At 42.4% G+C, this 57,671-nt stretch carries 48 protein-coding genes (2 of these 48 only partly in view); 17 read left to right on the forward strand and 31 right to left on the reverse strand.

Going from position 1 to position 57,671, the window contains the following annotated elements; genetic code table 11:
* The 6 genes from E0D95_RS10245 to E0D95_RS10270 all read left to right on the forward strand — a co-directional run.
* A protein-coding gene (locus tag E0D95_RS10245) for a TonB-dependent receptor (RefSeq protein WP_130803754.1) crosses the window boundary here: on the forward strand, positions 1-2,402 show its 3' portion. The gene continues 82 nt to the left of window position 1, outside the view; 2,402 of the gene's 2,484 nt are visible here — the last part of the coding sequence; its start codon lies off the left edge, out of view; its stop codon occupies positions 2,400-2,402.
* Between the two features lie 44 nt (positions 2,403-2,446).
* Complete coding sequence (locus E0D95_RS10250) at positions 2,447-3,778, forward strand: aryl-sulfate sulfotransferase (protein ID WP_228258848.1); 1,332 nt, start codon at positions 2,447-2,449, stop codon at positions 3,776-3,778.
* Between the two features lie 226 nt (positions 3,779-4,004).
* Positions 4,005-5,012, forward strand: coding sequence for a DUF1852 domain-containing protein (locus E0D95_RS10255; protein ID WP_130803755.1), 1,008 nt, complete (start codon positions 4,005-4,007; stop codon positions 5,010-5,012).
* Positions 5,013-5,043: 31 nt separating this feature from the next.
* Complete coding sequence (locus tag E0D95_RS10260) at positions 5,044-6,078, forward strand: methionine synthase (protein WP_130803756.1); 1,035 nt, start codon at positions 5,044-5,046, stop codon at positions 6,076-6,078.
* Between the two features lie 80 nt (positions 6,079-6,158).
* The gene (locus E0D95_RS10265) at positions 6,159-6,674 is read left to right on the forward strand and encodes a flavin reductase (protein WP_130803757.1); all 516 of its coding nucleotides are present in this window, start codon (positions 6,159-6,161) and stop codon (positions 6,672-6,674) included.
* Between the two features lie 383 nt (positions 6,675-7,057).
* The gene (locus E0D95_RS10270; protein WP_130804884.1) at positions 7,058-8,260 is read left to right on the forward strand and encodes an MFS transporter; all 1,203 of its coding nucleotides are present in this window, start codon (positions 7,058-7,060) and stop codon (positions 8,258-8,260) included.
* A gap of 131 nt (positions 8,261-8,391) precedes the next feature.
* On the opposite strand, the gene otsA is transcribed toward E0D95_RS10270, so the two are convergent.
* Both otsA and otsB read right to left on the reverse strand, forming a co-directional pair.
* Entirely contained in the window at positions 8,392-9,864 is a 1,473-nt protein-coding gene (otsA, locus tag E0D95_RS10275; RefSeq protein ID WP_130803758.1) for an alpha,alpha-trehalose-phosphate synthase (UDP-forming), read from the reverse strand.
* On the reverse strand, positions 9,857-10,705 hold the full coding sequence (otsB, locus tag E0D95_RS10280; RefSeq protein WP_130803759.1) for a trehalose-phosphatase: 849 nt from the start codon (positions 10,703-10,705) through the stop codon (positions 9,857-9,859). The genes otsA and otsB overlap by 8 nt, the downstream gene beginning before the upstream one ends.
* 461 nt (positions 10,706-11,166) lie before the next feature.
* Between otsB and E0D95_RS10285 the strand changes: the two genes are divergently transcribed.
* Positions 11,167-11,640 (forward strand): pyridoxamine 5'-phosphate oxidase family protein, encoded by a 474-nt coding sequence (locus E0D95_RS10285; protein WP_130803760.1) that lies wholly within the window; start codon positions 11,167-11,169, stop codon positions 11,638-11,640.
* A gap of 20 nt (positions 11,641-11,660) precedes the next feature.
* Here E0D95_RS10285 and E0D95_RS10290 read toward each other — a convergent pair whose 3' ends face one another.
* The 9 genes from E0D95_RS10290 to E0D95_RS10330 form a co-directional block, all read right to left on the reverse strand.
* Positions 11,661-12,107 (reverse strand): BLUF domain-containing protein, encoded by a 447-nt coding sequence (locus E0D95_RS10290; protein WP_171478542.1) that lies wholly within the window; start codon positions 12,105-12,107, stop codon positions 11,661-11,663.
* A gap of 403 nt (positions 12,108-12,510) precedes the next feature.
* Positions 12,511-13,698: a 2-methylaconitate cis-trans isomerase PrpF gene (gene prpF, locus E0D95_RS10295; protein ID WP_130803761.1), complete on the reverse strand. Its 1,188-nt coding sequence runs from the start codon at positions 13,696-13,698 to the stop codon at positions 12,511-12,513.
* Between the two features lie 68 nt (positions 13,699-13,766).
* On the reverse strand, positions 13,767-16,388 hold the full coding sequence (gene acnD, locus E0D95_RS10300; RefSeq protein ID WP_130803762.1) for a Fe/S-dependent 2-methylisocitrate dehydratase AcnD: 2,622 nt from the start codon (positions 16,386-16,388) through the stop codon (positions 13,767-13,769).
* A gap of 1 nt (position 16,389) precedes the next feature.
* A complete protein-coding gene (gene prpC / locus E0D95_RS10305; RefSeq protein ID WP_130803763.1) occupies positions 16,390-17,547 on the reverse strand; it encodes a bifunctional 2-methylcitrate synthase/citrate synthase in 1,158 nt (385 codons plus the stop codon).
* 363 nt (positions 17,548-17,910) lie between these two features.
* Positions 17,911-18,795 carry a methylisocitrate lyase gene (gene prpB / locus E0D95_RS10310; protein WP_130803764.1) on the reverse strand — a complete coding sequence of 295 codons (885 nt, stop codon included), beginning with the start codon at positions 18,793-18,795 and terminating at the stop codon, positions 17,911-17,913.
* A gap of 35 nt (positions 18,796-18,830) precedes the next feature.
* Positions 18,831-19,499 carry a GntR family transcriptional regulator gene (locus E0D95_RS10315; RefSeq protein WP_130803765.1) on the reverse strand — a complete coding sequence of 223 codons (669 nt, stop codon included), beginning with the start codon at positions 19,497-19,499 and terminating at the stop codon, positions 18,831-18,833.
* Positions 19,500-19,943: 444 nt separating this feature from the next.
* Positions 19,944-21,167: a zinc metallochaperone GTPase ZigA gene (gene zigA / locus E0D95_RS10320; protein ID WP_130803766.1), complete on the reverse strand. Its 1,224-nt coding sequence runs from the start codon at positions 21,165-21,167 to the stop codon at positions 19,944-19,946.
* An 8-nt stretch (positions 21,168-21,175) separates the two neighbouring features.
* A complete protein-coding gene (locus tag E0D95_RS10325) occupies positions 21,176-21,592 on the reverse strand; it encodes a Fur family transcriptional regulator (protein WP_130803767.1) in 417 nt (138 codons plus the stop codon).
* Entirely contained in the window at positions 21,589-22,341 is a 753-nt protein-coding gene (locus E0D95_RS10330) for a D-Ala-D-Ala carboxypeptidase family metallohydrolase (RefSeq protein ID WP_130803768.1), read from the reverse strand. Before E0D95_RS10330 ends, E0D95_RS10325 begins: the two co-directional genes overlap by 4 nt.
* A gap of 326 nt (positions 22,342-22,667) precedes the next feature.
* Here E0D95_RS10330 and folE2 point away from each other — a divergent pair, with 326 nt between their 5' ends.
* The 4 genes from folE2 to E0D95_RS10350 are packed head-to-tail and all read left to right on the forward strand — an operon-like array spanning position 22,668 to position 25,926.
* Positions 22,668-23,570, forward strand: coding sequence for a GTP cyclohydrolase FolE2 (folE2, locus tag E0D95_RS10335; RefSeq protein ID WP_130803769.1), 903 nt, complete (start codon positions 22,668-22,670; stop codon positions 23,568-23,570).
* Entirely contained in the window at positions 23,564-23,983 is a 420-nt protein-coding gene (gene hisI / locus E0D95_RS10340) for a phosphoribosyl-AMP cyclohydrolase (protein ID WP_130804886.1), read from the forward strand. Before folE2 ends, hisI begins: the two co-directional genes overlap by 7 nt.
* A 37-nt stretch (positions 23,984-24,020) precedes the next feature.
* Entirely contained in the window at positions 24,021-24,581 is a 561-nt protein-coding gene (locus E0D95_RS10345) for a gamma carbonic anhydrase family protein (protein WP_130803770.1), read from the forward strand.
* Positions 24,571-25,926, forward strand: a complete 1,356-nt coding sequence (locus tag E0D95_RS10350) for a dihydroorotase (protein WP_130803771.1) — start codon at positions 24,571-24,573, stop codon at positions 25,924-25,926. The genes E0D95_RS10345 and E0D95_RS10350 overlap by 11 nt, the downstream gene beginning before the upstream one ends.
* Before the next feature lie 28 nt (positions 25,927-25,954).
* Here the strand turns inward: E0D95_RS10350 and urtE are convergent, their stop codons facing one another.
* The 5 genes from urtE to urtA all read right to left on the reverse strand — a co-directional run bounded on the left by urtE (position 25,955) and on the right by urtA (position 31,724).
* Positions 25,955-26,653, reverse strand: a complete 699-nt coding sequence (gene urtE / locus E0D95_RS10355) for an urea ABC transporter ATP-binding subunit UrtE (protein WP_130803772.1) — start codon at positions 26,651-26,653, stop codon at positions 25,955-25,957.
* A 9-nt stretch (positions 26,654-26,662) separates the two neighbouring features.
* Positions 26,663-27,586, reverse strand: coding sequence for an urea ABC transporter ATP-binding protein UrtD (urtD, locus tag E0D95_RS10360; RefSeq protein WP_228258849.1), 924 nt, complete (start codon positions 27,584-27,586; stop codon positions 26,663-26,665).
* Positions 27,587-28,657 carry an urea ABC transporter permease subunit UrtC gene (gene urtC, locus E0D95_RS10365; protein WP_130803773.1) on the reverse strand — a complete coding sequence of 357 codons (1,071 nt, stop codon included), beginning with the start codon at positions 28,655-28,657 and terminating at the stop codon, positions 27,587-27,589.
* 5 nt (positions 28,658-28,662) lie between these two features.
* Entirely contained in the window at positions 28,663-30,285 is a 1,623-nt protein-coding gene (gene urtB / locus E0D95_RS10370) for an urea ABC transporter permease subunit UrtB (protein WP_130803774.1), read from the reverse strand.
* 143 nt (positions 30,286-30,428) lie between these two features.
* The gene (gene urtA / locus E0D95_RS10375) at positions 30,429-31,724 is read right to left on the reverse strand and encodes an urea ABC transporter substrate-binding protein (RefSeq protein WP_130804888.1); all 1,296 of its coding nucleotides are present in this window, start codon (positions 31,722-31,724) and stop codon (positions 30,429-30,431) included.
* A gap of 321 nt (positions 31,725-32,045) precedes the next feature.
* Here urtA and E0D95_RS10380 point away from each other — a divergent pair, with 321 nt between their 5' ends.
* Positions 32,046-32,399: a winged helix-turn-helix domain-containing protein gene (locus E0D95_RS10380; RefSeq protein WP_130803775.1), complete on the forward strand. Its 354-nt coding sequence runs from the start codon at positions 32,046-32,048 to the stop codon at positions 32,397-32,399.
* 119 nt (positions 32,400-32,518) lie between these two features.
* Here the strand turns inward: E0D95_RS10380 and hemN are convergent, their stop codons facing one another.
* The 5 genes from hemN to E0D95_RS10405 form a co-directional block, all read right to left on the reverse strand.
* Positions 32,519-33,886 carry an oxygen-independent coproporphyrinogen III oxidase gene (hemN, locus tag E0D95_RS10385; protein WP_130803776.1) on the reverse strand — a complete coding sequence of 456 codons (1,368 nt, stop codon included), beginning with the start codon at positions 33,884-33,886 and terminating at the stop codon, positions 32,519-32,521.
* A 272-nt stretch (positions 33,887-34,158) separates the two neighbouring features.
* Positions 34,159-35,592: an amino acid permease gene (locus E0D95_RS10390; RefSeq protein WP_130803777.1), complete on the reverse strand. Its 1,434-nt coding sequence runs from the start codon at positions 35,590-35,592 to the stop codon at positions 34,159-34,161.
* 202 nt (positions 35,593-35,794) lie between these two features.
* Entirely contained in the window at positions 35,795-36,151 is a 357-nt protein-coding gene (locus E0D95_RS10395) for a RidA family protein (protein ID WP_130803778.1), read from the reverse strand.
* A 4-nt stretch (positions 36,152-36,155) separates the two neighbouring features.
* Positions 36,156-37,265 carry an alanine racemase gene (gene alr / locus E0D95_RS10400; RefSeq protein WP_130803779.1) on the reverse strand — a complete coding sequence of 370 codons (1,110 nt, stop codon included), beginning with the start codon at positions 37,263-37,265 and terminating at the stop codon, positions 36,156-36,158.
* 29 nt (positions 37,266-37,294) lie between these two features.
* Positions 37,295-38,554 (reverse strand): D-amino acid dehydrogenase, encoded by a 1,260-nt coding sequence (locus E0D95_RS10405; protein ID WP_213073701.1) that lies wholly within the window; start codon positions 38,552-38,554, stop codon positions 37,295-37,297.
* Positions 38,555-38,690: 136 nt separating this feature from the next.
* Here E0D95_RS10405 and E0D95_RS10410 point away from each other — a divergent pair, with 136 nt between their 5' ends.
* Together E0D95_RS10410 and E0D95_RS10415 are read left to right on the forward strand one after the other, a co-directional pair.
* Complete coding sequence (locus E0D95_RS10410; protein ID WP_004988721.1) at positions 38,691-39,158, forward strand: Lrp/AsnC ligand binding domain-containing protein; 468 nt, start codon at positions 38,691-38,693, stop codon at positions 39,156-39,158.
* A 401-nt stretch (positions 39,159-39,559) separates the two neighbouring features.
* Positions 39,560-40,774, forward strand: a complete 1,215-nt coding sequence (locus E0D95_RS10415) for an amino acid aminotransferase (protein WP_004988723.1) — start codon at positions 39,560-39,562, stop codon at positions 40,772-40,774.
* 72 nt (positions 40,775-40,846) lie between these two features.
* On the opposite strand, the gene E0D95_RS10420 is transcribed toward E0D95_RS10415, so the two are convergent.
* From E0D95_RS10420 to lldP, 5 genes are all read right to left on the reverse strand, one after another.
* On the reverse strand, positions 40,847-41,152 hold the full coding sequence (locus tag E0D95_RS10420; RefSeq protein ID WP_004994488.1) for a hypothetical protein: 306 nt from the start codon (positions 41,150-41,152) through the stop codon (positions 40,847-40,849).
* A gap of 120 nt (positions 41,153-41,272) precedes the next feature.
* Entirely contained in the window at positions 41,273-42,991 is a 1,719-nt protein-coding gene (gene dld, locus E0D95_RS10425; protein WP_130803780.1) for a D-lactate dehydrogenase, read from the reverse strand.
* Between the two features lie 13 nt (positions 42,992-43,004).
* Positions 43,005-44,162 carry an FMN-dependent L-lactate dehydrogenase LldD gene (gene lldD, locus E0D95_RS10430; protein ID WP_004988732.1) on the reverse strand — a complete coding sequence of 386 codons (1,158 nt, stop codon included), beginning with the start codon at positions 44,160-44,162 and terminating at the stop codon, positions 43,005-43,007.
* Entirely contained in the window at positions 44,159-44,911 is a 753-nt protein-coding gene (gene lldR, locus E0D95_RS10435) for a transcriptional regulator LldR (RefSeq protein WP_004988736.1), read from the reverse strand. The genes lldD and lldR overlap by 4 nt, the downstream gene beginning before the upstream one ends.
* 19 nt (positions 44,912-44,930) lie before the next feature.
* The gene (lldP, locus tag E0D95_RS10440; RefSeq protein WP_171456474.1) at positions 44,931-46,592 is read right to left on the reverse strand and encodes an L-lactate permease; all 1,662 of its coding nucleotides are present in this window, start codon (positions 46,590-46,592) and stop codon (positions 44,931-44,933) included.
* Between the two features lie 470 nt (positions 46,593-47,062).
* On the opposite strand from lldP, the gene E0D95_RS10445 reads away from it, so the two are divergent.
* Both E0D95_RS10445 and E0D95_RS10450 read left to right on the forward strand, forming a co-directional pair.
* Positions 47,063-47,962 (forward strand): LysR family transcriptional regulator, encoded by a 900-nt coding sequence (locus E0D95_RS10445; protein ID WP_004988740.1) that lies wholly within the window; start codon positions 47,063-47,065, stop codon positions 47,960-47,962.
* Between the two features lie 215 nt (positions 47,963-48,177).
* Positions 48,178-49,545 carry a phosphohexomutase domain-containing protein gene (locus tag E0D95_RS10450; protein ID WP_004988742.1) on the forward strand — a complete coding sequence of 456 codons (1,368 nt, stop codon included), beginning with the start codon at positions 48,178-48,180 and terminating at the stop codon, positions 49,543-49,545.
* A 26-nt stretch (positions 49,546-49,571) separates the two neighbouring features.
* Here E0D95_RS10450 and E0D95_RS10455 read toward each other — a convergent pair whose 3' ends face one another.
* Positions 49,572-51,413 carry an LTA synthase family protein gene (locus E0D95_RS10455; protein ID WP_126624209.1) on the reverse strand — a complete coding sequence of 614 codons (1,842 nt, stop codon included), beginning with the start codon at positions 51,411-51,413 and terminating at the stop codon, positions 49,572-49,574.
* A 270-nt stretch (positions 51,414-51,683) separates the two neighbouring features.
* On the opposite strand from E0D95_RS10455, the gene E0D95_RS10460 reads away from it, so the two are divergent.
* Positions 51,684-53,129: a capsule assembly Wzi family protein gene (locus E0D95_RS10460; RefSeq protein ID WP_004994501.1), complete on the forward strand. Its 1,446-nt coding sequence runs from the start codon at positions 51,684-51,686 to the stop codon at positions 53,127-53,129.
* 53 nt (positions 53,130-53,182) lie between these two features.
* Here the strand turns inward: E0D95_RS10460 and galE are convergent, their stop codons facing one another.
* The 4 genes in view from galE to galU are tightly spaced (at most 24 nt apart) and all read right to left on the reverse strand, a layout consistent with a single transcriptional unit that may run on beyond the window.
* The gene (galE, locus tag E0D95_RS10465) at positions 53,183-54,202 is read right to left on the reverse strand and encodes a UDP-glucose 4-epimerase GalE (RefSeq protein WP_004994503.1); all 1,020 of its coding nucleotides are present in this window, start codon (positions 54,200-54,202) and stop codon (positions 53,183-53,185) included.
* Positions 54,203-54,210: 8 nt separating this feature from the next.
* Positions 54,211-55,884: a glucose-6-phosphate isomerase gene (pgi, locus tag E0D95_RS10470; protein WP_004994505.1), complete on the reverse strand. Its 1,674-nt coding sequence runs from the start codon at positions 55,882-55,884 to the stop codon at positions 54,211-54,213.
* Entirely contained in the window at positions 55,881-57,137 is a 1,257-nt protein-coding gene (locus E0D95_RS10475) for a nucleotide sugar dehydrogenase (protein ID WP_004994507.1), read from the reverse strand. The genes pgi and E0D95_RS10475 overlap by 4 nt, the downstream gene beginning before the upstream one ends.
* Before the next feature lie 24 nt (positions 57,138-57,161).
* On the reverse strand, positions 57,162-57,671 hold the 3' portion of the coding sequence (gene galU, locus E0D95_RS10480; RefSeq protein ID WP_004994510.1) for a UTP--glucose-1-phosphate uridylyltransferase GalU. 366 nt of this gene lie beyond the right edge of the window; the window shows 510 of its 876 coding nt (coding positions 367-876); the start codon falls outside the window, past its right edge — the gene reads right to left on this strand; the stop codon is at positions 57,162-57,164.

Consider the following 57,671-nt stretch of genomic DNA (forward strand, 5'->3'; position numbering starts at 1 on the left):
TTTTTGGAGTTTCTGTGCTGGGGTTGATGGCTTTTTCAATGCAGGCTTATGCAGAAGATGTTCAGCCCACTTCGACAACCACCGCACAGATTAAAAGTTCAACTCAACCTGCTCAAGCAGAGGATGTTATTCAACTGGCAGATGTAGTGGTTACGACCCGTCGTCGTGAAGAAAAAGCACAAAATGTCCCTACCCCTATCACTATTTTAAGTGCCAAAACACTCGAAACTCAGCGCTTAAGTAAAATTGAAGATTTGCAACAGGCTTTACCGAGTCTCAATGTCGCGTTTTTAAATCCACGCCAGTCCAGTGTTGCAGTTCGCGGTTTGGGAAATAATCCAGCGAGTGATGGTCTTGAGGCCAGTGTCGGGGTTTATCTGGATAATGTTTATCTGGGACGTCCAGGAATGGCGGTGTTCGATTTGCTGGATATCGCTCAGCTTGAACTATTGCGTGGCCCTCAAGGCACCTTGTTTGGCAAAAACACTACTGCGGGCTTATTAAATATTGGCTCGAAGTTACCCACCTTTTATCCAGACAATTCTGCTGAAATTTCTTTTGGTTCACGTGATTATTTACAGGCAAAAGGCAGTTTTTCCGATGCGTTGTCAGAGACTGTCGCAGGACGTTTATCTTTTTATAAAACCACACAAGATGGCTTCGTTAAAAATAGCAATGATGGCAAAGATTATAACGATACAGATCGTTTAGGCGTACGTAGTCAGATTTTATGGAAGCCACAGGACAATTTTAATTTGCGTGTTATCGCGGACTACAACAAACAGGACGATAATCAAGGCGCAATGCTGATGTATTATCAAGGTCCAACTTTTAATAGTCCTACCTTTGGCGCAAATTACAATCGCTTTATTGATAATGCTCAAGCATCGGGCGCAAAAAATTTGTATAACAACTGGAAAGATTATCGAATCGATTCCGATGCCAGACAACATATGTTTGTTGAACAAGGCGGTGGTTCTGCTGAAGCAAACTGGACACTCAACAGTGGAAAAAAACTGACCTCAATTAGTGCTTATCGGTTCTGGCATTTTACACCGACCAATAGCGATTTGATCAGTTCTAATGCCTTAATTAATGGTGGCGTTGCCGTCAAAGATGAGCAATATTCACAGGAAATTCGTTTTGCTTCTGCCGATCATCAAGTGATTGACTGGGTGACAGGCCTTTATTATTTCCAGCAAAATCTAAAAAATAAGAGTTTCTCAATTTATGGCGATGCTGCCGATGCATTTTACTTATATAACGTTCCGACTGTCAGATCGCTCATTGCCAATGGTCAATCCAATATTCTGGATAACCGATCATCCTATAGCTATGGCGAGACAGACACGAAAAGCTCTGCAATCTTTGGACAGGGCACATGGCATGCTACGCCAAAATTTGATTTGACCGCAGGGGGTCGCGTCACCTACGAAGATAAAAGTGCCAGTATTGTCCGTACGGCTCCAATCGGCGGCAAAGATATTGCAACCATCTCGGTCGCTGAGCGGAATCTAGTAAATGCACAACTCGGTGCTTATGACTCAGGTGACTTATCACAAAATAAAGTCAGTTACTCTGGACTGCTCACAGGGAGCTATCGCTTTAACCCTCAAAACCTGTTGTATAGCACGTATTCGCATGGTGAAAAATCTGGTGGATTTAACTTAAGTGTGGGTTCTGCGCCGACTGCGGGCGCAGACTCTCTTAAAGTAGAACCAGAAAAAGCCGATAATTATGAAATTGGTTTAAAACAAAACTTTTTAAATAATAAATTACAGGTCAATAGCAATCTGTTCTGGATTGATGTCTCTGATTATCAAACCACGAGCTATGAACAAGTGGGAAGTTCAATTGTCAGTGTATTGGCCAATGCAGGTAAGGTGCGCAGCCGCGGCTTTGAAATTGACACCACTTATCAACCGATTCGTCGTTTAACCCTTAATTTTAATGGTTCATTGAACGACACAAAATATACCGAATATAAGAATGCCCCTGCGCCATCCAACGTTTCCATCCCAACAGGGGTAAATACTCAGGATTTGTCTGGGGAACGAGTGTATGGCGTACCCAAATGGATCGCCAATTTTAATTTCCGCTATGACTTACAGGAAAAAAACAACTGGCAACCGTATGTATCAGGCAGCTACGCATGGCGTGACTGGTCGTATGGAACTTTAGATAACAATCCAGAAGCTAAAATTAAAGCGTATGGTCTGGTCAATGCCAGTTTTGGTGCGCGTCACCGTTTTGGAGACAATGAAATTGATGTTTCAGTTTGGGCAAAAAATCTGACTGATCAAGCGTTTGTCACCAATGCATGGAACTCTGCAAATGGCACCGTACTTGCCAGTGCAGGACAACCGAGAACCCTTGGAGCAACCCTCAAAGTCAGTTTCTAAGAATGGATCTAAAAACAACATTTCAACCTTATAGCGAATCAGTCATGAATATATTGAAATTAAAAACTACCTTAGCAACAACATTGATCACGTTGATGCTACCCATGGTTCACGCTGCGCCTAGTGTTTATCCAACTGGGGTGACCATTTACGATCCAAGCAAAGCGAATCCTCAATATGTGATTTTTAGCGGTGCAGATAATAAAACCCATCTCATTGATATGAATGGCAATGAAGTCAAACAATGGAACTTTAAAGGTTTTCCTTCTGCGGTTATTGATCCGCAATTGACGGGAGGCATCAAAGGTCGGGTTTTGCTACAGCTTAAAGAGGTTGATCATGCCAATAAGCTGGCTTCTGCTGGTAATGGGCTCAACAATAAAACTGTCGGAGAAATCGATTGGAACGGTAAGACGGTATGGCAATGGAGCGGAGAATCGAAAACAGATGCGGCCTATCAGCATCATGATATTCGTAGACTTGCTAATGGCAATACCTTGGTCCTGGCTAATCTGGTACATAAAGTATCAGGATTTAAAGTCCCCGAAGTGATTGATGATGTGATTTATGAAGTCAATGCGCAAGGAAAAACGGTCTGGAGCTGGAAAGCCTCGGATCATTTAAATGAATTTGGCTTTAGTCAGGAACAACTAAAACTGGTCTTAGACACTCAAAACCCCGATTATTTACATATCAATAATCTGGCACCGATTGGGCCGAATCAATGGTTTGATGCAGGTGATGCACGTTTTCATCCTGACAATCTGATCATTGATTCACGAAATGCCAATTTCATAGCCATTATTGATAAAGCCACAGGTAAAATCGTCTGGACACTGGGGCCAAACCTTCCCCCAATTAATCCCAAAACGGCCAATACGGTTCCTCGTCCTGTCGATCAAATCAGTGGACAACATGACGCGCATATCATTCCTAAAGGTTTAGCAGGTGCAGGGAATTTATTGGTGTTTGATAATCAGGGGGATGCAGGCTATCCCTCTGTACAACGTGGTGTAATTTCAGGTTCACGTGTGCTGGAAATTGATCCGATAAAAAAAGAGATTGTTTGGCAATATACAGCATCCAATTCAGCACAACCGGACTGGGCATTTTTTAGCTCGTTTATTAGCAGTGCACGACGCTTACCAAATGGCAATACCCTTATTGATGAAGGTCAAAATGGTCGTTTCTTTCAGGTTACACCACAAGGAGAAATCGTTTGGGAATATGTCAGTCCTTATATTGGTCAAGCCCCGAATGGCAAAGCCAAAAGTAACTGGGTCTACCGCGCCTTACCTGTGCCTTACTCATGGGTTCCAGAGACCGTCACTCATAGTGAAAAGGCGGTTGTTCCTTCCAGCAAGCTTAATTTCTGAAACAATGTTTGATCCTTTACGTTGCAAGCACGATCGCCCCATAAGTTGGGGCTTTTTTGCATTTCTTGTTCAAAAAAATTCTGAAAATATAAAATCTAAACAATTATTTATGCTCTTAAAATTCCAAACATGAATTTGGCTCAGCTTTTGTTGAAACAAAATCGTTTTTATTCACGTTGTACTTTCGGTATAAATTGCAGCATAGAGATTAGGGTAGCAAATTAAAATGAGCCAAGACTTTAGCTTTGCGATTAAGCGCATTCGTTTCGATGAAAATTATCGTCCTTCCGACAATACACGCATCACCACCAACTTTGCGAATTTGGCCAGAGGGGCAAGTCGCCAGGAAAATTTGCGTAATACCTTAAAAATGATTGACAATCGTTTCAATGCTTTGGCGCATTGGGATAATCCGAATGCAGATCGTTATAGCGTTGAGCTCGATATCATTTCGGTGGATATTGATGTAGAAGGAAATGGTCAAACTTTTCCCACTATCGAAATTTTAAAGACCCATATCATTGACCATAAAAATAATCAACGTATCGAAGGCATTGTCGGTAACAATTTTTCTTCTTATGTACGAGATTATGATTTTAGCGTATTACTGCCAGCACATAATAAGGATCAAAGCAAATTCAGCTTACCAGAAAATTACGGTGAGTTGCATGGAAAAATCTTTAAGTCTTTTTTAAATTCAGAAACTTACAAATCTAATTTTGCCAAATCTCCTGTGATTTGTCTGAGTGTTTCTACCACTAAAACTTATCAGCGTACGACCAATCAGCATCCTATATTAGGTGTGGAATATCAACAGGATGATTATTCTTTAACCGATGAATATTTCGCAAAAATGGGTTTAAAAGTCCGTTACTTTATGCCGCAAGGCAGTGTTGCGCCTTTGGCCTTTTATCATCATGGTGATTTGCTCAGTGATTACACCGATCTCGAACTGATCGGCACTATCAGCACCATGGAAAGCTTCCAGAAGATTTACCGCCCAGAAATTTATAATGCCAATGCTGCGGCAGGACAGGTCTATCAACCAAGTTTGAGCTATCAGGATTTTTCACTGACTCAAATTGTCTATGATCGTGAAGAACGTAGTCGACTGGCGATTGAACAAGGCAAATGGACAGAAGAGCACTTCATCAAGCCATACAAAAGCATTCTTGAGCAATGGGCTGCGAGCTATTCAGATAAAAGCACCGCCGATAAAACCGAAGCCGCTTAAATTCACCAATTTATAGAAAAGATGATTGATCATGACCAAAATATTATTACCGACTTCAACTGCGGGCAGTCTACCAAAACCCTCTTGGATCGCAGAACCTGAAAAACTCTGGTCACCTTGGAAATTAGAAGGTGATGACTTGCTGCAAGGTAAACGCGATGCGCTATTGGTTTCATTGCAAGAGCAGTTACACGCAGGCATTGATATCGTGAGTGATGGCGAACAAACTCGCCAACATTTTGTCACCACCTTTATTGAACATCTGGATGGCGTGGATTTTGAAAAACGTGAAACGGTTCGTATCCGTAATCGTTATGATGCCAGTGTCCCAACTGTGGTGGGTGCTGTGTCTCGTCAAAAACCTGTTTTTGTGGAAGATGCCAAGTTTTTACGTCAGCAAACCACTCAACCGATTAAATGGGCACTTCCGGGTCCAATGACCATGATTGATACGCTTTATGATGCGCATTATAAAAGTCGTGAAAAACTGGCGTGGGAATTTGCCAAAATTCTGAATCAGGAAGCCTTGGAATTGGAAGCGGCGGGTGTCGATATTATCCAGTTTGATGAGCCTGCATTTAACGTATTTTTTGATGAAGTCAATGACTGGGGCGTTGCGACACTTGAGCGTGCGCTTGAAGGTCTAAAGTGTGAAACAGCGGTGCATATTTGTTATGGCTATGGCATTAAAGCCAACACCGATTGGAAAAAAACGCTGGGTTCAGAATGGCGACAATACGAAGAGGCCTTTCCTAAACTACAACAATCCAAGATTGATATCGTTTCACTGGAATGTCACAACTCGCGTGTACCCATGGATCTGATTGAACTGATTCGTGGTAAAAAAGTGATGGTGGGTGCCATTGATGTCGCCACCAACACGGTTGAAACGCCTGAAGAAGTTGCAGATACCTTACGCAAGGCATTGCAATTTGTCGATGCAGACAAACTGTATCCATCAACCAACTGTGGTATGACACCACTTTCGCGTGAGGTTGCACGAGGCAAGCTACAAGCACTCAGCGCAGGTGCAGAAATTATCCGAAAAGAGCTTTCAAACGGGTAATCATCGCTTTAGGCAGAGAGCTAAAAGTGGGCAGTTTCCAAGCAAAGATTAAACTGCTCACGCTGGTGAGGAATAAAATCATGATTGAAGCAGCAGACTTTAGAAATGCAATGTCTTTATTAACCAGTGCGGTCAGTGTTGTCACCACAGCAGGCAAATCTGGTCGTTATGGTTTTACTGCATCTGCGGTGTGTAGCGTGACGGATACGCCTCCAACCTTGTTAGTTTGCATGAATCAAGCCTCAAGTTCACATCCGCATTTTATTGAAAATAAAATTTTAACGGTGAATGTATTAGCTGCACATCAGCAGCACATTTCTCAAGCATTTTCCTCAAAATTGACGCCAGAACAAAGATTTGAACAGGGTTTTTGGTCTGAATTAGCAACAGGTGCGCCCGTTTTGCAAGATGCCTTGGTGAATTTTGATTGTGAAATTGAACAGATTCAGCAAGTCGGTACACATACAGTTCTTATGTGCCGTATCATTGCGCTTCAACAGGCTCATCATGCTCAAAGTTTGGTGTATTTTAATCGTGCTTATCATCAAATTGGACGCCAGATTGAGCAGCCATTGGTTCAGACTGAAGTTGCATAGCTATTTCAGTGTATTCACCTAAACCCGCTCATGACGAACACTATCATGCAGATAGTGCTGCATTTCAGACTTTACTTTGCAGCTTGATTGGCTATTTTCGTAAAAAATCATCAGCAGAATATAGTCGTCTTCAATCATCTGTATCCGTTTACAAAACATATTTTCTATTGTTTCAATAACTTAAAGATATAAAAATATAAAGTACTGATTTTAAAAGTTTTTTAACTTTATCAAATCAGTGCTATTTTGAAAAAACTGTGTATAATTTCGCCAAATCAACCCTCGCTGAATTTTAGTACTTTTCTAAAATTGAGTGAGGGTTTTTGCATGGATTGCTTATCTGGAATGGATAACATCAGGTCTTATTATTGGCGGCATTGGCAATGATCTTTTTTTCCAGAGCAGCACGCGCTGACACACATATTCAACTCGCAGCCCAACGTCTTTCAACACGTCTGGCTTTTTTCTCGCTGGGTTTTGCAACGGCTGCATGGGCACCGCTCATTCCATTTGCACAACAACGCCTCCATCTGAACCATGCAGACTTTGGTCTATTACTGTTATGTAGTGGGCTCGGTGCCATTCTGGCAATGCCTGCTACGGGTCTACTGATCTATCGTTTGGGCTGTAAGATCTTAATCGGTCTGGCATTATTGATGTTAATGCTATTATTGCCTGCCTTGGCACTCGGCAGTACTGCGTTAAGCATGGCCATAGTTTTGTTTTTGTTTGGCACAGCAGCAGGAAGTTTGGGTGTTACAGTTAATTTTCAGGCAGTGCTGGTTGAAAAAAACTCATCACAACCGATGATGTCAGGCTTTCACGGCATGTGTAGCTTGGGCGGTCTGGTCGGTGTCATGACCGTTACAGCACTGTTTGCATTAGGGGTTGCCCCTATTTTAGGCATTGTGATCATTAGTTTTGTCTTGGCTTTGATCGCTCTATTCACGGTACCGTATGCGCTTTCAAACGCTGAGAAAGACCATCAGCCAAGTGTTGACGTCGCTCAAAGCACCACTCCGCTAAAAAAACGCCCAAGCCTTCTGGTGATTTTGATCGGGGTCATTTGTTTTATTAGCTTTCTATCTGAAGGTGCGGCCATGGATTGGAGCGGGATTTATTTAACCAGTGAATATGGTATGAAGGCCGCATATGCAGGTTTGGGTTATACGTTTTTCGCCATCGCCATGACTTTAGGACGTTTATTCGGTGAAAAAGCGCTGAAACTGTGGGGCGAAAATCGCCTGATTCATTACAGTGCAGTCTGTGCATGTTTGGGCTTAGTGACGATTGTGGCTGCGCCTCACTGGATAATCGTAGTGCTGGGTTATGCCTTACTTGGTTTAGGCTCTGCCAATATTGTGCCGATTATGTTTTCCAGAGTTGGGCGACAAAATGCCATGCAAAAAGCTGCTGCCTTGTCCTGTGTTTCAACCATTGCCTACACAGGTTCTCTGTCTGGTCCAGCTTTGGTGGGTATTATTGGAGAGTATGTGGGTTTAAGTCTGGTCTTTTCAGGCATGGCAATCATGGTGATCTGTATTTTGTTCCTGAATCACTTTAGCCAGATCAAGTCTGACTCCTGATCTAAACTCATGCATAACTTCAATATCTGATAAAAAACAGTAATCGATCATAGAAAAAATAATGCCCCTTTTTTCAGTACTTAGAAGGGGCATATTGATTTTTCTCATGCTTTCAAATCCATATTGCACACTCACAATCTATTTTCGAGCTGCATATGAATATGCTGAAACGCATGCGATGGATAGAAAGACACGGCTGACTTTGTGTTTTCACACTCAAAACGATGCACATATTGGGTACAGGCCAAATCAGTTAAAAAATGATCACGCCAGTCGTTAATGTCATAAGCCTGCAATTGTTTCATCATTTGCTGATAACGATATTTGCGCTCTGCCAAAGGCATATTCAAGGCCTGTTTCAGTGCCTTAATCATGGCGATACGATCCGTTGGATCCACCACTAAGGCATCGGTCAGTTGCTCAGCCGCACCGGCAAATTTGGATAAGATCAATACCCCAGGATTTTCAGCATCCTGTGCCGCAACATATTCTTTGGCGACCAAATTCATGCCATCTTTGAGCGAACTGATCCAGCAAATATCGGCTTGACGGTAAAATTTCATCAATTCAAGGTGAGGTTTCGAGTCATAATTGCATACAATGGGAGACCATTCATTACGCTGAAATTCATGATTAATCAGATCCATCTTAAATTTAAAACGCTCAAACAAACGCTGATAGGTTGCAACATCTAAGCGAGAAGGACTGGCAATTTGTACATGTTGAACCTGTTCATGTACCTCTGGATTTTTCTCCAGAAAATCAGCCAAAGCATTAAAACGCTCGAATAAACCTTTAGAATAATCGATTCGATCTACCCCAATAATGGTTTTCATCCTAGCTTGCGCACCGACATCAGGAGATACATCTTGATGATTTAAATCTGCCAAAGACTGTTGAATGCCTGTGACATCAATGCCAATCGGATAATGTCGAATTGCGACCACTTTTTGGTTCAAACTTAAAAGATCTCTTTGAATTTTTTGTGCTTTTAAGAGTTTGCTACAGACTTGCAAACAGGTTTTTTGATCCTGAGTAGTTTGTAAACCAAGCAAATCATATTGACATAAATCATGGATTAAACTTTTACCGCTCGGCATTTTTTGCCACAATTCTAATGACGCAAACGGAATATGCAAAAAGAATCCGATTTTGTTTTGCATGCCCATTTCACGACAATAGCGCGCCACACTCAGAAAATGATAATCCTGAACCCAGATTAAATCGTCAGGCTGCGCAAACTCACAAATTTTCTGTGCAAATAAACGATTAACTTGCTGATAGGTCGTGTATTCATCCGCATCGTATTCTACTAAATCGACACGGTCATGCATGGCAGGCCACAAAGTATTATTGGCAAAACCGCAGTAATAATCCTGATATTGTTTTTCCGTAAGTGAACAGGTCATATAGGTGATTTTCGATTTATATAAAATATCAAAATGCTGATCGGCTTCCTGCTTCACTTGCTCGCCATTCCAGCCGACCCACACCCCACCCACTTGACTTAATGCATCCTGCATTGCTACAGCTAAGCCACCTGCCACACATTTTTGCGACTGCGGTAAACTGACACGATTCGATAAAATAATGAGTCTAGACATAATGTTCTCCGCATTTTTCTAATGGATGATGGTGAGAGGTTTGAGTATATTTTTGGGATAAATCCTTAAGAAATTCAGTGACCTGTTGAATATGTTCTAATCGATATTGTGCAATTGACTGACCAGAACCGACTTTTATACTGATGCCATGATGCTGATTCACATAGGCAAAGCCATCTTCATCTGTACGATCATCGCCTATAAAAATGAGCAAATGATGATGTAAATCAAGCTGTGATACGATTTGATCGATGGCGGTGGCTTTATTAATATGATGGGCTGCAAGCTCATAGACATATTTGCCATCAATTCGTTTTAATTGGGGAAATTGATCGTTTATTTTTTGCGTTAGCTCATGAGCAATGGGTTGAAGTTCTGGACATTTTCGATAATGTAGCGCCACTGTATTGATTTTATTTTCAAGCGATAAATCGGGATAAGGTTCAATTTCCGCAGCCAAATAGCGATAAATACTTTGAAATAAATCGGTATCGACCTGCTGAGATAAATGAGTATGGGCATCTATATAAATTTCCTGACCATGTAGGGCAGCAATAGGCAACTCAAGTGAACTTAATAATCTCTGGGCAGAGGCTAAATCTCGACCTGTAACGACCGAAACAACACCCTGATTTTGTTGTATATGCTGAATTAGATTTAATATTTCTGCCGATATAAAACATTGCTCAGGATCAACATTAAAATCTGCCAGTGTGCCATCAATATCTAAAAATAATGCTATCGGCTGATCAATAAAATCATCCCGTTGTAATATCTCTTTGGCATGATCATAATCATCATGCAATCTCGAGTTAATCGGTTGTTGGCTATTTATATTCATGTCAGTATCATTGTAATCATGTCATGGTATTTTTATAGATTGTCTTAAAAATGATCATAAATACAGCAAAATTACTTAAAGGTGTATACAACTACTCGCTTGTTTACTTAAAAAGAATTTTAGATACGTTGTCATGCTTTGTTACAGCTAAGGGCTATTTTTTAATGCTTATTTTTATATAGATGAAAACCCTTGAAACAAAACCAATCTATTTTATTTTCAATCAATTAACACATTATTCGATAGTTTACTCGTATGTTTGACTTGGGTTACTTTAAGTTAAGCGCATGAGTTTAAAATCTTTTTTATTTTTGTTTAAAATCTACACAATGATACGCATGTTACATGCGGTATGCATTGCATATCTAAAACATAAACAGTTGAAACAGTACCGTCATTTTTAATGTACGCATAAACTGCAATTCTGAGTCTCCTTATATGATGTATATTGAGAAAAGTTTATGTCAGATTATGCAAAAATTAATGATTTAATTAAAAATACCCGAACAGTGATGCTAACCTTTATAACACACGAAGGTCATTTACATGCTGTGCCCATGACTACTCAACATCGTGAATTTAATGGTGAAATCTGGTTTATCGGTTCCAAGTCATCCGAATTAAGCCAAAACATTGCAACAAATCCACAAGTCAATCTGGCTTACACTACCTCATCAAATCATTATGTATCTGTAAATGGGATCGCAGAGCTTATTCAGGATTCTTCCGTTTTAGATGAACTCTGGTCACCTGCTTATGAGGCTTTTTTCGAACAAGGCAAACAGGATCCAGATGTACAACTGATTCGAGTTACAGCACATGGTGCGCAATATTGGGAAAGTGCAGGCACACTGGTCAGTTTATTTAAATTAACCAAAGCTGCTATTTCAGGGGAGAAACAGCAGCTCGGTAGCTCACAGACTGTAAATTTATAGGATGATTTTTCAGAATTATTCTAGGCGTTAGGGTAAAAATTGACATCATACGCTGGTTCATCTGCCAATATTTGTATAAAGGGGTGAATGGTGTGTGATGTCAGTAAATAAGGATTAAACTCATCAATATGATGATGCTGAAAAAAATCTCTAATCCTTTGATTAATTGGAGCAAACTTCATACTCCACCTTGCAAAAACAGGGCTTTCCAGCTCCGAATAATATAAAATTTCACAGTGGCTATGACGCTGATCTTTTACAATCGACTGATAAAATAATTGCTCAATATGCTCCTTTTGACCCTCTATATACTGCAAAAAGAAACCATTGCCATAATATAAAACCCCGGTAATTTGATGCAATGAATTAAAATGAATAGATTCTGTCAAAATATTCATCAGGTCTTGTTTAATATGACTATGATCTTTTTTGGTTTTACTTGCATACATGATGCTGGCCAGACTCATCGTGCTCACCTCAAATAATGGTTATGATCAGATCATCTTCTTATTGATTTCATTCTGATTTCAGGGCGATGATAAAAATGTACTGATCTGCTTTTAAAATATAAAATTGTTTTCGAGATTCAGCATACAGTTATCGCAACAGGGAATTGTTGTAAAATGATGAGTGTCATACAGTATAAATTTAACCAGTTCATGCTTTAGCATAACTGTGCATATATTAAAAATTAGATGCGCTTAAGCTTTACAGAGCCAGATATCATTTAAAGAAAAGAAAAGAAAAAGAAAAAGAAATTGCAGTTTATGCAAACCTATTTAGATAGGGAGCTGTAGCATGTAGTCAGGATTTGACTGTCTCAACCAAGCAAATCCTATGTTTTAGCTATCTTCAACACAAGCTAGTTGCTTATTCGACAGGTGGAATATAAACCCAACCTTCCATCAACACCCGTGCGCTTCGACTCATGATGGCTTTTTTGACCTGCCACTGCCCTTGTTGGTCTTGTTGTGCCTGCGCTCCGACGCGCAAGGTTCCAGAAGGATGTCCAAAACGCACAGCTTCCCGTTGTCCCCCGCCTGCCGCCAAATTGACCAAGGTGCCTGGAATGGCAGCGGCTGTTCCAATCGCCACGGCGGCCGTGCCCATCATGGCATGGTGCAATTTACCCATGGAGAGTGCGCGAACCAGTAAATCGACCTGCTCCGCTTCAACCACTTTACCACTTGACGATGTATAACGTTTAGGCTGGGCAACAAACGCGATTTTAGGCGTATGCTGACGTGCGACGGCTTGGCTAATGTCCTGAATCAGTCCCATTTGCACTGCGCCATAAGCGCGGATTTTTTCAAATCGAGCCAGCGCAACTTCATCATTATTGATCTGTTCCTGTAGCTCTGTACCTTGATAGCCAATCTCTTCGGCATTTAAAAAGATAGTGGGTATTCCAGCATTGATAAAGGTCGCCTGAAACGTCCCCACCTCTGGCACAATCAACTCTTCAACCAGATGTCCGGTTGGAAACATTGCTCCGCCATCTTCACCATCATCGGCTGGATCAAGAAATTCAATTTGAACTTCTGCTGCTGGAAAAGTGACGCCATCCAGCTCGAAATCCCCTGTTTCCTGCACTGCACCTTGAGTCATCGGAACATGGGCAATAATGGTTTTCTGGATATTTTTTTGCCAGATTCGAACTGTACATGTTCCATTTTCAGGAATACGTTCAGCCTCTATCAGACCATTTCGAATAGCAAAAGCACCGACTGCCGCAGTTAAATTGCCACAATTACCGCTCCAGTCTACAAATGCACGATCAATTGAGACCTGACCAAACAGGTAATCAACATCATGATTTGCTTGTTCACTTTTAGACAAAATCACGGTTTTACTGGTACTTGAACTTGCACCGCCCATACCATCTATTTGCTTGGCATATGGATCAGGACTGCCCATCACACGCAATAAAATTTGGTCGCGAATATGTCCGGGCACCTGTGCAGCTTGTGGTAAGTCATCCAGTTTAAAAAATACACCTTTACTGGTTCCACCACGCATGTAAGTTGCTGGAATTTTAATTTGCGCAGGATAAGCCATGTCCTTGCTCCATAAAAATCTTCAAAATTAATCTGTAAAGGGCTGATGATACTCATCAGCCCTTAATGTTATGCCGCATGACCTTCTAAAAAGTCCTGTGCAAAGCGTTGTAATACTCCACCTGCTTCATACACAGATACTTCTTCTTCGGTATCTAGGCGACACGTCACCGGTACTTCAACAATCTCTTCTTTACCCTCAGCTGTTGAACGTTCAATCACCAAAGTTAAAGTCGAACGCGGTGCAATATGACCAATCACGCTATATAGCTCAGTACCATCCAAACCTAAGGTTTTACGATTGACACCTGCTTTAAACTCAAGCGGTAAAACCCCCATACCGACTAAGTTGGTACGGTGAATACGCTCAAAACCTTCAGCCACAATCGCTTCAACCCCTGCAAGACGCACGCCTTTGGCAGCCCAGTCACGGCTTGAACCCTGACCATAATCCGCACCCGCGACAATAATCAGCGGTTGCTTACGGTTCATGTAAGTTTCAATCGCTTCCCACATCCGCATTACTTCGCCTTCTGGCTCAACACGCGCTTTTGACCCCTGTTTAATGGTGCCGTCGGAACGCACCACCATTTCATTAAATAGTTTCGGATTGGCAAAAGTGGCACGTTGTGCGGTCAAATGGTCACCACGATGCGTTGCGTAGGAGTTAAAGTCTTCTTCAGGTACGCCCATTTTGTGAAGATATTCACCCGCAGCCGAATCCATCATAATTGCATTGGATGGCGATAAATGGTCGGTGGTGATGTTATCGCCCAAAATTGCCAGTGGGCGCATGTTGGTTAAAGTACGTGGTGCAGCCAACGCCCCCTCCCAATACGGCGGACGGCGGATGTAAGTACTCATTGGTCGCCAGTCGTACAGTGGGCTTTCCGCTTCTTCATTTTCACCCAAATCAAACATGGGAATATAAACTTTACGGAATTGTTCAGGCTTCACTGCTTCTTTTACCAGCGCATCAATTTCCGCATCAGATGGCCAGATGTCTTTCAGGTAAATTGGATTGCCATTTTGGTCTGTACCCAATGAATCTTTTTCGATGTCAAAACGGATGGTTCCTGCAATCGCATACGCCACCACAAGTGGCGGAGATGCCAAAAATGCCTGTTTTGCATAAGGATGAATACGACCATCAAAGTTACGATTTCCTGAAAGCACCGCAGTGGCATATAAGTCACGGTCAATGATTTCTTGTTGAATCACAGGGTCAAGTGCCCCCGACATTCCGTTACAGGTGGTACAGGCATAGGCCACGATACCAAATCCCAATTTCTCTAAATCATGCAAAACGCCCGCTTCTTCCAAGTAAAGCGCAGCCGCTTTAGAACCCGGTGCAAAGGATGATTTCACCCAAGGTTTACGTACTAAGCCCAGTTCATTGGCTTTACGAGCAAGCAAACCTGCTGCTACGGTATTGCGTGGGTTGGAGGTATTGGTACACGAGGTAATCGCAGCAATAATCACTGCACCATCAGGCATTAGCCCTTCTGCTTCTTGTGCTTTGGCTGCTTCTAAATTACCTGCAATGCCTTTGGCTGCCAAATCAGCGGTAGATACACGAGCATGTGGATTTGAAGGGCCTGCAATGTTACGGGTTACGGTTGATAAATCAAAACGTAATACACGAGGGTACTGTGCTTGGGTCATATCCGATGCCCAAAGACCGATTTCTTTGGCATATTGCTCCACCAATGCCACTTGCGCATCTTCACGACCTGTCAGGCGTAAATAATCAATGGTGTTTTGGTCGATATAGAACATGGCAGCGGTTGCGCCATATTCTGGGGTCATATTGGAAATAGTGGCACGATCGCCCACCGACATGCTGTCCGCACCTTCACCGAAGAACTCTAAATATGCACCTACCACACGTTCTTTACGTAAGAATTCAGTCAATGCCAGAACGATATCGGTTGCGGTAATGCCTGCTTGACGCTGACCCACCAATTCCACACCAATAATGTCCGGCAGACGCATCCAAGATGCACGACCCAGCATCACATTTTCAGCTTCCAAGCCACCTACACCCACTGAAATCACGCCAAGCGCATCGGTATGTGGGGTATGTGAGTCTGTACCGACACAGGTATCAGGGAATGCCAAGCCATCACGGTTTTGAATCACTGGAGACATTTTCTCCAAGTTGATCTGGTGCATGATGCCGTTGCCCGCAGGGATCACATCGACATTTTTAAATGCGGTCTTGGTCCACTCAATAAAGTGGAAACGGTCTTCGTTACGACGGTCTTCAACAGCACGGTTTTTCTGAAATGCATCAGGGTCAAAACCGCCATATTCCACAGCCAAAGAGTGATCGACAATCAACTGAGTCGGCACCACTGGATTGACTTTTGAAGGATCACCGCCTTTATCGGCAATCGCATCGCGTAAGCCTGCAAGATCCACCAAAGCCGTTTGACCTAAAATATCATGACACACCACACGCGCAGGATACCAAGGAAAATCCAGATCCTGACGGCGTTCAATCAGTTGCTTTAAATAGTCGGTTAAATGTTCATTATCCACTTTACGCACAAGCTGTTCAGCGAGCACCTTAGAGGTATAAGGCAAAGTTTGATATGCGCCTGGCTGAATATCTTCAACGGCTTGACGCACGTCATAGTATTCGAGCTGGGTTTGCGGCAACGGTTTACGATATTGAGTATTGCTCATCTTAGCCACGCTCCGCCAATGGTTTAAATTCGAGGTTTTCAGGACCCGTATAATTTGCACTTGGACGAATAATCTTGCCGTCCTGACGTTGTTCAATCACATGCGCTGACCAGCCTGCGGTACGTGCGATTACGAATAATGGCGTGAACATAACCGTTGGAACGCCCATCAAGTGATAGCTCACCGCGCTGAACCAGTCGAGGTTCGGGAACATGTTCTTCACTTCTTTCATCACCGCTTCTAAACGTTCAGCGATCAAATACATTTTGGTATTTTCTTGCGCTTCAGCAAGTTCACGCGCCACTTTTTTAATGACTTCATTCCGTGGATCAGATACGGTATAAACAGGGTGACCAAAGCCAATCACCACTTCTTTTTTCTCTACACGACTACGAATATCAGCTTCGGCTTCATCCGCATGGTCATAACGTTGTTGAATCACGAATGCAACTTCGTTGGCACCCCCATGTTTCGGGCCACGAAGCGCACCAATACCACCAGTAATCGCTGAGTACATGTCCGAACCTGTACCTGCCACCACACGTGAGGTAAAGGTTGAGGCATTGAATTCATGCTCTGCATACAAAATCAATGAGGTATGCATGGCTTGAATCCACTCTTCCGATGGTGCTTTGCCATGCAATAAATGTAAGAAATGTGCAGCAATCGAGTCATCATCCGTTTCCACTTCGATACGACGACCATTGTTGCTAAAGTGATACCAGTACAACAACATTGAGCCCAAGCTTGCCATCAATTTATCGGCGATGTCTTTGGCACCTGCTTCGTTGTGGTCCTCATGTTCTGGGGTTAAACAACCGAGAACTGAAACACCTGTACGCATCACATCCATTGGGTGTGCAGACGGTGGGAGTTGTTCTAATGCAGTTTTCAGTGCTGCGGGTAAACCACGAAGTGCTTTGAGTTTTGCTTTATAGGCTTTGAGTTCAGCTTTATTGGGTAATTTGCCATGTACCAGCAAATGCGCCACTTCTTCAAATTCACTGCCGACTGCAAGGTCAAGAATGTCATAGCCACGATAGTGTAAGTCATTGCCGCTACGCCCTACAGTACATAGTGCGGTGTTGCCTGCCACTTGTCCGCTGAGAGCCACTGATTTTTTTGGTTTGAAGCCTGTTGGTGTTTCATTACTGCTCATAAGATTGTCCTTTTCTATCTATTTAATTTATTTTTGAGCAACTCAACGGAGTCGTGCCGAGTCCTCATCCTTTTTCAGGATAAACCACTTTGTCTTGCGCCTCGTCAAAGCTTTAACCGCTTTGACTTGCTCAGGTTCGACCTACTTTTCTTTCGGGAAAAGTAGGCAAAACCTGAGGTATGAATAGCAAAGATTAATCATCTTTGCCGTACCGCAAGGTGAAAGCTATGCTTGAACAAAAAACTACGCACTTCGCTTGTCTTGCGCTACACCAAAGCTTCAATCGCTTTGGTTTGCTCAGGTTGCAGATGACCTTTCTGCATAGCATATTTCAACCTAAATTCTTATGAATTAAGGGCTTCCTTATTTTGCTTTTTCAAACGATGCATCAAGATATTGTTCAAACGCATGGTAATTAATGCGCTCATACAGTTCTTGACGGGTTTGCATGGTATCCACCACATTCTTTTGTGTGCCTTCTTGACGCAAGGTCTGATAGACATTTTCTGCCGCCTTGTTCATGGCACGAAATGCTGACAATGGATATAACGCAATGCTGACATCAGCAGAAGCCAGTTCTTCCGTGGTAAATAATGGCGTAGAACCAAATTCAGTAATATTGGCCAAAATAGGAGCTTGGGTGGCATTGGCAAATTGCTTATACATCGCCAGTTCAGTAATCGCTTCTGGAAACAACATATCTGCACCCGCTTCAATATAAGCACCTGCACGATCAATCGCTGCTTGTAAACCATCTACCGCCAAGGCATCGGTACGCGCCATAATGACAAAGCTGTCATCGGTACGTGCATCGACAGCTGCTTTAATGCGATCCACCATTTCTTGCTGGGTTACGATTGCCTTGTTCGGACGATGACCACAACGTTTAGCCCCGACTTGATCTTCAATATGCATGGCTGCCGCGCCAAATTTAATCATTGATTTGGTGGTACGTGCGATATTGAAAGCAGAAGCACCGAAACCGGTGTCAACATCCACCAATAAAGGTAAATCACATACATCGGTAATGCGGCGTACATCGGTCAGAACATCATCCAGATTACTAATGCCTAAATCTGGCAAGCCTAAAGAACCAGCAGCAACACCACCACCAGACAAATAAATCGCTTGATAACCTGCGCGTTTTGCCAGTAAAGCATGGTTGGCATTGATGGTTCCTACCACCTGTAATGGATGCTCATTGGCAACAGCATCTCTAAATTTTTGACCTGCGGATAATGTTGTCATGAATTCCTTCACTCCTTGTGTATGCAGCATCTGGCTCAAACCAAATGTTTTTGAATGTTTCGATAAGATGAAGCGATGTGACGACGCATCAAGAGTTCGGCCAGTTCAGCATCGCCCTCTGCAATTGCGTCTAAAATATGAAGATGTTCTGAAAGTGCACGATGTGGGCGATTCGGCGTTTTGGAATATTGCACCCGATACATGCGGATCAAATGATACAACTCATCACAGAGCATTTTTTCCAGCGTTTTATTGCCACAGTTTTTGATAATGCAATAATGAAAATCGTCTTGTCCTTCCTGCAAATAATAGCCTTTGCCTTCTTTGAAGTTCGGATCTTGTGCATGCAGATGTAGCACTTCACGTAAGTTTAAAATTTGTTGTTTATCGATGCTTTGCGCTGCCAGTCGGCAGGCTAAACCCTCTAAATTTTCCCGAATTTGATAAAGTTCGCACAATTGTTGATGCGACAAAGACACCACTCTCGCACCGACATGGGCAGTACGTTCCACCAGTTTTTGTCCTTCAAGACGATGAATTGCCTCACGTAAAGGACCACGACTAATGCCATAAATTCTGGCCAATTCAGGTTCAGAAATTTTACTGCCCGGTGCGATTTCACCACTCACGATTGCGGTCTGGATTTTTTTAAAAATCTGATCCGTCAGAGTCATACTGAGCAATTCTTTCACGGGTTGAGTCATGACAAGCTCACCATATTGTCAACAATTAATATTTTACAACGCTAAAAATAAAGCCAAAAAAAGATAAAATCAACAACATTGTCGACAATTATGAAATTTTGTTCAAAAAACATAGACTGAATTCATACGCATTCAGGAATTTTCATTAAGCAATTTTTCTATTTGAATTGTTGCTTTACAAAGCTGTAACGAAACCTAAATAACTGCGCTGGCTGTGTTTATGCAAATCGTTTTTTTATCTGTAGTTTATTGAAAATAATAAAATAAATTTAAAGTCAGGCATGATGAGTGCTGCCCTGATTGCAGTTTTGGTGCTGTTCGGCTTTTGGATGTAGCTACGAAAATAAATAGTGCTTTGATCACAAAGATTTATTTTTAAATACAGTTGAAGCAATCAAACAGTCCCATCGTGCCAGCACGGTGGGACTGTCGCAGTCCGATGACTCATGATGCGTTAAAATCTGCCCATGCTTCAAAAGGGTTATACATCTGTTGCCAGCCTTCTGGACCCATCGCCATTTCAGCATCGCTTAACAAACACGCATCAAATTGTGCAATCAAGTATGACTCATCCATGTCCATGCCAATAATCACGATCTCCTGACGTGCATCGCCTGTATCGCTATCCCAGTTTTTACGAATCGCCACCAGACTTTCAGGGTCACTCGGCCAATGATCTTCGGGTACAGAAGCCCACCAATGTCCTGCAACCCCATGCCGAGCGACAGCGCCTGCTTGCGACCACGAGCCTGCCAAGGTCGGATGAGATGCCAGCCAAAAGAAACCTTTAGAACGAATTACCCCTCTCCATTCGGAGTTAATAAAATCATAAAAGCGTTGCGGATGAAAAGGACGGCGCGCGCGGTAGACAAAACTACGGATCCCATATTCTTCTGTTTCTGGAGTATGTTCACCACGTAATTCTTTTAACCAGCCCGGTGCTTGTGCCGCTTCATGAAAATCAAATAGATGCGTATTCAACACTTGATCTAAATCGACTTTGCCAAACTCAGAAACTTCAATCCGTGCACGCGGATTTAACTGTTTTAAAATTGCAAATAAGCGTTGTTTTTCGTCTTCATCAATCAAATCGACTTTGTTAAGTACAATCACATCACAAAATTCAATTTGGTCAATGAGCAGATCAACCACGCTACGCTCATCCTCTTCACCCAGAGACTCACCGCGCTGTTGCAAACTGTCATACGAGCTATAGTCTTTAAGGAAATTAAAGGCATCTACTACCGTAACCATGGTATCCAGACGAGCAAATTCATTCAATGAAACGCCCGACTCATCCTCAAAGGTAAAGGTTTCTGCTACAGGCAACGGTTCTGAAATACCCGTCGATTCAATCACCAATTGATCAAAACGTTGTTCTTCTGCCAGACGTCGTACTTCCAGCAATAAATCCTCACGTAAAGTACAACAAATACAACCATTACTCATTTCGACCAGTTTTTCATCCGTTCTGGACAGTTCTGCCCCGCCATCACGAACCAATGCAGCATCAATATTCACCTCCGACATATCATTGACAATAACGGCGATACGACGACCTTCGCGATTATTTAAAATATGATTCAGTAAGGTGGTTTTGCCTGCCCCCAGAAAACCTGAAAGCACAGTTACGGGGAGTTTTAAAGAAGTGGCTAGAGGAGTATCCATTGGCTGTCTCACTTTGATATGAATGATGAGGAACTGTCTTTGCAATTACAGGATGCACACTGACCCAGTAACTCGACATAGTGTGAGCTGGCATTAAACTGCTTGCGAGAAAGTGCTTGCTGCATGATTGAACCCAATTGCGGCGTATCAATCACATCTACGCTTTGGCATTGAGTACAAATAGTAATAAGGGGATAGTTTTGTCCCGGTTTTAATTCATGTGCCACATATAGATTCAGGCTATTTAGCTTCAAAATCAGACCGTAATCGGTCAATTTTTTTAAAATACGGTAAATCTGAATAGGAGCATTGAGTCCCAAAGGTTTGGCTTGATCCAAAATGAAATAAGCACTCAATGCCTTATTCTGCATTTTTAAAATATCGAGGATTTGCTGCTGTGCCAGACTCAGTTTAAGCTTGTTCATGGGATGATCGATGCCTGAGTTTGAGACAAGAAAGAAGCATTCAAACAAGGTGATGAAGTCTTTTTATGATCAGGTCCCCACGTGCGATATCCAGCACTGTCTATATGAATTTGTCCTGAGGCATAAATGCCTAGCCCCATCTGCAACGCTTCTCCCTGCTCCAGCCAAAATTGACACAATCGTTGCTTGGACTGCTCAATCATGCGCTGTTCATCAGCTGAAGGTTGAGGACTACCGATCCGAAAATCCAGTGCCGAATTAAACACATGTCTGGATGAATCCGCACCAGCAGCACACCGATTCAGATTAAAATTACGATAAACCGAGGTCACGCTAAAATCCTGAATCACGCCACGCTGAACCAATTGTTTTAATATATTTAAGGTCGGAACAATGTTGCTCCAGATTTCACGAGGTGGGACTTCAAACTCCTGAGCCGCACATTTTTGCCAGTCTCTGGCAGTTTGTAATAATTCAAAATCAGAAATCACGTTGGCAATCTGATGCTGTTGTAAAAAAGCCTTATATGACTGGACCTGTTGCTGATGATCAGCTTGCTTCAGCCACACCTGAAAAGCCGCAGCAAGTTCTGGGGTGCGTAATGTGCTAGACCTGCTTGCCGTCGAGCCATGGGTCATTGAGGTAGATTGAGGATAGGTAAGCTGAGCCGTGTCTAGCTTGGGCTGAATGGGCTGTTGACGACACGCGGTCAACAATAAAATGAAAGCTAACAAAAAAATATACTGCATTCAGATGGACCACTTCATGATTCGCTGTCGACATTGATCAGGTTTTTACCTGAAAAACCCCCTACTTCATTTTAAAAAGCATACAAGTTACGTTATAACATTTCAATAAAAGAATGAAGTAGAATTTGTCCTGTTAAAGGTCGCAAATATTCATGTTTTAAATCATTTTATTTTTCAGCAAATTATAGTTATTTATTATTTAAATTGTCTCTTAGCTCAAATGAAGTTTAAGCAAGTTGGTTGAGTTTTATGGTTAATCGCTAGCGATAATAGGATTTAAATGTTATGTTATAACATAATATTTATCACAACATTCTTTTGTTGATATGACTTCGATGCTACCTGATATTTCTGCCGAACCTTTTCACATCTCTCATTCTTCGCGTCTGGACTGGGTCGGTATGGAAAATATTGCCTTACCCATTCATCTGCAACACCACCGCTGCCTGAGTAAAGTCAACGCCTATGTCAGTCTGGATGACCCCAATGCCAAAGGCATACACATGTCCAGATTATATACGCGACTACTGGATTTGAGTGATCTTGCAACCTTAAAACTGAGTGATCTGCAACAGCTCTTGCAGGATTTTTTAATCAGTCATCAACCCTTATCACAACACGCCAGAATTGAGATTCAAACTGAACTTGAGTTACAACGCCCTGCATTAATCAGTGATTTATCAGGCTATAAAAGTTATCCGATTCGCCTATCCTGCCAATTGAATCAACAGGTGTTTACAGCCGAACTGGCGGTAGAAGTGACCTATTCATCGACCTGTCCATGTTCTGCTGCATTGGCACGGGACTTGATTCAAAAAAGTTTTAGAAAAGCGATTGAAAGCCAGCAACTTGATTCAGGTCATCCCGAAGCGATATTGGCTTGGCTAGGCACCACCGATGCGATTGTCGCGACACCGCATAGCCAGCGTAGTTTTGCGCAACTGAAATTTAAATTAGTGCCAACACTAGATGATCTTCCGGTCATTGAATTGATTGACTGTGCCGAAACTGCATTGGCAACTCCTGTTCAAACCGCAGTTAAAAGGGTCGATGAGCAAGCTTTTGCTTTAGCCAATGGACAAAATTTGATGTTTTGTGAAGATGCTGCCCGTCGTTTACATGCGGCATTTATAAATCATCCTAAAATTTCAGGATGTTATTTTAAGGTGATTCATGCCGAAAGTTTGCATGCGCACGATGCAGTGGCACAAGGTTCATGGCAATGGTAAGTCACTCTATTTTTCTGGATATGGAACAAGGCGATTTAGGCCAAGAATATCTAGTTCACACTGTGCTGGAGAGTATTCCATGGAATCAGGAGGGTCTGATTGCGGCCATCGCGCAGGATGCCCAGAGCAAAGAGGTGCTGATGCTGGCGTGGGTCAATCGGGAAGCATTGATGGAAACGCTCAGTACCCGACGGGTGTGTTATTGGTCCCGATCACGCCAACAGCTATGGCGTAAAGGTGAAAGTTCTGGACACATTCAGACGCTTATAGAAGCGCGTCTGGATTGTGACGGCGATGCCTTATTACTCTTGGTACAACAGCAGGGTCCGGCCTGTCACACCCATCGTCCCAATTGTTTTTACATCGGTTTAGACACAGAACAAGCCACTATTTTAACCGAGCCGATGCGCTAAACCTCTTTTTCAACTTTTAAATAGCAGTAGTGCCATTATGATTCGTAAAAATCCCTCAGGTCATTTGCCTGTGATCGACCAATCTGCGTATATTGACCACACCGCTATTATTTGTGGCAAGGTCATTATTCAAGCCAATGTTTTTGTTGGCCCTTATGCGGTCATCCGTGCCGATGAAGTCGATGAACATGGTGACATGCAACCAATTATCATCGGTGAAAACTCCAATATTCAGGATGGTGTGGTCATTCACTCCAAAGCTGGCGCACAAGTGATCATTGGCAATAATTCCTCCATTGCGCATCGTTCGATTATTCATGGTCCTTGTGAAATTGGTCATCATGTCTTTATCGGATTTAACAGCGTGTTATTTAACTGCAAAGTCGGCGACCACAGTGCGGTACGTCACAATGCGGTCGTGGATGGACGCGATCTGCCTGAGCGTTTTTATGTGCCCGCCATGAGTCATATTCATAAAAAGACCGATTTAAGTCAGTTCCCACCAATCGATATTTCGATCAGTGAATTTTCAGAAAGTGTGGTGAGTACCAATATTGAATTGGTACAAGGCTATAAGGCATTGCAAAATGAATTTTAGAGCTTTGCCTGATCTGGTCATTCGAAATGCGCATGTGGTCAACGAAGGAAAGTCTGAATACCGTGATGTGCTGATTCAAAATGGGCGTATTACAAAAATTCAGTCCAGTATTTCGCAGGTCACGCAAGTCAAAAACATTGAAGCCAATGGTGCATGGCTCATTCCGGGAATGATTGATGATCAAGTGCATTTTCGTGATCCAGGGTCACCGCACAAAGCCACCTTTGCCTCAGAATCGATGGCTGCCGTGGTGGGAGGAATCACCAGTGTCATGGACATGCCCAATACTCGTCCACCGACACTGGATTTCGCTGCCTTACAACAGAAGAAAGACATCGCCGCTCAACACAGCATGACGAATTATGCCTTTCACTTTGGTGTGAGTGCTGACAACTTGGATATCGTTGAACATCTTGATCCAAAACAAGTAAGTGGAGTCAAAGTTTTTATGGGTGCATCGACAGGCAATATGCTGGTCGATGACCCCAAGGTATTAGAACGGCTATTTACCAACGTACCGACCATTTTACTCACCCATTGTGAATCGACCCCACGCATTAAAGAGCTTGAAGATAAATATCGGGAACAATATGGCGAGCAGATTCCCGCATGGATGCATCCCAAGATTCGGGATGAACAGGCATGCTTTGAAAGTTCCAGTTTAGCAGTCGCATTGGCTCAAAAATATGGGACACAACTGCATGTGCTGCATATCAGCACTGCAAAAGAACTGAGTCTTTTTCAGGATTTGCCTTTAAAGCACAAACAGATCAGTGCAGAAGTCTGTATCCATCATCTGCATTTTAACGAGCGTGATTATGCAGATTTAGGTCATCTGATTAAATGTAATCCAGCCATTAAAACGCCAGCAGATCAACAAGCCCTGATTGATACAGTGGCACATAGTCAGCGTTTAGATATTATTGGGACGGATCATGCCCCACACACGTGGCAGGAAAAACAGTCTTCTTATTTTCATGCCCCATCAGGATTGCCTTTGGTACAACATGCCGTACCTGCGCTCATGGAATTGGTCGCGACCCAACAGCTCTCCATCGAAACACTGGTGCAAAAAACCGCTCATCAGGTTGCTGATTTATTTCGTCTTGAGGATCGGGGTTATATTCGTGAAGGTTATTGGGCAGATCTGGTTTTGCTTAAAGAAAACCAGAAGCATGAACCCGTCAACCAGCAACCGAATTTTATGCGCTGCGGATGGACACCGTTTCAGCATCAAACTTTCCGTTATCTGGTCGATACCACGATTGTTTCAGGACAATTGGCATGGCATCAACAACAACTGTTTATGAACTGTCGTGGTCAGGCTTTAGCAATCAATCGCTAAAGCCTGAAGTTCACATTGTTGAATGACCTTAAATCGCAACCAAATGCTTAATGCCCTTTTCGGGCATTTCTGCGCCCAGCCCTTGAGCAATGACTTGTCCACGTGCCATGACGGTATATTGATCTGCCAGTTCTTCGGCAAAGTCATAAAATTGTTCAACCAATACAATCGCCATATTGCCCTGATTAGTCAACTGTCGAATGACCCGTCCAATATCTTTAATGATAGAGGGCTGAATGCCCTCTGTAGGTTCATCCAGAATCAAAAGACGTGGTTCAGATGCCAAAGCGCGAGCAATAGCGAGTTGCTGCTGTTGTCCACCTGACAAATCTCCACCACGGCGATGTTTCATTTCATCCAGAATTGGAAAAAGTTGGTACAAATGCTCAGGGACTTTGCGCGTTTTCGCCCCTGAAAATTTTGCCATGCCTATCAGGATGTTTTCTTCTACCGTCAAGGTCGAAAAAATGTCACGACCCTGCGGTACATATGCCAGTCCTGAACGCACCCGTTGTTCAGGAGACAGTTTGGTGATGTCTTTGCCATCTAACAAAATTTGTCCCGATTTAATTGGCAAAAGTCCCATTAGGCATTTCAACAGCGTGGTTTTCCCTACACCGTTACGCCCCAGAATGACCGAACACGCCCCTATAGGGGCATCTAAGGAGACATCACGCAAGATATGACTGCCGCCGTAATATTGATTCAATGCTTTAATTTCCAGCATGCGGCTCTCCTAACGTCCCAGATACTTTTCAATCACATCTTCATTGGCTTGAACTTCTGCCAAAGTGCCTTCTGCCAAAATCGCCCCTTGCGCCAACACCGTCACTTTTTCACTAATGGTGTCGATAAAACTCATGTCATGCTCCACCACGACCAAGGTGTGATTTTTTTTCAATTCCAGACATAATTCTGCGGTGCGTTCAGTTTCGGCATCGGTCATGCCTGCCACAGGTTCATCCAGCAAAATTAATTTGGGACGCTGCATCAGTAACATGCCAATTTCCAGCCATTGCTTTTGCCCATGTGACAATAATCCTGCTGGCTTATGCACAAATTCTTGTAATCGAATCTGCTGCAATGTTTCTTCCAGCGCCACTTGGGCATCGCCACTTAATTTACGGCTAAAACTTTTGACGACACGCTTATCTTTCGGTGCTGCCAGCAACAAATTTTCTATCACACTAAAGTTTTCAAATACCGTTGGTTTTTGAAACTTACGTCCAATGCCCGCCTCTGCAATTTGTTCAGTGCTCATTTTAGATAAATCATAGTTTTGCCCAAAAAATGCCGAGCCCTGACTAGGACGTGTTTTTCCAGTAATCACATCCATTAAAGTAGTTTTACCCGCACCATTGGGTCCAATAATGCAGCGCAATTCGCCTTCCTGAATGTACAGCGATAAATCATTCAGCGCACGAAAGGCATCAAACCAGACACTGACATTTTCCAGATAAAGCGCAATGCCGTGACTAAAATCCGCGCCCTCAGTTTTAGGGCGCCCATAGCCCTCTGTGGCATGTCCGCCGTGTTCCTGAGGGGCAGGTCGATCAGATGTCGCATGCAGAGTATGGCTGTGTACATCCAGTGCTGCATGGAGGTTTAAAGCACGTTCTATATCGCTTTTCGCGTCAGCCTGTGACCAGAGCATCGTCATTTAATTGCCCTCTTTTTTAAAGCGATCAAATAATCCAATGATGCCTTTCGGTAAAAATAATGTGACCACCACAAACAAGCCACCCAAAATCAGTAACCATGCTTCAGGATACGCCACCGTGAAATAAGTTTTGACGCCATTAATGATGCCTGCCCCCAAAATTGGACCAATCAAGGTGCCACGACCACCCGCAGCGACCCAAACTGCCATTTCAATCGAATTGACTGGATTCATCTCACTCGGGTTAATAATCCCGACTTGAGGTACATATAAGGCACCAGCAATACCTGCAATCATCGCAGAGAGCACCCATGCCGATAATTTGTACCATAAGGTCCGATAACCTAGATATTGCAGACGGTTTTCACTGTCACGAATCGCTCCCAGCACACGTCCATAAGGCTGATTCATTAAGTAACGCAAGCCCAGATAACACAGCAATAAGGTCAAGGCTGTGATAAAGCACAGAACCGTGCGCGTCATGGATGAGGTAATATCAAAACCCAATAGCGTCTTAAATCCTGTAAAACCGTTATTTCCACCAAAGCCAGTTTCATTACGGAAAAACAAAAGTGCTGCTGCGTAGGTCATGGCTTGAGTGATAATCGAGAAATATACGCCTTTAATTTTTGAGCGGAATGCAAAAAAACCAAAAATAAAGGCAATTAATCCGGGTATCAGCAACACTAGAATCATCGACCATGCAAAATATTGGGTGCCTACCCAATACCACGGCAACTCTGTCCAGCTCAGAAAACGCATAAAATCGGGTAGCCCATCGCCTGCACTTTGACGCATTAAATACATGCCAAAAGCATAGCCACCCAAAGCAAAATACAACCCATGACCTAGACTCAGAATACCGGCATAGCCCCAGACCAAATCCAGTGCTAATGCCACAATCGCCAGACACATGATTTTGCCAATCAGGGTGACCCAATAGGCAGACAAATGCAGCGCAGAATCAGTGGGTGTGAGATGCAACCACGGCAGAATCAGTAAAATGCCAAAACAGATTGCAATCAGCACAGCACTGCGCGGTTGATCAGACAATAATTGAAAGGTTTTCATGCTGCTTACTCCACAAAACGACCTTTAATGGCAAATAAACCTTGTGGACGTTTTTGAATAAACAAAATCACAAGCACCAATAGGATAATTTTGGCAAGTACAGCCCCCATCCCAATTTCTAACACGGTTCCACTGATGCCCAGACCCAATGCTGCCAGCACTGCGCCCCACACCTGTCCCACACCACCAACCACCACCACAAGGAACGCATCAATAATGTAGTTCTGACCCAAATCTGGCCCGACATTGCCGATTTGAGCCAAAGCACAACCTGCCAAACCTGCCAAACCAGAACCCAGACCAAATGCCATCATGTCAATGCGTGCTGAACGAATACCGACGGCACGTGCCATTTGCCGGTTTTGCGTCACTGCGCGCACAAATAAACCAAAACGGGTTTTTTGTAATAAGAAAATCAGTAAAGCCAGAACAATCGCGGTAAAGACAATAATGGCCATACGGTTATAGGGTAAAGATAGACTTGGCGTGATTGAAATAGCACCACTCAGCCATGAGATATTGGAGACTTCGACATTTTGTGCACCGAAGATCATACGCACCAGTTGCATCAAAATCAGACTCACCCCAAAGGTCGCCAATAACGTTTCTAATTGACGTCCGTATAAAGGACGAATGACCAGCCGCTCAATGACCATACCAATGAGGGCACTGACCAGAAATGCTGCTGGAATGGCTGCAATCAAATACCAGTCCAGCATGCCAGCAAAATGTGTTTTAAAAAAACTTTGCACTACATAGGTGGTATAGGCGCCAATCATGATCAGTTCGCCATGCGCCATATTAATGACGCCGAGCAAACCATAAGTAATTGCGAGACCCAATGCGGCCAATAATAAAATGCTGGCCGTACTCAACCCTGAAAACAGATGTCCTGTCCATTCACTGACCTGAATACGGGATTGAATGCTGCTTGCCGCATCATGCAGGGCTTTTTTAAATTCAGGATTTTGAGTGATTTGCTCAGCTGCGGTAATGTCTGCCAGTACATCTGGACTGTTACTTTGTTTTAAGACCTCCAATGCTTTCATCTTGGTGGTTTCATCTGGATTTTTAAAATCAATTCTGGCTTTAAGTTGTGCCAGTGCCTGTTTCACTTTGTCATTGTTTTCCTGCGCATAAAACGCTGCAACGGTACTCGCATCCAGTTGATCCAGATTTGATTCTAAAATTTTAACGGCATCTAAACGTTGCGCAGAATCTTCAGATTTTAATTTGGTTTTTGCCTGCCCAAAGGTTAAGGCTGAACGTAGCGTATTGGTCAAAATTACCTGATTTAAATCATTCGGCCATTGGCTCAGTTCTTGACGTTCAGGATAAGAAAATAACTTTTCGTCATCGACCAGCACGTAGGTCGTGCCTGCACCATCCTGATACAATTGATTTTTATCAATTAAGTCGACCAACTGATCGAACTCTGCAATTGAACCGGGCCATTGATTTAACATCGCGCGTCTTTTTTCAAAATCAGCTTTGACAAATTGTTGAATCGCATCGCCTTGTTGTACAGTGGCCGTCGTCGTTTGCGGTATTTGTTCAGCATGTATTTGAACGATGCTGCTACATAGGCACAGGCTAAAAAAAATAGCCAAAAAACTGGAGTGCTTCATAGGATGCCCCTTAAGCAAAGGATCATTTTTAAAATGTAGGGCTTCGCCAAAAATATAAAACAGCTAAAAATGATGATTAAAAAAATGGCTGTTCCATTTTAATCAGGCCTGTCACAACAGCTGTGACAGGTCACCTTAACCACTTACTTAGGAATATATGGACTCCACGGCTGAGCTGGAATCACATTTGGAGTTTTATACACCACGTCGAACTGACCATCGGCACGGATTTGTCCGATCATGACCGGTTTAGCAAGATGATGATTTTCTGCATCCATTTTTAGGGTATACCCTGACGGCGCGGTAAAGGTCTGCCCTGCCATGGCTTCACGAACTTTATCCACATTGGTGGTGCCTGCTTTTTCGACCGCCTGTTTCCACATGTGGATGCCGACATAAGTCGCTTCCATTGGATCATTGGTCACGACTTTATCTGCATTTGGCAGTTTGTATTCCACAGCAAACTGTTTGTAATCTTTAATAAACTTGGCATTGGTTGGATTTTTCACTGACATGAAGTAGTTCCATGCCGCTAAATGCCCCACCAGTGGCTTGGTATCTATACCCCGTAATTCTTCTTCGCCCACTGAAAATGCCATGACTGGAATATCTGAGGCTTTAATGCCCTGATTGCCCAATTCACGATAAAAAGGCACGTTGGAATCGCCATTAATGGTGGAGATTACTGCTGTTTTTTTACCTGCCGCAAACTTTTTAACATTCGAGACGATAGTTTGATAGTTGTTAAAACCAAACGGCGTGTACTCTTCCATAATGTCTTTTTCAGAGACACCTTTGGATTTTAAGAAGGCACGTAAAATTTTATTGGTGGTTCGAGGGTAAACATAGTCCGTTCCAAGCAACACAAAACGTTCCGCTTTGCCGCCTTCTGGACTCATTAAGTATTCAACCGCAGGAATCGCTTGCTGGTTCGGTGCTGCACCTGTATAGAAAATATTTTTAGATTGTTCCTGACCTTCATACTGCACTGGATAGAACAATAAGCCATTTAACTCTTCAACCACAGGCAAAACTGATTTACGCGATACTGAAGTCCAGCAACCAAAAATCACATCGACTTTATTTTGAGTAATTAATTGACGGGCTTTTTCAGCAAACAATGGCCAGTCTGATGCAGGATCCACCACCACAGGTTCCAGTTTTTTACCCATGACCCCGCCTTGTGCATTAATTTCATTAATGGTCATTAATGCTGTATTTTTGAGCGAGGTTTCAGAAATGGCCATAGTGCCAGAAAGTGAATGCAAAATTCCGACTTTAATCGTATCCCCATTGCTTGCTGGTGCAGAAGCAGCGACGGTTTTATCTGCTGGGGTAGCGTCATTTTTAGGTTCAGTTGGTTTTGAACACCCCACCAAAGTAATGCTTCCCATTATCGCTGCAACAAAGAAAGATAAAGGCATCCAGCGTTGATTCATCATATTTATATTACTCCACAAAGATTTTTATTCATGAAATTCAATTCATTCTGTTCAGAGTCTATTCAAAATCTATGCCAAGTATTTTTATGTTGAATATCATCGGCCTGATTTGCACAACAACATCTCTATGCCGATATTCACCTCTTCTCTTTCAAAATCCATGTATTTTTATTGAACAATAACGGGGCATTATTTCAGCATTAAAATAGTGCAAATTTATATCATCTCGACTAGATGTTGCTGATCTTTCACTCATTGCAATTCAAACAACTTGAACTAAAATTAAGGTAATCCCTGATATGGCGCATTTCATTTCTTATGCAAGCTGATATTGATCTTAAATTACGTCTGCGCCTGATGCTTAATCAAAGCATTGCTTTCGGACCGGGCAAGGCTGATTTGTTAGATGCTATTCAAGAGACAGGGTCAATTTCTCAAGCCGCTAAAAAAATGCAAATGAGCTACCGACGCGCATGGCAACTGGTGGAAACCATGAACCAAAGCTTTCATTCCGCTCTGGTGGAAACACATAAAGGAGGGGAGTCAGGCGGTGGAGCAATCGTGACCCCGTTGGGACTAGAGGTGTTAGCGCAATTTCGATCTATGGAGCAAAAAGCACGCAGTGCCATTGAAACCGAAACTCAGCAATTGGCACAGCTTTTAAAACGATAGTCCCAATACTGCATTCAACAGAATCTTGCTGTCACTGATTGCAGGTCACCGCACTCCTCTTGAGCTATCAAAAATAGCGCGACTGTGCCTCCAAGCAATGATTCAGTCACAACATCAAATTAAATGGTCATGGAAAAAATTTGATTGTTGGGGACTCTACGTTTCATGCGTAAATCAAATGCCATACAAATATTACGCACAAAGGCCTTGCCCTGCTCTTTGACCCGTATACTTTTGTCTCCAATTTCAAGCAATTGATCTTGCTGCATTTCTTCAAGCTGCTGTAACACCTGTGGCAATTCTTTAAAGCTTTGCTTTGGATCTTGCCATGAGGTTTCAAACTGGCACATCAGATTTAAAATATGCTGACGAATCTTCAAATCTTCAGTTGTTAACACATGTCCACGAAACACTGGGATTTCATTATTTTCCAGTCGGGCATAGTAGTCTTCCAGTACCTTTTCATTTTGAGCAAAACTGTACCAGCTATCACTAATCGCAGAGACACCTAAGCCAATCATGACTTGAGTTTTAGAGGCGGTATAACCCATAAAATTACGATGTAACTGGCCTTGTAAAAAAGACTGATACATTGGGTCGGTTTTTAGGGCAAAGTGATCCATGCCAATTTCAACATAGCCATGATCTAACAGCTTTTGTTTGCCTGCTTCATACAGCTTTCTTTTCATTGCATCTTTGGGCACATCATGGTCTTTAAAGCCACGTTGTCCATTGCCTTTGATCCACGGCACATGCGCATAGCTATAAAAAGCCAAACGATCGGGCAATAATTGATTGGTTTGGTCAATAGTAAACAGTACATCATCCAATTCCTGAAAAGGCAAACCAAACACCAGATCATGTGAAATCGAGTCATAACCGATTTCTCTGGCCCAGTGCGTCACATTGGCGACGTTTTCAAAGGGTTGAATGCGATGAATCGCCTTTTGAACTTTTAGACTATAATCCTGTACCCCAAAACTAACCCGACGAAAACCCAGATCATACAACGCCTGTAAATGTTCTCTGCTGGTACTATTCGGATGACCTTCAAAACTAAATTCGTGCTGATCCGCAACATCGGCATGCGCTAAAATGCCTCGGATTAACTGTTGTAGATGTTCAACTGAAAAATAGGTAGGTGTACCCCCACCCAAGTGAATTTCCCGAATCATTGGTTTTTGTGGCAATAATTCGCAATATAGCGACCATTCTTTCAACACCGCCGCGATATACGGTGCTTCTACTTCTGCATGGCGTTTGGTGACTTTTTTATGACAGCCACAAAAGGTACATAAGCTTTCACAAAACGGTAAATGAATGTACAGGCTCATGCCTTCTGTTGCATTGGATTCGATAAAAGATTGACGCAAGGTTTGCTTCCATGCATCCAGTGAAAAAGTATCGTCCTGCCAATAAGGAACGGTTGGATAACTGGTATAACGTGGCCCAGGAACATTATATTTCTGAATCAAAACATTCGACATTTTAACGCACCAAAATACCTTATCTTCTTCATTATAATCCAATTGAATCAGTATAAAAACCTTCAACATAAATCTTAAAATTTAAAAATAACAATAAAAACAATGTATTGTATTTTATTAATAATCATGATGATGTATTTTATTTTATATTTATGACATTATAAAGCTGACTGTTTTAGTAGGAATTTAAATTCTCTATACATCAATTCAAAATAAAAAAGCATATTCAGTGAATATGCCTTTGAAGTAATTTCATTCCATTTAAGCTTGAATCAAGAGCCTTTAAGCTGCTTCAGTCGTTTCACCCGTGGTTTATACAACAGCTGATACGTCACCGCCAAAATCAATAGCCACAGTGGGCTGACATATAAAGCTTTTAAGGTATCGGGTTCCAGTGCCAAAATCACCAAAGTGAACAGCAAAAATGCCAAGACCACGTAGCTCATCCAGATTCCACCCGGCATTTTAAAGGTCGACTGTGCATGCAATTCAGGTCTAAGTTTACGATAACGCAAATAGCACACCATAATCAGTCCCCAAACACTAATAAATAAAATCACGCATAAAGAACTGGCTAAGGTAAACGCTTCAATGGTATTCGGTACAAAATACTGTAATGCCGCACCCGCCATAATAAATAGACAGGAAAATAGCAAACCATTAGCAGGAACAGCACGCTTGGATAACCGCGCCAATGCCTGCGGAGCCTGACCACCGCGGGACAAACCAAACAGCATCCGACTGGTGGAGAACACCCCACTATTCATCGATGATGTGACTGAAGAAAGTACCACCAGATTCATAATAATGGCTGAGGTTGGAATCCCTGCATGCAAAAATAATTCAACAAATGGGCTTTTATTGGCACTGATCATATTCCACGGTGTAACCGACATCACCACTAACAACGCCAAGACATAAAACAGGATAATCCGAATCGGAATTGCATTAATGGCTTTGGGTAAATTCTTTTTCGGATCTTTGGTTTCTGCGGCGGTGGTACCAATCAATTCAACACCGACAAAGGCAAACACCGCAATCTGAAAGCCTGCTAAAAAGCCCTCTGTGCCTTTGGGGAACATTCCACCTGAAGACCAGATATTACTCACTGAGGCCACGGTGCCTGTCGGGGCTTGAAAATGGCTAAACACCATAAAACCACCAACAGCAATTAAACCCAAAATCGCCAGAATCTTGATCAAAGCGAACCAGAATTCCACCTCACCAAATAAACGCACGGTGAGCAGGTTGAGTGCCAATACGAACAAGACACAGCCCGCACTAATCAAAGCCTGCCCCATCGGGGTGAAACCTACGCCATCAGGCAACCAAAAGCCCAGATAGTTAATAATCGCTGCCAAATCAGCAATTCCCACCAATACCCAGCCCAGCCAATAAGTCCAGCCTAGATAATATCCAGCCCCCGGGCCGATTAAATCATGTGCCATATCAACAAAGGATTTGTAATGCAGATTGGCCAGTAATAGCTCACCCAATGCACGCATGAGGAAGAAGAACATGACCCCAATGATCATGTAAATAAATAAAATCGAAGGCCCTGCCAATGAAATGGTTTTACCAGAACCCATAAATAGCCCTGTTCCGATTGCTCCGCCAATCGCAATCAGTTGCAAATGTCGATTTGACAGCTTGCGTTGTAGGTCATGCGACGATTGTTCGCCTTCAGAATGACGTACTGTTGTCATGATTAAACATCCTTTTTAAACGTCCCTTTTGCTTGATCAATGCAGTATGACCAACCCGCCCAAAGAACATACTGGTCGGTATATCAGCCACCACATTGCTCGCCTTGTTACATCAACATAAAAACCAGAAGGCATCCTTTTCCTTGGCAACTCTGGTTTCCAAACTCATCATCGGTTAAACAAAAAACTGATCGCAGGCTCATTACTGCGCTGCAATCACCGCGATTTCAATCAGCCATGCTGGATTGACTAAATCTGCCTGAATCGTGGCACGGGCTGGTGTTGCCAATCCGTCTAACCATTCCATCCAGATCGCATTGACTTTAGAGAATTCATCCAAGTTCTTAATAAAAAGCTGTGCTGAAAGCAGACGCGATTTATCGGTCTTTGCCTGTGCTAAAAGTTGATCGATGGTCGCCAAGATTTCGCGGGTCTGACCTTCAATATCAAGATCGGTGTTTTTTGGCACTTGCCCAGACAAATACACCACTTGGTTAAAAATGGTGACTGAACTCATCACCTGATTGCTGTTGATTCTTTCAATATTAGAAGCTGACATCACTCTATCCTTGCGTTTCAATAAAAAATGGAACACGTGCGGTCACACCGCACATCAATTCATAGCCGACCGTACCCGAAGCTTGTGCAACGTCATCAATCGGCAGGATCGACCCAAAACGGGATTTGCCCCAAAGCACCACTTCACTGCCAATCTCAACATTTTCAATCTCGGTCACATCGACCGCCAGCATATCCATACTGACCCGACCGACCGTACCAGTACGGATTCCATTGACCAATACAGGCGTACCTGTAGCAGAAATACGCTGATAACCATCCGCATAACCACAGGCCACAATACCGATCTTCATGGCTTGCTCGACCTGAAAGGTTGAGCCATAACCGACCGTCTGTTTGGGCTGTAAATCTTGAATGGCAATAATTTCACTACGCAGACTCATGCTCGGCTGTAAATTCCAGTCCTGAATCGAGTGTTGCGGAAAATCAGGCGAACTGCCGTAAAGTAAAATGCCCGCACGGACAGTTTTAGAAGACAATTGTGAACCATGCCGCAAGATTGCAGCACTGTTACACATCGAGCGTTCACCCGGCAAATCCTGAATGGTGTTTTCAAAGGTTTTAAGCTGCGCCTCAATTCCCGATTGCCCCAGACGTTCACCATCGGCATCGGAAAAATGCATCATATGCGTGAGGCTATTTACTGCGCTGCACTCGTGAAGTGACTGCCACACTTCGCGGTAATGCTGTGGCTGAAAACCTAGACGATTCATACCGCTGTTCATTTTCAGGAAAATATCAAACTGGGCAGATTCAGGATACTGCCTCACCCATTGCAGTTGTCGCGCACTATGTACAGTAAAACTCAGTTGATATTGAGTACAATCAAATAAATCCTGCGCCGAAAAAATACCTTCGAGCAGCAAAATGGGCCCCGTCCAACCCAAGGCACGCAGGCGTTTGGCTTCCTCGATATCCAGTAAGGCAAAGCCATCGGCGCTTTTCAGGGCAGAATAAACCCGTTCAATGCCATGCCCATACGCATTGGCTTTGACCACCGCAAACACCGCATGTTGCGGTGCAGATTTTCGGGCAATTTGAAGATTATGTGCCAAAGCATTTTGATGAATGATGGCACGAATAGGACGTGGCATGGTTCTTCCCTGAACTTGAGTATTGGATCTTAAGCTGCGTGTGAATAACGCAGGATCGATAAGCCTTCGGTACTAATTTCAGGCTGATGATTCAGCACAATGTCGCTAATCAACTTGCCTGAACCACAGGCCATGGTCCAACCGAGCGTACCGTGACCTGTATTTAAGAACAGATTACTAAACCGTGTCGCGCCGATGATTGGGGTACTATCTGGGGTCATTGGACGTAAACCTGTCCAGAACGATGCCTGTGCCAGATCGCCACCCGGGAACAGATCTTGAGTGACCATTTCCAATGTGGCACGACGATCCTGATTTAATCCCAGATTAAAACCACTCAATTCCGCCATTCCACCGACACGAATCCGCTGATCAAAACGGGTAATGGCAATTTTATAGGTTTCATCAAGCACGGTAGATTGCGGTGCAAACTCAGGCTGTACAATTGGAATAGTCAGTGAATAGCCTTTGACTGGATAAACAGGCAAATTTAAATGTAAGGGTTTGAGGAAATCACGCGAATAACTCCCAAATGCCAGCACATAACGATCCGCAGTCAAGACTTGTCCATTGACTCGAACACCTTTGATTGCATCACCTTCGACCACGAGTGCTTCAACATTTTGGTTAAATTGGAATTCAACGCCTAACGCTTTGGCTTTTTCTGCTAATGCATTGGTAAATAAATAACAATCGCCTGTTTCATCATGAGGTAAATGTAAACCACCGACCAGCTTGTCTTTGGCATATGCCAGTGCGGGTTCAACCTTGGCTAAATCATTTTGATCAAGCAATTGATAATCCACGCCACATTCTTTGAGTACCTGAATATCGCGTTGCACTGCTTCAAGCTGTGCTTCACTACGAAACACCTGCAAAGTGCCTTTGGCACGGTTTTCATAGCGGATGCCCGTACTTTCACGGAGTTCTTTTAAACAATCTCGGCTGTACTCGGCCACGCGCATCATGCGTTCTTTATTTTTGCTATAGCTTTCTGGATTACAGTTTTTCAGCATTTGCGCCATCCATTGCAGCTGCCACATACTACCGTCAAGGTTAATCGCAAGCGGTGCATGATGCTGGAACATCCATTTCACGGCTTTAAAAGGAATACCGGGTGCTGCCCATGGGGTCGAATAGCCGGGTGACACTTGTCCTGCATTGCCAAAACTGGTTTCTTCGGCAGGACCAGACTGGCGATCCAAAACCGTGACTTGCGCGCCCTGTTGCGCTAGGTAGTACGCACTCGCGACCCCAATCACTCCACTCCCTAAAACAATTACGCGCATTTGGTTTCCCCACATCATCCAGTGAATTTCACTAGTATATTTTTGCTTCAATAGTTTTTTTCACTGTTTTAGGCACTATAATCTAGGAAAATTGGCAGTTTTGTCGTGTAGAAATTCTAAAAAAAGGAAAAAAATAATGCGACCACTGGATCGAACTGATCGGCAGATTCTGGATATCCTGCAACGTGAAGGACGTATTGCGATCAGTGAATTGGCGTCTAGAGTCAACTTATCAACCACGCCCTGTTCAGAACGGGTCAAGCGGCTAGAACGTGAGGGCATCATCATAGGTTACTATGCACGGCTCAATCCTGCACATGTCGATCGAAATTTACTGGTATTTCTGGAAATTAAGCTTTCTGCCAAATCAGGCGATGTATTTGATCAAGTCGCCCGTGATCTGATTGAAGTACCGGAAGTGTTAGAATGTCATTTAATTTCAGGTGAATTTGATTATCTGGTCAAAGCCAGATTGAAAGAAATGAGTGCTTACCGAAAATTATTGGGCAATATTTTAAAAAAACTGCCTGCATCGGCTTCATCGCATAGCTATGTGGTGATGGAAGAAATTAAGGAAACTTTGTATCTAGATTTATCTCAATAAAGAATTTTATTCAGATATATTCTCGTCAAAAGAGAATTTGCATACTGTTTCCGCAAATTAAGCTTCCTTTAAGTCTCAAGTTTTAAATTGAAGTCCTCAGAGCTTAAAACTTTTGCCACACTCCCCTGTGTGGTTTTTTTTGGCTAAAATTTAGAAAATTGCACTTTTTTAATGCATTTCTATCCTAAAAAACGCATCGAAGTATAAAAAAGTTTTAACATTCACTTCAGTAATCTTTGCAAACCAAGATTAAGAATTTTTCAGTTCTAAGACTAGAAGAGCATGGCACGATACAGGTCTTACTGCTACATTAGTCAGGTTTGATGTTTGCTTAAATCTCATGCACTCGCACCAACTCCGCGCAGTTTTGGTTCAAACTGCGAAATGAAAGGATTTTTTTGATGTTTCAACATATCCCCCCATATGCAGGCGATCCGATTTTATCGCTTATGGAACAATTCAATGCCGACCCACGTCAAGGCAAAGTCAATTTAAGTATTGGTCTTTATTATAATGAAGACAGTATTGTGCCTCAGCTTGATACCATTATTGAAGCGCAAAAACGCATTGAACCCCTGCAAAGCAAAACCAAGCTATATTTGCCAATGGAAGGCTTCAAACCTTATCGTGAAGCGATTCAAGCGTTATTGTTTGGAACAAATAGCCCTGCTGTAAAAAGTGGTCGCGCTGTCACCATTCAGACTTTAGGTGGTTCAGGTGCGCTTAAGGTTGGCGCGGATTTTCTTAAAAATTATTTTCCAAATTCTGAAGTCTGGGTCAGTCAGCCGACTTGGGATAACCATGTAGCCATTTTTAATGGAGCAGGCTTTAAAACCCATTTTTATCCATATTTTGATGCCCAAACGGGCGGTGTGAATTTTGAGGGAATGCTCTCTGCCCTGAAACAACTGCCTGAACAAAGTATTGTGTTATTGCACCCATGCTGCCATAACCCAACGGGCGCAGATTTAAATCCTGCACAGTGGGATCAAGTGATTGAAGTACTGAAAGCGGGCAATCTGATTCCATTTTTAGATATTGCCTATCAAGGCTTTGGCGATGGTATGGATCAGGATGCTTATGCGATTCGTGCGATGGATCAAGCAGGTCTGAATTTTATCGTCAGTAACTCTTTTTCCAAAATTTTCTCACTTTATGGCGAACGTGTCGGTGGTCTGACTTTTGTTTGTGATGATGTTGAAGCCGCTCAAGCCACTTTTGGCCAGTTAAAAGCCACTGTACGTCGTATCTATTCTAGCCCACCTACCACAGGGGCTTGGTTGGTGGATCAGGTTCTTAACGATGCTGAGTTAAATCAACAATGGCAGGGCGAAGTTCAGCACATGCGTGAACGTATTATTAAAATGCGTCAAATCTTACGTGACGAATTAAGCAAAGCCTTGCCAGATCGCGACTTTAACTATCTGGTAGAACAAAAAGGCATGTTTAGCTATACAGGTCTTACTGGCGAGCAAGTCGACACCTTACGTGAAGACTATGCCATTTATTTGGTGCGCAGTGGCCGTATCTGTGTCGCGGGTCTCAACATGAATAATATCTATGTGGTCGCAAAAGCTGTGGCAGAAGTCTTGGCTAAAGCGCCTACACCAGCTTAAGCATTGATCCACGACGAAGCATTAAACAAAGCCTGAGATAAACATCTCGGGCTTTGTTACTTTACGTTTAAATTAACGACCATACCCTGGATCAGGGTTAGTTGGTCGGTTAAAACCTGGATCAATCTGATTTGACTGGTTATTTTCTCCCGGACGTAAACCACCATTGTTTGAGCCTGACGGATAGTTATAACCAGGATCGGGATGATCATGGGTGGTTTCCCCAGGTCGCAATCCACCATGATCATGTGCAGGTGGACGGCTAAAACCGGGGTCTGCTTGACGGCCTGATTGATTGATATGATCATCAGGCGTCACGATACAACCAGTCATTAATGTTGCAACTGCCAATGCAGCCAATATGGTCTTGATGTGCATCAATCTTCTGCTCCTTAAAATAGTTGTTATCAGGTGCTTAAAATTAGCGTGAGTTGTTTGATTTAGACTTTTAAATTATGACGAATTCTAGCAAGGATAAAGTTGCAACTATGTAACCCACTAGGATGAAATCTTGCTTTTACCCCAATATTTAAGCTTAGACGTATGTCCAATTCCGACATTAAAGCTATTGGTCGGATCGAGCTTTTGATAAAAATTGGCTAACGCTGGTTTGGCGATATATAAATGTCCTACATTATGTTCTGCTGGATATTCTGCTCGACGTGCATCCAGCAATGTCCACATTTGATGTTCCATCGCTAAAGGATCAACGCCTTTTTTGACAATATAGTCCTGATGAAACACATGGCAGAAAAAATGCCCATAATACAGTTTATGTAAAATTTTCTGTTCCATGTCAGTAGGAAGTTGTTCAACCCAGTCTCGATCGTTACGGCGCAGGGCAATATCCAGTGCCACAATATCTTCTACTTCGCTACGATGGGTATCGCGATAACGTATCGCAGCCCCCGCGATGGCAAAGCGATGTAAAAAGGCTTTTCGGCCTTCCTCCTCATCACATAAAAAATAAGCCCCAGTCGCATGTACAGCAAAATATTCTTCTAAAAATTGTTCAGTCTGATCTTTACTATTGTTTTCCACTCGTAAAATCAAATGATGCTCATATTGATCGTGAAACTCTGTCATACGTTTAGGTAAATGATTCGGCAAAAAGAAAGTCAACGCTTGTAATAAATGATCCGTCAGTCCTTTAATTTTAAATTTTTCCAGAAAACCATCCACCTTATCTTTTAAAGCAAAAGCTTTCGGGACATTGGCGGTACCAAATTTTTCAATAAACAGAAACGTGTCTTTGCCATACTTCTCCCCAATCCGATATGCATCACGATGAATATATTCCCCTGCAATCGGTAAACTGGGTAACGACGTTAGTAGATAACGACGAATTGCCGTCAGGTCATTGGCATCGTTACTGCCAATATAGAACACATCGCTTGCCACTTTTTCATACGTATCCAAACGTACTGCAAATACACAAACTTTTCCCGCTGAACCCGAAGCCTCAAACAAACGTGAAGGATCTGCGTTAAATCGTGCTGGACTATCTGCATCCACCTGTGTCACATTATGCGCATAACGCTGATCGGATGCCTGACGCGTTGCATCATGCTGTATATCGCTGACCTGATATTGCTGCTGCTCTAATCGACTTAAAATTTCCTCTGGAGTTTGTCCCAGATCAATGCCTAAATGATTGATCAGACGTAACTGTCCCTGATCATCCACCTGCGCATACAGTGCCAGTTCAGTATAGGCTGGCCCACGACGAACCAATGCTCCACCCGAATTATTACACACGCCGCCTAACACCGATGCGCCAATACAGGACGAACCAATCACCGAATGCGGCTCACGCTGATAAGGCTTTAAAATCTGTTCAAGATTATCCAGCGTCGCACCCGGTAAACACACCACCTGTTTACCTTGATGAATCACCTGAATGCCTTTTAAACGACGTGTACTCATGATAATCACAGGACGGTCATAGTCTTCGCCATAAGGTGTTGAGCCGCCGGTCAGCCCCGTATTGGCCGCCTGCATGATCACAATACAATCTGCGCCAATCACAGCCTGTAATACCTGCCATTGTTCCAACAAGGTTCCTGGACAGACCACGGCCAACACTTTGCCTTCACCAAAGCGTCGACCCTGACGGTATTGCCGAGTCTGTTGATCATCGGTCAACAGATGGGATTTACCCACGATCTTTTCAAGCTGATTCAATAGCTGCGTGGCTATAACAGGCTGTTGTGTCATCAAATCGATCCTTTTATTCGGCTTGCATCAATTTATTGACCTGTACCAGACAATCCGTATTAATATCTGCAATGCTTTTTGCACCGGTTAAGGTCATGGCAACCCGCATTTCTTTATCAATCAGATCCAGTAAATTGCTTACTCCTTGTCCCCCTGCGGCGGCAAGTGCATAAACAAATGCTCGACCTAACATCACGCTATCTGCACCCAACGCCAGCATACGCACCACATCCAGACCGTTACGGATTCCGGAATCGGCCAGAATGGTCAAATCGCCTTTGACTGCATCGGCAATCGCAGGCAAGGCACGTGCTGAGGACATCACGCCATCGAGCTGACGCCCACCATGATTGGACACCACAATCCCATCGGCGCCAAAACGTACCGCATCTTTGGCATCTTCTGGGTCTAAGATGCCTTTGATGACCATCGGGCCATCCCAAAATTCACGAATCCATTCCAGATCTTTCCAAGAAATGGATGGATCGAAATTAGAACCCAACCAACCGATATAATCTTCTAGCCCAGTCGGCTTACCTAAATATTTGGAAATATTGCCCAGATCATGTGGACGTCCTAACAAACCGACATCCCATGCCCATTGTGGATGCGTTACCGCTTGCAAATAACGGCGCATCGCTGCATTGGGGCCACTCATGCCTGAATGTGCATCGCGATAGCGTGCGCCCGGTACTGGCATATCTACCGTGAATACCAAGGTCGAACAACCCGCTGCTTTGGCACGTTCCAGTGCATTGCGCATAAAACCACGGTCACGTAACACATAGAGCTGAAACCACATCGGACGCTTAATGGCAGGCGTAACTTCTTCAATCGGACACACAGAAACAGTCGATAAGGTAAATGGAATCCCCTTTTTATCTGCGGCGACTGCGGCCTGTACTTCACCCCGACGTGCATACATGCCTGTTAAACCCACAGGAGACAATGCCACAGGCATCGACAGGGTTTCATTAAAAAGTTTGGTTTCCAGACTCAAACTGGACATATCGTTCAACACACGTTGTCTTAATGCAATTTGCGATAAATCTTCAACATTTCGCTTCAGCGTATATTCTGCGTATGCCCCGCCATCAATATAATGAAATAAAAAAGGTGGCAAACGACGACGCGCCGCTTCACGATAATCATTTGAAGAAGAAATAATCATGTTGGATCAATCCTATGTAAACGTGTAGCACGTTTCTGGCGAGCTTCGTCTTCATCCAGAGAACGTACATGATCGATGACAAATTCAATATGGCCACACACTGCATCTCGTGCTGCCTGAGCGTCTTTACGGTCAATGGCATCCATCACCTGAAAATGCTGATCACTGAGTAGATCGGCACTAATCGGATGTTCATAGACTTTTTTACGCCCTAAAAAGACGTTGTATTGCAATAAATCAAATAAACTGCGCATCATTTGAATCAGCACCACATTATGCGATGCTTCGGCAATCGCCAGATGAAAATTGGCATCAGCAACTGCCGCTGCTGCGGAATCCCCATGTGCCTGATGCCGTGCTATTTCATCAAAATACTGATGGATCTTGGCGCGATCAGCGTCGGTTGAACGCAAAGCAGCATACCAAGCTGTCCCGCCTTCAAGTACCAAACGCGATTCCTGTACATCAAAACGATAATGTGGATCGTCCTGCATCAAATGGCTAATCGGTTCAACAATCAACTGCTGCGACCATGTTTCAGGTAGCTGTTGAATATAAGTACCATCGCCACGACGACTGGATAAAACTCCCAGACTAATCAATTGCTGAATCGCTTCACGTAGCGATGGACGCGAGATCCCCAAACTGGTCGCGAGTTGACGCTCGGCAGGCAAACGATCTCCTTGTTTGAGATTACGCTGCTCAATAAGCGTCTGTAACTTTTGTACCACCTGATCAGAGACTCGCATTATTTTTCCTTCAATTTCGCTAAGGAATCATCCAAGGTACAATATAAGCCTGTACCGTCACGATGATCCCCACAAAGATGGTAAATATGATGCTATGTTTTACGGTAAAACGGAACAAATCTGATTCTTTTCCAACTAATCCCACTGCTGCACAAGCAATAGCAATCGATTGCGGTGAAATCATTTTCCCAGTGACCCCACCACTGGTATTGGCTGCGACCAATAACACTTCTGGAATGCCAATTTGTTGTGCCGTAGTCGCCTGTAACGCAGAAAATAATGCATTGGATGAGGTATCTGATCCCGTCAGAAACACGCCCAACCAACCCAAAAATGGTGAGAAGAAGGTAAAGGCATGACCGGTATGTGACAATGCCAAGGCTAAAGTTGCGGATAGACCCGAATAGTTGGCAATAAAGGCAAAGGCCAAGACCATACCAATTGAATAAATCGGAACTTTTAGCTCATTCAAGGTTTCGCCAAAAGTCACCACGGCCTGCTTCGCATTCATTTTTAAGAAAATGACGCTCATCACTGCCGCAATAAAAATCGCAGTCCCCGTGGCTGAAAACCAGTCGAACTTATAAATCGCATCATAAGGCGTATGTTCAGTCACAATCGGGGGCATTTTTTCCACCAGACGATGCAAACCCGGCACTTCGATTTTAAAAATCCAGTGTTCGAGTGCACCGCCTTTAACAAATAGATCCTTAAACGGTTTAATACTCCACAACGTCACCATCGCCGTCAAAATCGCAAACGGAGACCATGCTTTGGCAATTTGTGCAAACGAATATTGGGTGACCGATGCCGTTTGTTGATCTAGCTTTTCTGCTTCGGCGAAACGGAAAATATACTTCGGCTGCCAGACTTTAAACAATAAAGTTAAGCTGACCAATGAGGCAATTGCCGCTGTAATATCAGGCAATTCTGGCCCAATAAAGTTTGAAGTTAAATATTGAGCAATGGCAAAAGAACCACCACCGACCAACACCGCAGGCCAAGTTTCTTTGACACCACGCCAGCCATCCATAATTGCCATGATCCAGAACAATACGATGATGACCAAAAATGGTAACTGACGACCCACCATCTGGCTGATTTCCATGGTATCCACCCCGGAGACCTGCCCTGCGACAATAATCGGAATCCCCATCGCACCAAAGGCAACAGGCGCCGTATTCACAATCAAACACAGACCCGCAGCATATAGAGGTTTAAAACCAAGCCCCATTAGTAAAGCAGCGGTAATCGCCACTGGCGCGCCAAAACCCGCAGCCCCTTCCAGAAAAGTACCAAATGCAAAGCCTACCAATAGCATTTGTAGACGTTGATCTTCAGTAATGGACAAAATACTGGAACGAATAATGTCAAACTGACCTGTTTTCACCGAAATTTTATATAGGAATACCGCGCCCAGAATAATCCATGCAATCGGCCATAATCCGTAAAAAAAACCATAAATGAGCGAAGCAAAGGCCATTGCCGCAGGCATTTGATAAAAGAACAACGCAATAGCCAATGCAATCATCACGGTTAAAGTCGCCGCGATACTGCCCTTTAAACGAAATACGGCCAACGCTAAAAAGAAAAAGATAATCGGAATCAAGGCAATCAGACTAGAAAGCCAGATATTCGCCAGTGGATCATAAACTTGCTGCCAAACATTGAGCATTGTCATCTCCTTGAAATGCTGCCAGATATTTGTTTGATGAATCATCACGATTCAGTATTTATGTTAAAATTGGTATTACCAATTTAAATTAAAAAACAAAATACAGAAGGAATTTATAAACAAATGCATCATAAATAGTCTATATCAGCATTTCAAGGGCAACTTTAAAACATTATTGGTATGACCAATAATAAAACATGATAAAATCTGGTGTTTAGCGGGCATCGTATGATTGACCTATACGACTAAAGTTTCAGCACAAGAATCCACCTTGATCATTCTCGGATTTCAAAAAATAGTGTTTGGCATAAAACGCTGTTTTAATTTTGAGTCAAATTTCGTATAAACCAGACTTTCATTAGCGTCAGTTCTGCTTTTAGATCAGTCCATCTATACAAGGATTGACGAATCATTAAGATCGGTAGATTCTTGACAGAAGATGTCAATTCATCTGTTTGGGAAAAAGGAAAAAATAGGTGTTCGATTTAGACAGCCGTTTACTGAATATTTTTTATCATATTTATAAATCCAAAAGTGTTTCGATGGCAGCAGATGCGATTGGCGTGAGTCAACCCACGATTAGTAATGGCTTGGTTAAAATTCGCCAACATTTTGATGATCCGCTATTTTTACGGGTCGGAAATGAAATGATTCCAACCGAACTGGCCAAACAAATTTTCCCTTTGGTCAGTGAAGTGATCAATAAAGTCGAGAGCATTAATAATTTTAGTCTGCATTTTGAACCGTCAAAATCTGACATGATACTTACACTTGCCATGACCGATGTATCACATCTGGTACTTTTACCCAAAATTTCCAATTTTTTGGCACAAAGTGCGCCGCAAATTCGCATCAATGTCCGTCCCATCAGTCTGGAAACCAGTTACCAGATGGCCAATGGTGAGATTGATATGGCAATTGGGTTTTTACCACAACTTGAAGATGGCTTTTATCAACAAAAACTATTTTCACAGCGCTATGTGGTGATTTCACGTAAAGATCATCCACGTATTAACGCGCAGAACTTTACCATTGAAGATTATATGCGCGAACTGCATATCGATATTGATACAGGTGTGGGACATTACCAGATTGAAAATGCGTTACAAAACAGTGGTGTGAAGCGTGATATTTTGATTCGCCTACCGAGCTATCTTGGCGTCGGCTTGATGGTACAGGAAACCGATGCGATTGCGACGGTACCTTATTATTTAAGTAAAGTACTGTTATCACGTGATAATTTACAAATTCTGGATGCGCCTGTCGATTTTCCAACGTATAGCATCAAACAACACTGGCATATGTGTTGTCATCATAAAACCAGTCATCAATGGTTTCGTAAATCCTGCTATGAAATTTTTAAAAATATGTCCTGATATCAATGTCTTTAATCAACTTTTTTCATCATTGTTTAAACCCTCTTTATTTTTCTCCCATAGGAAGAAATAAAATGGGTTGATAAAAAAGTCTAATTGAAAAGAGCTTCAATTCAATACTGTTGAATCATGTAAACCTTCTGATTTACAACTCGGATTTTAACCAAACTTCTGTATAATCATTTCACAAATTTTTAACGCTAACTATTCTAGAAATGACGACACTAACTTGCTTTAAAGCCTATGATATCCGAGGCAAACTCGACACTGAACTGAATGAAGATATTGCTTATAACATTGGTCGTGCTTATGGACAAATCTATCAACCTAAAACGATTGTGATTGGTTGCGACATTCGTTTAAGCAGCGAAGGCTTAAAACAAGCCACCATTCGCGGTTTAAATGATGCAGGCGTGAATGTACTCGATTTAGGCATGACGGGTACCGAAGAAGTTTACTTTGCTGCCTTCCATCTGGATGTACAAGGCGGTATTGAGGTTACGGCGAGCCATAACCCGATGGACTATAATGGCATGAAACTGGTACGTGAAAATGCGCGCCCGATTAGTGCTGATACAGGTTTAAAAGAGATTCAAGCTTTGGCTGAATCACAACAGTTCAATGATGTTGAACATAAAGGAACGACCAGTCACTACAACATCCTTCCTGAGTTTGTCGATCACCTGATGGGCTATATTGATCCAGCAAAGATCAAACCATTAAAACTGGTGGTCAATGCAGGCAACGGTGCGGCAGGTCACGTGATTGATACCATTGAAGAAAAATTTAAAAGTCTGAATGTACCTGTTGAATTTATTAAAATTCATCACGAAGCAGATGGCACTTTCCCAAATGGCATTCCTAACCCACTTTTGTTTGAAAACCGTGATAGCACTTGCGATGCCGTAATTGAACATCATGCAGATATGGGAATTGCCTGGGATGGCGATTTCGACCGTTGTTTTCTATTCGATGAAAAAGGTCAATTTATTGAAGGCTATTATATCGTCGGTCTGTTAGCTCAAGCCTTTTTGATCAAACAATCGGGTGAAAAAATCGTACATGATCCACGCTTGGTCTGGAACACTTTAGATATTGTGGAAAAATATCAGGGTGAAACCGTACAATCCAAATCTGGACATGCCTTTATCAAGCAAGTCATGCGCGAACACAATGCCGTCTATGGTGGTGAAATGAGTGCACACCATTACTTCCGTGACTTTGCTTATTGTGATAGTGGCATGATTCCGTGGTTACTGACCATCGCGCTGCTGTCTGAAACAGGTCAATCGCTTTCAACTTTGGTTGAGAATATGATTGCGAAGTTTCCATGTAGTGGTGAAATTAACTTCAAAGTGGCAGATACGCAAATCACCATTCAGAAACTATTTGATCATTATGCAGCGCAACATCCACAAATCGACCGTACGGATGGTGTCAGTTTAGATTTTGGTATTTGGCGTTTTAATGTACGTGCTTCCAATACCGAACCTTTACTGCGTTTGAATATCGAGAGTCGCGGTGAACAGGCTCGTCCAATGCAAGATTATGTCGATGAGTTAACAGCACTCATTCAGGCTTAAATAATCAAATTAAAATACGGCTGAGATTACTCAATCTCAGCCGTATTGTCTGGCGTTAGACTTAAACCATAAAGATAATTTTCACCCGATAAACTATCCTGATTGATATTTTTATACTGCTCTAAAAGTTGCTTGGCATCATGCTTACACTCAGAAGCAGGCATCAAAAATTTAGGGTGAATCACCTCATAACAGCCCGATAAGCGCTGCATAAAATGATAATATGGAGAAAGCGGCAATCCTGCGACCTGCAATAATTTAGGTGCCACAAAACTGCTTGGAGTCGACTCTTGCTGTAACACTTTTTTCTGAATTGGAAAATTACTCCAGAGCGCCAAAGGCGTTTGATAGTTCTTTAAAGCCGTGCGTTCTGGATCATTTTTAAAATAATCATATTCATCATAAACGCCCTGCAAATTTGGCAAATGATCGCCAAAAACCAGCACAATGGTGGGTTGTTTTAAGGTTTTCAAATATGCAGTTAATTCTGATAATTTCTGATCTGCTCGTGCAACGCCAGCCGTATACGTACTGAGTTTTCGTTGGTTGAGCTCTGAAAGCGTTTTGCTGAACTTAAATTGTTGTTTGCCATAACGATCATCATTGTACATTGGATGATTTTCAACCGTAATCGCATAAATAAACTTGGGCTGATCCCCTTGCTGTAACACTTTTTTAATATTTTCGTAAATCAGCACATCCGTCGCCCACCCGCCTGCGTTAAATATCTGAGGTCGTTTTTCTTGCGAAACCATATTCTCTAAAGAAATAAATTGTTGAAAGCCTAAAGCAGGATAGACCTTATTACGATTATAGTAGTAGCCATAATTATTGTGCATGGCAATGGTTTGATACCCCAAACCATCCAGATAAAAGGGTAACGCATAAATCGGACGTTTCACTTTAGACACATACAATAATTCATTGGGAAAAAATGCCGTGTTTAAACTGGTCAATACCTCAAATTCAACATTGGCTGTCCCACCGCCAAATGAAGGTGAAATCAATTGCGATACCTGATTTTTCTGAAAAAAAGGCAATAAATTACGCCCTAAAGCCTGATCCAGATGTCGCGGATCCCAAAAGGATTCTTGCATAATAATCACGATATTGGGTTTTATTGCATCATCAGCCAAAGTACCTTTAACTTCTGGATTTTGATGCAAAATATCCTGTATCGCCTGCTCGGACACTTGCGCACGGGGCAATAACCGATCTGTCACCTGATCGAGTATTTTAGAAATATAAAATGTACTAAAACCATAATTTTGAATTTTACGATAATCTCCAACCCAGTCATTTCGTGTATTGGGAAAATCTGCGAGTTGATTACAAATGGCGGGACGATCGTCACGCTGACAAGCCCCTGTCGGATTCATTATAAAATTGAGATATATCAAACTGCTACTGATAAAAAAGAAAATAATGGTGTTCGGAACATAACTATGTATCGTTGTTTTTTCTTCTTTTCTGATTGCGACAACCAATACCACGAGGAACAGTGCAATTAAAATGAAAAAAATCAGTTGTAATGACCATGGAGAAGCTTTCATCGCCTCTGGTAATAAAAACACGTCTTCAGGACTGAGATTGCTGAATAAATATTGTTGTTTTTTCTGATTAATAAAATTCAGAAACATCACAAAAATTTGACTTAAAATCAACGCCGTATATTGACGGCCAGTGGCGATAAAGAAAAGCTGAATAATGGCGTAATTAAATAAAACGGCAAATAGAACTTTGTTATAGCCAATGTATAAGTAAAATTTTTTAAGTGTGAATGCATCTCCCCATCCGATATAAACACCGATACAGGCAGACAAAAAAGCAACGCCAATAAACAGCAATTGCTGGCGCAAAAAGGACATAAGTTGATCTGGGAGAAAATACAACGACAGGGCATTTTAGCATATATTTGGGAATAACTTTTTTACTTCTGAGTGCTCTGACTGAAGCATAAGTTATTTCGTATTTTTTATAAAAGTTCGACATTTAGTTGGCGTTATTATCATCTTGTTTTTTCAGAAACATTTCGCTGGTTATGCATAGATAACGTAAATCTAACGTTTAAAGATTGCAAACTTTTGATAAAAAATTTAAGGTGTGACAAAGATATAATCCTTGAGAAAGACAAACGAATGTTTTCTAGAAAAATACTTTTACTAACATTACTCGCCACAAGTTGTTCTTCTTTATTCGCACAAGGGCTTATCCTAAATGATCAAAATTTAAGAACTGATCTTAATTGGTTAAACCAACAAGGCGTGATTCGTCTCAGCACTTCTACTTGGCCTTTAAGTGGCGGTGAAGTACAGCGTTCAATCGATCAAGCAAAGGTTTCGACGCTTGCACAGCAACGGGTGCTAGATTCAGTTAAACAACGTTTAAATATAGAAAATGAACAGTTAAAAGCCAGCCTATCTGCTGCAACTGACCAGAAAACTATTCCGCAAGGCTTTGGCGATAGTCAAAAATCAAAATACCAAGGCAGTGTTCAATTTAATGCAAGTTCTGAGCATTGGGCGACTAAAATTCAAGCTAATCTTGAGCAAGACCAACGTTTAGATGAGGGTGATAAATTTAATCTAGACGGTTCTTATGTGGCAGGGCATTTTGCAAACCAGTGGGTGGCCTTTGCCAAAATGCCAACATGGTGGGGACCAGGCAACGATGGCAGCCTCATTCGAGGCGATGCAAACCGCCCTGTTACAGGTTTTACAGCGCAACGAAATATACAAAACGCATTTGAAAATAAATGGCTGTCTTGGATTGGACCTTGGCAATATCAAGTTTTTGCTGGACAACTTCAAGACTATGATGCTGTATCTCGCGCACAGTTGTTAGGTTTACGTTTAACTGCACAACCCCTACCTTATTTAGAACTTGGCGCATCGCGTTCCATACAAATTGGCGGTAAAGGTCAACCTAAGAGCTTTAAAGCGTATTGGAATGCCATTATTGGTAAAGATAATGGTGATGCCGACACGGGTTATGTTGGTGAAAATAACGCCAGTAACCAGCTAGCAGGTTTTGACGGTCGCTTAAACCTACAACCTTTGCTTAATATTCCTGTGAGCATTTATGGGCAGTACATTGGTGAGGATGAAGCAGGTGGATTACCGTCAAGATCAATGTATTTAGCTGGCGCAGATTTTTCATCAAGCTATAAAAATTTACCTTATCAAATTTATACGGAATGGGCAGATACACGTACCAATGGCGATGCTATAGGCTATTCTTATAATCATCATCAATACAAAGATGGCTATTACCAACAGGGTTATCCATTAGGTCATGGTATTGGCGGGGATGGTCAACTTTATTCGGTAGGCGGTAAGATTCAGTTTGATCGTATCAACCAACTTAAAGGCCGTGTTTTATACGCCAAAGTCAATGAATCTAATCGTCTCACTAATGAGTTATTTCCTCAGGCAGATACCATTAAAGCTGTTGATGTGACGTGGGTACATTACTTGAAACCTCAAATTCCTCTTAAAATTAATGCTTGGGCAGCAAAGTCTGATAAACAAAGTAATGATTCAGGGGCATCTGTTGGTATTGAATTTCCAATAGACTTCAAATAATAAAAAGGGAAGCATATTGCTTCCCTTTTTATTATCGGATATATCCTAAGCTTTTATTTTCGATAACCATTTGGATTTTGTTTTTGCCAATGCCAACTGTCTTTAAGCATATCTTCGAGCGTGTATTGCGCAGTCCAGCCTAACTCTTCTTTTGCTCGTGAAGCATCTGCATAAAAAGCGGGTAAATCTCCAGCCCTACGCTCGACAAACTCTGTAGGAATGGAAACCCTATTTACTTTCTCAAACGTTTCCTTAATTTGTAGAACGGAGATCGCGGTACCTGTTCCGATATTCCAAGCACGACAATCTCGATGATTCAAGCGATTATTGACAGCCAAGACATGTGCTTTTGATAAATCAACCACATGAATAAAATCTCGCTCACATGTTCCATCCAACGTAGGATAATCGTTACCAAAAATCGCTAATTTTTCACGACGACCAACCGCTACCTGAGTCACATAAGGCATTAAGTTATTTGGAATACCCTGCGGATCTTCACCAATACGTCCACTTTTATGCGCCCCGACTGGATTAAAGTAACGCAATAAGGCAATCGACCAACGCTCATCAGCTTTGGCTATCTTTTCTAACATCTGCTCAATAACTAATTTAGTATAGCCATAGTTATTATTTGGCAGACTGAGTGTCATATCTTCGCTGTACGGCGACGAATTCAGTTCGCCATAAACCGTTGCAGATGAGCTAAAGACTAACTTAAATACCTCTGCACGCTGCATCGCATTTACAAGATTAATACTGCCCACAATATTATTATCAAAATAAATCAAAGGAAGTTGCTGACTTTCGCCGACTGCTTTTAAACCAGCAAAATGAATGACTGCATCAATTTGATGCTGTGCAAATACTTGATCAAGCTGTTCAGCACTGCGAATATCACCTTGTATAAAGGTCAGAGATTTTCCGGTGAGTTCCTCCACCCGTTTGAGGGATTCGACAGAACTATTGGATAAATTATCGAACACGACTACATCATGGTTTGCATTTAGCAATTCAACACAGGTATGTGAACCAATATATCCGGCGCCACCTGTCACTAAAATATTTGCCATGTTTTATCCTAACTCTTTTTATTTCCAAGCAGCAATTCAATTAAGCCTTGCGTTGAAGCATCCAGATGTGCTGTCTGTTGTTGCTGACCATTTAAAATCGGTAGAATTTGATTGGCAATTTCCTTACCTTTTTCCACACCCCATTGGTCAAAGGGGTTAATATTCCATAATACCGATTGTACAAAGACTTTATGCTCATACAGCGCAATCAGCATGCCTAAAGTCTTTGGATTCAATTCTTGAATTAAAAATGTTGAACTCGGCTGATTACCTGCATATTGTTTATATACAGGTAAATTTTCCAATTCTTTTTGATCCAAAGCCTGATTACCAAAGGCTAAAAGTCGCGACTGTGCCAAACAGTTCGATAAAGCCAAATGATGCTGTTCAATTAACGCATCTGCATTTTCTACATAGGTAAAATGATTGGCATTATAACGCTGAATCGGTGCAATAAAATCACAACTCACCGCATGCGTTCCTTGATGCAATAACTGATAAAAAGCATGCTGCGCGTTTGGCCCTACTTCACCCCAGACAATCGGACAGGTACTCGATGCTACCTTGTGATTATCACGTTGTACCGACTTCCCATTCGACTCCATTTCAAGCTGTTGCAGATAAGATGCAAAATATTTTAAACGACCATCATAAGGTAAGACTGCATGCGTTTGCATCTTCAAAAAATTGGTATTCCACGCACCCAATAATGCCATAATGACAGGCACATTTTCATGAAATGGGGCCTGACGAAAATGTTGATCAATCAGATAAGCACCTGCCAACAGTTCCTGAAATCCTTCAATACCCACTTTAAGCGCAATCGGTAAACCAATGCATGACCATAAGGAATATCGACCACCGACCCAATCCCACAGTAATAACTGATTGTCAGGATGAATTCCCCATTCTGTCATTTTTTCAGGTTTAGTTGACACCCCAATAAAATGACTTTTTAAGACACAATGACGATCGCCTAGGGACTTTTCCAGCCATAAACGCGCCGTTTCAGCATTAGATAGAGTATCAATCGTTCCAAAAGACTTGGATGAAATAATAAATAGCGTGGTTTCTGGGCGTAATTGATGTAATAAATCAGACAACTGACTTCCATCCATCGTCGAAACAAAATGGATATTTAATGGCTTTGCTGTTTTGACCTTGAAATCAGACAAGGCATGATTGACCATGAGGGGCCCTAAATCCGACCCCCCGACACCAATGTTCACGACATCCTGAATCACCTCACCGGTAACACCACGGTATTGACCTGCATGAATCTTCTCTACCAATTGGAACATTCGATCCAATTGTTGATGCACTTGGTAGGACAGCTTGGGAAATTGCACCGTATTTTGGGGCAAACGCAATGCCCAATGCATCGCAGCACGCTGCTCAGTATAATTAATGGTTTCTTCTGAAAATAAGCGTTTTATCCATTCATCCAAGTTCTTAGATTCAGCCCATGCCACTAAAGACTGTATTACCTCCTGATTGACTCGATGCTTACTAAAATCGAAAGTCAAATCATCACAACCCAATGAAAACTGCTCAAATCGATCATTTTGTTGTTCAAATAATTGATTTAGATGCATGTCTTGCATCTTCTCAGCAAGAGATTGAAGTTGTATTACTGCTGATTGTTTATTTTGCTTTGGAAATTTTTCAATATTTTCATTCATAGTCGACCAACACCTTCATAGGCGAAACCCTGAGCTTTTACAAAATCAGGATCGTAAAGATTACGTCCATCCAGAATAAGGGGATGACGCATTGTTTGCTGTAGTTTTTTATAATCAGGACTGTAATATTGTTTCCATGCGGTAATCACACAAAGTGCATCTGCATTTTGCACTACATCATAAGCATCCAGACTCAAAATCAAATCATCTCGCTCACCGTACATTTTATAAATTTCTTGTAAAGCCTGTGGATCATGCAGTTTCACCTTAGCACCTTGCGCCCATAATGCAGCCAACATTGCATGAATCGGAGAATTATGGATGCTAGAAGTATTTTCTTTAAATGCTGCACCCCAAATTGCAATCGTTTTACCTTTTAAATCAGAGTGGTAATAATTCCAGAGCTTTCGAAACAAAATTTCTTTTTGCTGCTCGTTAATTTCCCAGACCTGTTGCAACAAGCGACTTTTCGCGCCAGTCTTTGAAACTTCGCTCGACAAAGTTAAAATGTCGTGCGAGAAATTTTCACCACCAAAACCAATTCCAGCCGATAAATAGGCTGAACCAATACGGGTATCTGCGCCCATTCCCTGTTTTACATTAGCAATATCAATCCCTAATTTTTCAGCAACCAAAGCCAAATCATTCATGTAGCTAATTCGTGTTGCTAACATGCCTGAAATACTCAATTTAGTAAATTCAGCATCCAGAATCGGCATAAATAAATATTGATTTTGATAGCGAAAAAAGGGACGAAGGAGTTCTTCCATCATCAATTTGGCAGCTTCTGCCTCTGCTCCAATAATGACGTGTTTGACATTTAGAACACTATTAATCGCATTACCTTCCTGAATGACATCAGGAAAATATACCCAGTCATCATTCGGTAAAATTGCTTTAAGTTTATCCGTTCCATGCAAACCAAAAGTTGAACCATTCACCATCAGTTTTGGATGAATAATCGGGCGTAATGCCAGTTCTTTTAATGTGTTTAAAGCAAGTTTGAATTCAGCTGGATTATAACAAAATAGATAGGCATCAATATCTAGAGGCAAATCCACCAAAGTACTTTGTAGCAACATTTTGGCTTCACGTTGTTTACTTAAACGACGATTCACCTCTTCATCCTGATATTGAATGTTTATAGATAAATGCGAATGTTGATAGCACCAATAGACTTGATTGCCATATTCGGCTAATAAAGCTGCCAATACGCCAGCCTGTAAGGTAGTCCCCAATATCGCAATCTTCATTGTTTTATACCTAAATATTATTGCTTAAAAATCTAGTTCACGAATCAGTGTTTTAAAATCATCGCCTAAATTAGGATGTTCAATCCCATAATGCAACACGGCTTTTAAATAGCCCAATTTGCTGCCGCAGTCAAAGGTTTGTCCTTGCATGCGATAGGCTTCAACTTGTTCTGTTTTCTGCAACATGGCAATTGCGTCGGTGAGTTGAATTTCATTGCCCGTGCCTTTAGGTGTTTGCTCTAGTAATTGCATAATCTTGGCAGGTAATACATAACGACCAACCACTGAGAGATTGGATGGGGCAGAACCTACCGCAGGTTTTTCGACAATGCCCTGCATGATTTGGCTTTGACCTTCTGCAGGAATCAATGCAACATCCACAATGCCATATTGATCCACTAAATCATCAGACACCGCTTCAACCATAATTTGCGCAGCAGAAGCTTGGGTATAACGCTGAATCATACGTGTCAAATCATTTTGTTCAGATTTTGCTTTCACTAATACATCTGGCAATAAAACTACAAAATCATC

The sequence above is a fragment of the Acinetobacter ihumii genome, assembly GCF_900625095.1.
In the GTDB taxonomy this organism is placed as follows: Bacteria; Pseudomonadota; Gammaproteobacteria; order Pseudomonadales; family Moraxellaceae; genus Acinetobacter; species Acinetobacter ihumii.

Bases quoted from the DNA above. Each gene is read 5' to 3' on its own strand.
- zigA (WP_130803766.1), bottom strand. From the start codon at position 21,167: ATGGATACTCCTCTAGCCACTTCTTTAAAACTCCCCGTAACTGTGCTT.
- E0D95_RS10415 (WP_004988723.1), top strand. From the start codon at position 39,560: ATGTTTCAACATATCCCCCCATATGCAGGCGATCCGATTTTATCGCTT.
- hisI (WP_130804886.1), top strand. From the start codon at position 23,564: ATGGTAAGTCACTCTATTTTTCTGGATATGGAACAAGGCGATTTAGGC.
- urtD (WP_228258849.1), bottom strand. From the start codon at position 27,586: ATGACGATGCTCTGGTCACAGGCTGACGCGAAAAGCGATATAGAACGT.
- E0D95_RS10265 (WP_130803757.1), top strand. From the start codon at position 6,159: ATGATTGAAGCAGCAGACTTTAGAAATGCAATGTCTTTATTAACCAGT.
- E0D95_RS10410 (WP_004988721.1), top strand. From the start codon at position 38,691: ATGCGACCACTGGATCGAACTGATCGGCAGATTCTGGATATCCTGCAA.
- urtB (WP_130803774.1), bottom strand. From the start codon at position 30,285: ATGAAGCACTCCAGTTTTTTGGCTATTTTTTTTAGCCTGTGCCTATGT.
- otsB (WP_130803759.1), bottom strand. From the start codon at position 10,705: ATGAATATAAATAGCCAACAACCGATTAACTCGAGATTGCATGATGAT.
- E0D95_RS10460 (WP_004994501.1), top strand. From the start codon at position 51,684: ATGTTTTCTAGAAAAATACTTTTACTAACATTACTCGCCACAAGTTGT.
- lldD (WP_004988732.1), bottom strand. From the start codon at position 44,162: ATGATTATTTCTTCTTCAAATGATTATCGTGAAGCGGCGCGTCGTCGT.
- lldP (WP_171456474.1), bottom strand. From the start codon at position 46,592: ATGACAATGCTCAATGTTTGGCAGCAAGTTTATGATCCACTGGCGAAT.
- lldR (WP_004988736.1), bottom strand. From the start codon at position 44,911: ATGCGAGTCTCTGATCAGGTGGTACAAAAGTTACAGACGCTTATTGAG.
- E0D95_RS10250 (WP_228258848.1), top strand. From the start codon at position 2,447: ATGAATATATTGAAATTAAAAACTACCTTAGCAACAACATTGATCACG.
- E0D95_RS10255 (WP_130803755.1), top strand. From the start codon at position 4,005: ATGAGCCAAGACTTTAGCTTTGCGATTAAGCGCATTCGTTTCGATGAA.
- E0D95_RS10270 (WP_130804884.1), top strand. From the start codon at position 7,058: ATGATCTTTTTTTCCAGAGCAGCACGCGCTGACACACATATTCAACTC.
- E0D95_RS10455 (WP_126624209.1), bottom strand. From the start codon at position 51,413: ATGTCCTTTTTGCGCCAGCAATTGCTGTTTATTGGCGTTGCTTTTTTG.
- hemN (WP_130803776.1), bottom strand. From the start codon at position 33,886: ATGTCGAATGTTTTGATTCAGAAATATAATGTTCCTGGGCCACGTTAT.
- galE (WP_004994503.1), bottom strand. From the start codon at position 54,202: ATGGCAAATATTTTAGTGACAGGTGGCGCCGGATATATTGGTTCACAT.
- E0D95_RS10290 (WP_171478542.1), bottom strand. From the start codon at position 12,107: ATGAGTCTGGCCAGCATCATGTATGCAAGTAAAACCAAAAAAGATCAT.
- E0D95_RS10475 (WP_004994507.1), bottom strand. From the start codon at position 57,137: ATGAAGATTGCGATATTGGGGACTACCTTACAGGCTGGCGTATTGGCA.
- E0D95_RS10315 (WP_130803765.1), bottom strand. From the start codon at position 19,499: ATGACTCAACCCGTGAAAGAATTGCTCAGTATGACTCTGACGGATCAG.
- urtC (WP_130803773.1), bottom strand. From the start codon at position 28,657: ATGAAAACCTTTCAATTATTGTCTGATCAACCGCGCAGTGCTGTGCTG.
- E0D95_RS10395 (WP_130803778.1), bottom strand. From the start codon at position 36,151: ATGTCAGCTTCTAATATTGAAAGAATCAACAGCAATCAGGTGATGAGT.
- acnD (WP_130803762.1), bottom strand. From the start codon at position 16,388: ATGAGCAATACTCAATATCGTAAACCGTTGCCGCAAACCCAGCTCGAA.
- alr (WP_130803779.1), bottom strand. From the start codon at position 37,265: ATGCCACGTCCTATTCGTGCCATCATTCATCAAAATGCTTTGGCACAT.
- pgi (WP_004994505.1), bottom strand. From the start codon at position 55,884: ATGAATGAAAATATTGAAAAATTTCCAAAGCAAAATAAACAATCAGCA.
- E0D95_RS10330 (WP_130803768.1), bottom strand. From the start codon at position 22,341: ATGCAGTATATTTTTTTGTTAGCTTTCATTTTATTGTTGACCGCGTGT.
- E0D95_RS10345 (WP_130803770.1), top strand. From the start codon at position 24,021: ATGATTCGTAAAAATCCCTCAGGTCATTTGCCTGTGATCGACCAATCT.
- E0D95_RS10260 (WP_130803756.1), top strand. From the start codon at position 5,044: ATGACCAAAATATTATTACCGACTTCAACTGCGGGCAGTCTACCAAAA.
- otsA (WP_130803758.1), bottom strand. From the start codon at position 9,864: ATGTCTAGACTCATTATTTTATCGAATCGTGTCAGTTTACCGCAGTCG.
- prpB (WP_130803764.1), bottom strand. From the start codon at position 18,795: ATGACAACATTATCCGCAGGTCAAAAATTTAGAGATGCTGTTGCCAAT.
- urtE (WP_130803772.1), bottom strand. From the start codon at position 26,653: ATGCTGGAAATTAAAGCATTGAATCAATATTACGGCGGCAGTCATATC.
- E0D95_RS10405 (WP_213073701.1), bottom strand. From the start codon at position 38,554: ATGCGCGTAATTGTTTTAGGGAGTGGAGTGATTGGGGTCGCGAGTGCG.
- E0D95_RS10325 (WP_130803767.1), bottom strand. From the start codon at position 21,592: ATGAACAAGCTTAAACTGAGTCTGGCACAGCAGCAAATCCTCGATATT.
- prpC (WP_130803763.1), bottom strand. From the start codon at position 17,547: ATGAGCAGTAATGAAACACCAACAGGCTTCAAACCAAAAAAATCAGTG.
- E0D95_RS10390 (WP_130803777.1), bottom strand. From the start codon at position 35,592: ATGACAACAGTACGTCATTCTGAAGGCGAACAATCGTCGCATGACCTA.
- E0D95_RS10420 (WP_004994488.1), bottom strand. From the start codon at position 41,152: ATGCACATCAAGACCATATTGGCTGCATTGGCAGTTGCAACATTAATG.
- E0D95_RS10350 (WP_130803771.1), top strand. From the start codon at position 24,571: ATGAATTTTAGAGCTTTGCCTGATCTGGTCATTCGAAATGCGCATGTG.
- dld (WP_130803780.1), bottom strand. From the start codon at position 42,991: ATGACACAACAGCCTGTTATAGCCACGCAGCTATTGAATCAGCTTGAA.
- E0D95_RS10450 (WP_004988742.1), top strand. From the start codon at position 48,178: ATGACGACACTAACTTGCTTTAAAGCCTATGATATCCGAGGCAAACTC.
- folE2 (WP_130803769.1), top strand. From the start codon at position 22,668: ATGACTTCGATGCTACCTGATATTTCTGCCGAACCTTTTCACATCTCT.
- E0D95_RS10380 (WP_130803775.1), top strand. From the start codon at position 32,046: ATGCAAGCTGATATTGATCTTAAATTACGTCTGCGCCTGATGCTTAAT.
- E0D95_RS10285 (WP_130803760.1), top strand. From the start codon at position 11,167: ATGTCAGATTATGCAAAAATTAATGATTTAATTAAAAATACCCGAACA.
- urtA (WP_130804888.1), bottom strand. From the start codon at position 31,724: ATGAATCAACGCTGGATGCCTTTATCTTTCTTTGTTGCAGCGATAATG.
- prpF (WP_130803761.1), bottom strand. From the start codon at position 13,698: ATGGCTTATCCTGCGCAAATTAAAATTCCAGCAACTTACATGCGTGGT.